Annotated in this window: 47 protein-coding genes, 1 tRNA gene and 3 pseudogenes (2 of these 51 cut by a window edge); 41 read left to right on the forward strand and 10 right to left on the reverse strand. The window is 36.1% G+C overall.

All coding sequences use genetic code 11. From position 1 onward, the window contains the following. The 4 genes in view from secA2 to Q9317_RS02535 are tightly spaced (at most 13 nt apart) and all read left to right on the forward strand, a layout consistent with a single transcriptional unit that may run on beyond the window. On the forward strand, positions 1-1,989 hold the 3' portion of the coding sequence (gene secA2 / locus Q9317_RS02520; RefSeq protein WP_003100888.1) for an accessory Sec system translocase SecA2. Its footprint begins 390 nt before the window's first position; the window shows 1,989 of its 2,379 coding nt (coding positions 391-2,379); its start codon lies beyond the left edge, outside the window; the stop codon is at positions 1,987-1,989. Positions 1,990-2,000: 11 nt separating this feature from the next. After that, positions 2,001-3,518, forward strand: a complete 1,518-nt coding sequence (gtfA, locus tag Q9317_RS02525) for an accessory Sec system glycosyltransferase GtfA (protein WP_003100890.1) — start codon at positions 2,001-2,003, stop codon at positions 3,516-3,518. Then, positions 3,502-4,809, forward strand: coding sequence for an accessory Sec system glycosylation chaperone GtfB (gene gtfB, locus Q9317_RS02530; protein WP_003100892.1), 1,308 nt, complete (start codon positions 3,502-3,504; stop codon positions 4,807-4,809). The genes gtfA and gtfB overlap by 17 nt, the downstream gene beginning before the upstream one ends. 13 nt (positions 4,810-4,822) lie before the next feature. Continuing rightward, the gene (locus Q9317_RS02535) at positions 4,823-4,990 is read left to right on the forward strand and encodes a hypothetical protein (RefSeq protein ID WP_003100893.1); all 168 of its coding nucleotides are present in this window, start codon (positions 4,823-4,825) and stop codon (positions 4,988-4,990) included. Between the two features lie 72 nt (positions 4,991-5,062). Here Q9317_RS02535 and Q9317_RS02540 read toward each other — a convergent pair whose 3' ends face one another. After that, the gene (locus Q9317_RS02540) at positions 5,063-5,941 is read right to left on the reverse strand and encodes a helix-turn-helix domain-containing protein (protein ID WP_003100895.1); all 879 of its coding nucleotides are present in this window, start codon (positions 5,939-5,941) and stop codon (positions 5,063-5,065) included. A gap of 149 nt (positions 5,942-6,090) precedes the next feature. Between Q9317_RS02540 and Q9317_RS10565 the strand changes: the two genes are divergently transcribed. From Q9317_RS10565 to Q9317_RS02560, 5 genes are all read left to right on the forward strand, one after another. Then, positions 6,091-6,297 carry a PhrA family quorum-sensing system peptide gene (locus Q9317_RS10565; RefSeq protein WP_366652661.1) on the forward strand — a complete coding sequence of 69 codons (207 nt, stop codon included), beginning with the start codon at positions 6,091-6,093 and terminating at the stop codon, positions 6,295-6,297. Between the two features lie 92 nt (positions 6,298-6,389). Continuing rightward, positions 6,390-6,797: a hypothetical protein gene (locus Q9317_RS02545; protein ID WP_003100897.1), complete on the forward strand. Its 408-nt coding sequence runs from the start codon at positions 6,390-6,392 to the stop codon at positions 6,795-6,797. A 103-nt stretch (positions 6,798-6,900) separates the two neighbouring features. Continuing rightward, positions 6,901-7,680: an ABC transporter permease gene (locus Q9317_RS02550; protein WP_003100898.1), complete on the forward strand. Its 780-nt coding sequence runs from the start codon at positions 6,901-6,903 to the stop codon at positions 7,678-7,680. Positions 7,681-8,441: 761 nt separating this feature from the next. Continuing rightward, positions 8,442-9,071 carry a hypothetical protein gene (locus Q9317_RS02555; RefSeq protein WP_003100907.1) on the forward strand — a complete coding sequence of 210 codons (630 nt, stop codon included), beginning with the start codon at positions 8,442-8,444 and terminating at the stop codon, positions 9,069-9,071. Next, the gene (locus Q9317_RS02560; RefSeq protein ID WP_003100908.1) at positions 9,068-9,703 is read left to right on the forward strand and encodes an ABC transporter ATP-binding protein; all 636 of its coding nucleotides are present in this window, start codon (positions 9,068-9,070) and stop codon (positions 9,701-9,703) included. The genes Q9317_RS02555 and Q9317_RS02560 overlap by 4 nt, the downstream gene beginning before the upstream one ends. 74 nt (positions 9,704-9,777) lie before the next feature. Here Q9317_RS02560 and Q9317_RS02565 read toward each other — a convergent pair whose 3' ends face one another. Continuing rightward, entirely contained in the window at positions 9,778-10,617 is an 840-nt protein-coding gene (locus Q9317_RS02565) for an AraC family transcriptional regulator (protein WP_003100910.1), read from the reverse strand. A 197-nt stretch (positions 10,618-10,814) separates the two neighbouring features. Between Q9317_RS02565 and Q9317_RS02570 the strand changes: the two genes are divergently transcribed. The 7 genes from Q9317_RS02570 (at position 10,815) to Q9317_RS02600 (ending at position 21,183) form a co-directional block, all read left to right on the forward strand. After that, positions 10,815-12,092, forward strand: a complete 1,278-nt coding sequence (locus Q9317_RS02570; RefSeq protein ID WP_003100913.1) for an ABC transporter substrate-binding protein — start codon at positions 10,815-10,817, stop codon at positions 12,090-12,092. A 57-nt stretch (positions 12,093-12,149) separates the two neighbouring features. Continuing rightward, positions 12,150-13,040, forward strand: a complete 891-nt coding sequence (locus Q9317_RS02575) for a carbohydrate ABC transporter permease (RefSeq protein WP_003100915.1) — start codon at positions 12,150-12,152, stop codon at positions 13,038-13,040. 12 nt (positions 13,041-13,052) lie between these two features. After that, positions 13,053-13,883, forward strand: a complete 831-nt coding sequence (locus tag Q9317_RS02580) for a carbohydrate ABC transporter permease (protein ID WP_003100917.1) — start codon at positions 13,053-13,055, stop codon at positions 13,881-13,883. A 9-nt stretch (positions 13,884-13,892) separates the two neighbouring features. Continuing rightward, positions 13,893-16,097: an alpha-galactosidase gene (locus Q9317_RS02585; RefSeq protein ID WP_305981573.1), complete on the forward strand. Its 2,205-nt coding sequence runs from the start codon at positions 13,893-13,895 to the stop codon at positions 16,095-16,097. A gap of 277 nt (positions 16,098-16,374) precedes the next feature. Further along, positions 16,375-19,701: a M14 family metallopeptidase gene (locus tag Q9317_RS02590; protein WP_003100921.1), complete on the forward strand. Its 3,327-nt coding sequence runs from the start codon at positions 16,375-16,377 to the stop codon at positions 19,699-19,701. Positions 19,702-19,794: 93 nt separating this feature from the next. Beyond that, positions 19,795-20,391 (forward strand): GNAT family N-acetyltransferase, encoded by a 597-nt coding sequence (locus Q9317_RS02595; protein ID WP_003100923.1) that lies wholly within the window; start codon positions 19,795-19,797, stop codon positions 20,389-20,391. A gap of 216 nt (positions 20,392-20,607) precedes the next feature. Next, positions 20,608-21,183, forward strand: coding sequence for a GDSL-type esterase/lipase family protein (locus tag Q9317_RS02600; protein WP_003100925.1), 576 nt, complete (start codon positions 20,608-20,610; stop codon positions 21,181-21,183). Positions 21,184-21,313: 130 nt separating this feature from the next. Here the strand turns inward: Q9317_RS02600 and Q9317_RS02605 are convergent, their stop codons facing one another. Further along, complete coding sequence (locus Q9317_RS02605) at positions 21,314-22,843, reverse strand: helix-turn-helix domain-containing protein (protein WP_003100927.1); 1,530 nt, start codon at positions 22,841-22,843, stop codon at positions 21,314-21,316. A gap of 294 nt (positions 22,844-23,137) precedes the next feature. Between Q9317_RS02605 and Q9317_RS02610 the strand changes: the two genes are divergently transcribed. The 3 genes from Q9317_RS02610 to Q9317_RS02620 all read left to right on the forward strand — a co-directional run bounded on the left by Q9317_RS02610 (position 23,138) and on the right by Q9317_RS02620 (position 28,105). Beyond that, complete coding sequence (locus Q9317_RS02610) at positions 23,138-26,359, forward strand: cell envelope integrity TolA family protein (protein ID WP_003100928.1); 3,222 nt, start codon at positions 23,138-23,140, stop codon at positions 26,357-26,359. A gap of 148 nt (positions 26,360-26,507) precedes the next feature. Next, on the forward strand, positions 26,508-27,395 hold the full coding sequence (locus Q9317_RS02615; RefSeq protein WP_003100929.1) for a shikimate dehydrogenase: 888 nt from the start codon (positions 26,508-26,510) through the stop codon (positions 27,393-27,395). 98 nt (positions 27,396-27,493) lie between these two features. Continuing rightward, positions 27,494-28,105 (forward strand): VTT domain-containing protein, encoded by a 612-nt coding sequence (locus Q9317_RS02620; RefSeq protein WP_121791492.1) that lies wholly within the window; start codon positions 27,494-27,496, stop codon positions 28,103-28,105. A gap of 145 nt (positions 28,106-28,250) precedes the next feature. Here Q9317_RS02620 and Q9317_RS02625 read toward each other — a convergent pair whose 3' ends face one another. From Q9317_RS02625 to Q9317_RS02645, 5 genes are all read right to left on the reverse strand, one after another. Further along, positions 28,251-29,468: an ABC transporter permease gene (locus Q9317_RS02625; RefSeq protein ID WP_003100931.1), complete on the reverse strand. Its 1,218-nt coding sequence runs from the start codon at positions 29,466-29,468 to the stop codon at positions 28,251-28,253. After that, positions 29,465-30,358 (reverse strand): ABC transporter ATP-binding protein, encoded by an 894-nt coding sequence (locus tag Q9317_RS02630; RefSeq protein WP_003100932.1) that lies wholly within the window; start codon positions 30,356-30,358, stop codon positions 29,465-29,467. Before Q9317_RS02630 ends, Q9317_RS02625 begins: the two co-directional genes overlap by 4 nt. Before the next feature lie 179 nt (positions 30,359-30,537). Then, positions 30,538-30,608, reverse strand: a tRNA-Thr gene (locus Q9317_RS02635). 73 nt (positions 30,609-30,681) lie between these two features. Next, the gene (locus tag Q9317_RS02640) at positions 30,682-32,052 is read right to left on the reverse strand and encodes an MATE family efflux transporter (RefSeq protein WP_017794680.1); all 1,371 of its coding nucleotides are present in this window, start codon (positions 32,050-32,052) and stop codon (positions 30,682-30,684) included. Further along, positions 32,039-32,494, reverse strand: a complete 456-nt coding sequence (locus Q9317_RS02645; protein WP_003100935.1) for a MarR family winged helix-turn-helix transcriptional regulator — start codon at positions 32,492-32,494, stop codon at positions 32,039-32,041. Before Q9317_RS02645 ends, Q9317_RS02640 begins: the two co-directional genes overlap by 14 nt. Positions 32,495-32,646: 152 nt before the next feature. On the opposite strand from Q9317_RS02645, the gene Q9317_RS02650 reads away from it, so the two are divergent. The 10 genes and pseudogenes from Q9317_RS02650 (at position 32,647) to Q9317_RS02695 (ending at position 42,754) form a co-directional block, all read left to right on the forward strand. Beyond that, positions 32,647-32,901, forward strand: a complete 255-nt coding sequence (locus Q9317_RS02650) for a DUF1912 family protein (RefSeq protein WP_003100936.1) — start codon at positions 32,647-32,649, stop codon at positions 32,899-32,901. 20 nt (positions 32,902-32,921) lie between these two features. Continuing rightward, positions 32,922-33,317 (forward strand): helix-hairpin-helix domain-containing protein, encoded by a 396-nt coding sequence (locus Q9317_RS02655; protein ID WP_003100937.1) that lies wholly within the window; start codon positions 32,922-32,924, stop codon positions 33,315-33,317. Between the two features lie 33 nt (positions 33,318-33,350). After that, the gene (locus Q9317_RS02660; RefSeq protein ID WP_003100939.1) at positions 33,351-34,034 is read left to right on the forward strand and encodes a hypothetical protein; all 684 of its coding nucleotides are present in this window, start codon (positions 33,351-33,353) and stop codon (positions 34,032-34,034) included. Between the two features lie 250 nt (positions 34,035-34,284). After that, positions 34,285-34,875 carry a GNAT family N-acetyltransferase gene (locus Q9317_RS02665; protein ID WP_003100941.1) on the forward strand — a complete coding sequence of 197 codons (591 nt, stop codon included), beginning with the start codon at positions 34,285-34,287 and terminating at the stop codon, positions 34,873-34,875. Further along, positions 34,862-35,479 carry a DUF1349 domain-containing protein gene (locus Q9317_RS02670; RefSeq protein WP_003100942.1) on the forward strand — a complete coding sequence of 206 codons (618 nt, stop codon included), beginning with the start codon at positions 34,862-34,864 and terminating at the stop codon, positions 35,477-35,479. Before Q9317_RS02665 ends, Q9317_RS02670 begins: the two co-directional genes overlap by 14 nt. Next, positions 35,476-36,039: a DEAD/DEAH box helicase family protein gene (locus tag Q9317_RS02675; RefSeq protein WP_003100944.1), complete on the forward strand. Its 564-nt coding sequence runs from the start codon at positions 35,476-35,478 to the stop codon at positions 36,037-36,039. Before Q9317_RS02670 ends, Q9317_RS02675 begins: the two co-directional genes overlap by 4 nt. Before the next feature lie 115 nt (positions 36,040-36,154). Then, positions 36,155-38,806, forward strand: a complete 2,652-nt coding sequence (locus tag Q9317_RS02680) for a valine--tRNA ligase (protein WP_003100945.1) — start codon at positions 36,155-36,157, stop codon at positions 38,804-38,806. 83 nt (positions 38,807-38,889) lie between these two features. Next, on the forward strand, positions 38,890-40,707 hold the full coding sequence (locus tag Q9317_RS02685) for a hypothetical protein (RefSeq protein ID WP_121791493.1): 1,818 nt from the start codon (positions 38,890-38,892) through the stop codon (positions 40,705-40,707). Beyond that, the gene (locus Q9317_RS02690) at positions 40,700-41,551 is read left to right on the forward strand and encodes a DNA adenine methylase (protein ID WP_003100949.1); all 852 of its coding nucleotides are present in this window, start codon (positions 40,700-40,702) and stop codon (positions 41,549-41,551) included. Before Q9317_RS02685 ends, Q9317_RS02690 begins: the two co-directional genes overlap by 8 nt. A 108-nt stretch (positions 41,552-41,659) precedes the next feature. Then, positions 41,660-42,754: pseudogene (locus Q9317_RS02695) on the forward strand (IS3 family transposase). Here the strand turns inward: Q9317_RS02695 and Q9317_RS02700 are convergent. Then, positions 42,735-43,508: a hypothetical protein gene (locus Q9317_RS02700; protein WP_003100950.1), complete on the reverse strand. Its 774-nt coding sequence runs from the start codon at positions 43,506-43,508 to the stop codon at positions 42,735-42,737. The pseudogene Q9317_RS02695 and the gene Q9317_RS02700 sit on opposite strands and share 20 nt — an antisense overlap. Before the next feature lie 650 nt (positions 43,509-44,158). On the opposite strand from Q9317_RS02700, the gene Q9317_RS02705 reads away from it, so the two are divergent. Then, on the forward strand, positions 44,159-44,920 hold the full coding sequence (locus tag Q9317_RS02705; protein ID WP_016355850.1) for a trypsin-like serine peptidase: 762 nt from the start codon (positions 44,159-44,161) through the stop codon (positions 44,918-44,920). A 309-nt stretch (positions 44,921-45,229) separates the two neighbouring features. On the opposite strand, the gene Q9317_RS02710 is transcribed toward Q9317_RS02705, so the two are convergent. Further along, a complete protein-coding gene (locus Q9317_RS02710) occupies positions 45,230-46,411 on the reverse strand; it encodes an AIPR family protein (RefSeq protein ID WP_016355851.1) in 1,182 nt (393 codons plus the stop codon). A gap of 122 nt (positions 46,412-46,533) precedes the next feature. Here Q9317_RS02710 and Q9317_RS02715 point away from each other — a divergent pair, with 122 nt between their 5' ends. From Q9317_RS02715 to Q9317_RS02765, 11 genes and pseudogenes are all read left to right on the forward strand, one after another. Then, positions 46,534-46,752 (forward strand): helix-turn-helix domain-containing protein, encoded by a 219-nt coding sequence (locus Q9317_RS02715; RefSeq protein WP_259458601.1) that lies wholly within the window; start codon positions 46,534-46,536, stop codon positions 46,750-46,752. A 56-nt stretch (positions 46,753-46,808) separates the two neighbouring features. Beyond that, the gene (locus tag Q9317_RS02720) at positions 46,809-48,029 is read left to right on the forward strand and encodes a DNA cytosine methyltransferase (RefSeq protein WP_003100960.1); all 1,221 of its coding nucleotides are present in this window, start codon (positions 46,809-46,811) and stop codon (positions 48,027-48,029) included. Between the two features lie 78 nt (positions 48,030-48,107). After that, positions 48,108-48,344, forward strand: a pseudogene (locus Q9317_RS02725) (hypothetical protein); the annotation flags it as partial. A gap of 60 nt (positions 48,345-48,404) precedes the next feature. Then, a protein-coding gene (locus Q9317_RS02730; protein ID WP_089180045.1) for an IS3-like element IS981 family transposase occupies positions 48,405-49,516 on the forward strand; the annotation gives its coding sequence in 2 pieces (ribosomal slippage) (positions 48,405-48,621 and positions 48,621-49,516; 1,113 coding nt in all). A gap of 61 nt (positions 49,517-49,577) precedes the next feature. After that, positions 49,578-50,921: pseudogene (locus tag Q9317_RS02735) on the forward strand (hypothetical protein); the annotation flags it as partial. A 116-nt stretch (positions 50,922-51,037) separates the two neighbouring features. Then, positions 51,038-52,702, forward strand: a complete 1,665-nt coding sequence (locus Q9317_RS02740) for a sensor histidine kinase (protein WP_003100964.1) — start codon at positions 51,038-51,040, stop codon at positions 52,700-52,702. Continuing rightward, entirely contained in the window at positions 52,690-53,460 is a 771-nt protein-coding gene (locus Q9317_RS02745) for a response regulator transcription factor (protein ID WP_003100966.1), read from the forward strand. Before Q9317_RS02740 ends, Q9317_RS02745 begins: the two co-directional genes overlap by 13 nt. A gap of 68 nt (positions 53,461-53,528) precedes the next feature. Further along, positions 53,529-54,563: an extracellular solute-binding protein gene (locus tag Q9317_RS02750; RefSeq protein ID WP_003100970.1), complete on the forward strand. Its 1,035-nt coding sequence runs from the start codon at positions 53,529-53,531 to the stop codon at positions 54,561-54,563. 10 nt (positions 54,564-54,573) lie between these two features. Then, complete coding sequence (locus Q9317_RS02755; protein ID WP_003100971.1) at positions 54,574-55,653, forward strand: ABC transporter ATP-binding protein; 1,080 nt, start codon at positions 54,574-54,576, stop codon at positions 55,651-55,653. Then, positions 55,654-57,318: an ABC transporter permease gene (locus tag Q9317_RS02760; protein ID WP_003100973.1), complete on the forward strand. Its 1,665-nt coding sequence runs from the start codon at positions 55,654-55,656 to the stop codon at positions 57,316-57,318. It abuts the gene before it with no gap. Between the two features lie 173 nt (positions 57,319-57,491). Continuing rightward, positions 57,492-57,671 carry the 5' end (the start) of a Gfo/Idh/MocA family protein gene (locus Q9317_RS02765; RefSeq protein ID WP_003100974.1) on the forward strand. It continues 783 nt past the right edge of the window, so the window shows 180 of its 963 coding nt (coding positions 1-180); it begins with the start codon at positions 57,492-57,494; its stop codon lies off the right edge, out of view.

A 57,671-nucleotide genomic window follows, 5' to 3' on the forward strand; every position in this document is an offset into this window, starting at 1 on the left:
GCAAAACGTGATGCTCAAGAAATGGGAGTTGTCTATCAATTTATGGGGCTAACAGTTGGCTTAGGTGTTTTCGAAGAAGATGAAGACGTTGACGCTGAGATGAAGCGTGCAGTTTATGCTGCAGATATCACTTATACGACAAGCACACGTTTGGGATTTGATTATTTGGTTAATAACCTTGCCGGAGATAAGAAGGATAAGTTTTTACCTGCTTTTAATTATGTTATTGTTGATGAAGCAGATGCTGTCTTACTTGATAATGCCCAAACCCCATTAATCATTTCAGGCTTACCCCGTGTGCAATCAAATCTTTATGATGTCAGCAATCAGTTTGTGCAAACATTGAAAGAAGATGAATTTCGTTATTTAAGTGGCGATAAAGTCGTCTATCTGAAAGAAGCTGGAATTGAATACGCACAATCCTTTTTCAACATCCCAGATCTATATGACAGTACTTATTTTGAGTTAAATCGTCATATTAATCTTGCCCTTCGGGCTCATTATCTTTATAAAAAAGATGTTGATTACGTTGTTGATGATGACGAAGTCAAGTTGTTAGATAATCGAACAGGCCGTATTTTAGAAGGAACAAGACTACAATCAGGGGTGCATCAAGCCATTGAGACTAAAGAAGGGGTCAAAAAAACAAAAGACTCACGTTCCATGGCTTCTGTTACTTACCAAAGTCTCTTTAATATGTTTCCCAAATTAGCAGGGATGACAGGAACCGCAAAAACTGCCGAGGATGAGTTGATTGCCACTTACCGAGTTTCAGTAATTGTTATCCCAACAAATCTTCCCTTAAAAAGGATTGATTACCCGGATAAAGTGTATGTCACATTACCTGAAAAATTATATGCAACCTTAGCCTATGTTAAAGACTTGTATGAAAAAGGGCAACCCGTCCTACTCATTTCAGGAACTGTTGATATTGCTGAAATTTATTCAAGAATGTTGCTTCAAGAAGGGATTCCTCACAGTGTTTTAACAGCTAAAAATATTGCTAAAGAAGCACTGATTATTAAAGAAGCTGGCAAAAAAGGAACCATTACAGTAGCTACCTCCATGGCTGGAAGAGGAACAGATATTAAACTTGGTGAAGGTGTTGCTGCTTTGGGAGGGCTTGCAGTTGTTGGTACCGAACGAATGCCAAATGGTCGGATTGATTTTCAACTTCGTGGCAGAGCAGGTCGACAGGGAGATCCTGGCTTAAGTCAGTTTTTTGTTTCTCTTGAGGATGAGTTATTAATGCAATATGGTGGCAAATGGTTAAAACGGTATTTTGAAAAAAATAATCATGTCAACCATAAAAAATATGGCCAAGCCTTAAAAAGTCGTCAAGTTCAAAGAATTATATCATTAGCACAAGAAAAGAGTGAAGACAAATCCGTTTCTGCAAGGGAATCTACCATCAAGTTTGATGAAAGTTTGCGCGTGCAACGAAATAAAATTTACAAACTTAGAGATGAATTAATTTATTCAGACATGAAACTTTCAAGTAAAATTGATGACATCGTTAAAGAAGTCATAGATGATTACCTCAACACTAATCCTCAGTTTGATGCTGAAAATTTAAGTCGTCTTGTTTTAGAAAATTACTCCTATAAAAAGCCCTCATTTTCACAAGCTTTTACTAACCACTATCAAGAAAGTGTCAGAGACTATTTATGGGACCTGTATCAAAAAGAAATGCAAAAAAAAGCTCAAGAATTACGAACTGACGACAAACACGAAGAGTTTTTACGCTTGTCGGTATTACGAGCAATTGATGAATCCTGGATTGAACAAGTGGATAATTTACAACAACTAAAAGCATTTGTTACCATGCGCCAAATTGCACAACGTGACTCCATCACAGAATATTACAGGGAGTCTTTGGAGTCTTATAACAAAATGGAAAGCCGTATCAAAAAATCCATAGTTAGAAACATTATGCTAAGTGCTATCGAAGGAAATGCTGATAAAGGCTATTCCATCTATTTTGTCTAAGAGGAGTTATCATGACCATATATAATATTAATTTAGGTATAGGTTGGGCAAGCAGTGGTGTTGAATATGCCCAAGCCTACCGAGCCTCGGTATTGCGAGAACAAGGAATTCCTGCAAAATTTATTTTTACTGATATGTTTCAGTCTGAAAACCTCCAACATTTCACATCTAATATTGGTTTTAAAGATCACGAAATTATCTGGCTTTATGGCTTTTTCACAGATATTAAAGTTGCGCCAACAACTTACTCTAAGGCTGAGCTTGAAAAAAGTTTTCCTAGCCCTATTAGCAAAATTGAAAATAATGGTCGTTTAGTTCGTTATTATTTTGAAAATCAGGATTATTATGTCAATGCGACACTTTGTGGTCAGGAAAATAAGGCTGTGCAGCGGGTTGAGCATGTGTCAAAAGGGAAATTAATTCGTAAGGATTATTACAGTTACACTAAAGTTTTTAGTGAATACTATGCTCCAAGTAATGACAAACCGCACTTGTATCAAAGGACTTTCTTTAATGAAGACGGCAGCTTAGCTTATGAAGAAATCGTAATGGAGAACAGAAGTATCTTCCAGTTTTCAGATGAGATCTGCTATAGCAAAGATGACCTTGTTGCCTATATGCTTAAGCAGTTACACTTAAGCCACCAAGACATCATCTTATTAGATCGTGCAACAGGTATTGGTCAAGCAGTTCTTCAACACCGTGGTGCTGCTAAGTTAGCCGTCGTTATTCATGCCGAACACTTTAGTGTTAATGGAACTGATGATGATAATATCCTTTGGAATAATTATTATGACTATCAATTTACCAATGCTGATAAAATTGATGCCTTTATTGCATCAACAGAAAAACAAAAAACAGTTTTAGAGCAGCAATTTAAAAAATACAATCACATGGAACCTAGAGTCTATGCCATTCCAGTGGGAAGTCTTGATGAGTTGAAGTATCCGAGTCAAGCAAGAAAACCTTTTTCCTTATTAACAGGCTCCCGATTGGCTGGTGAAAAACATATTGATTGGTTGGTTTCAGCTGTCATATTAGCACATGACAAATTACCAGGGCTAACCTTTGATATTTATGGAGAAGGTGGAGAACGCAGTAAGCTTGGAGAACTGATTCAAAAAGGCTCGGCCCAGAATTATATTAGCTTAAAAGGGCATCAAGATTTAAGAGACATTTACCAAAATTATCAGGTTTATTTAACAGCTTCAACCAGTGAAGGCTTTGGACTTACCTTGATGGAAGCTGTTGGATCAGGCCTACCTTTAATTGGTTTAGATGTGCCTTATGGTAATCAAACCTTTGTTGAGGATGGCAAAAATGGTTACTTAATTCCGCGACAAGAACCAGACGATAGCAAACAAATGGCTAAAGCATTTGCTGAAAAAATTATCCAATATTTTCAAGATATGGATAAAGAAAAAGCTCAGGAATATTCTTATTCCAAAGCAGAGAATTTTCTCTATGACCACCTAGCCAAATTATGGAAGAGCTTTATGGAGGAAATGACACATGATAACAGTATTTGAATGGTTAGACCAAAGATCGCTTGATTTGCATTATTCCTTAGAAGTATCAGGTTTCAAGGGAGTCAGTGTTCTTTTGAATGATGATGGTAATCTTCCAAAAGGCTTTACGTCACCTTACGCCTTTTTTTGCCAAATCAAAGATGGTCAAACCAAACCTGTCTATTTTAATCAGATTAAAGTACCTGATTTTTGGCAGATTACTGGAAATAATGGAGAAGGTGACATATGGAATAATAGTGATCAAAAAGCAAAAATCTATTACCATGACCCTAAACATCTTCGTTTGGTTAAACATATTGATTGGCTTAATCCAAATGGCAAAGTCTATTTAACAGACCATTACAATCAGTTTGGTTGGGTCTTTGCTAGAACATACTTTGATGCTGAACAAAAAATATCCCATAAAAAATATTTCAATCAACAAGGTCAAGAAATTATTAGTGAAAATCAGATGACAGGTGATATTCTTTTGCAGTGGAAAAATCAAACCCATCATTTTGCAAACAGAACTGATTTTTTCCTTTATTATTTTAAGCAAGCAAACTTTGATCAAGAAACCATTTGGTATAATTCCTTATCAACACCATTTGCTTTATCCTATTATTTAGGTGGAAATGGTAAGGATATTCTCTTTTGGCAAGAAGAGATTGGGGATCAGATTCCTGGAAATATGCAAATGATTTTAGAGCGTAAAGCTTCTAGGACGCAAGGCATTGTTGTTCAGAACAAAACAAGTTTTGATAAACTAACAGCCCTCCTGTCTCAAGAACAAAAGCAGATGGTTTCTTATCTTGGTTATATCTCACCTGATTACCGGTCAAACCAAAATCGTAAAGAGATATTAATCTTGACAAATTCAGACAATATAGAGGGGCTAACAGTACTGGTTCAAGAACTGAAAGATTACCACTTCCATATTGCAGCCTTGACTGAGATGTCACCTAAACTGATGGCTTTTGGTGATTCAGCCAGTGTTTTCTTATACCCTAATATTGCTCCTAAAATGGCCACAAAACTCTTTGAAAAGTGTGATATCTATTTAGATATCAACCATGGTAGTGAAATATTATCGGCAACGCGTCAAGCCTTTGAATCAAACTTGGTTATTGCAGCTTTTAACAATACCTTACATGCCACTCAATTTGTCCTTAAAGAAGCTATATTCACCCCTCAGGATCATATGGGAATGGTTAACTGGATTAAAGATCAAGACGACCTAAAACAAACAAGTTTAAAACAAAGGAAAGAAGCAGGCCAAGAAAGCCCAGAGCGATACCAAATGTTATTTTAGAGAGGATAATATCATGACTAAAAGAAATGAATTATTGGATAAGGATATTCAAGAACGCATTGACAATGCTCGCTTTGAAAAAGGAGATGAAGAAAAAAACAAACAGTCTCTCTTTTATCTTATCGTAGTGGTGTTAGTCACCCTGTCCGTCTTATTTCCCTTACTCAGACATCTGTTTTAACCGTCTACAGCATTTCAAAAAAGCCTTCCAACTGAAATTGGGAGGCTTTTAAACACGTTTATGGAATTGATATTAGTGATTGTTCTCTCTCTTTTTTTGACGCTCGCTTAAGTAACTTTCGATTGTCATCAACATAAGTTGGTCACCGTATATTTTACAGAGATATTTTGCTTCTAGAAGGTAAGAGGTAACTTGGTCATATTCTAAAAAATGTTCGCCTGCGTTGGCTACTAATATGAGTAGTGGTGCGAGTTGATAACTGGTTTGCTTTAGTTTACACAGTTCAATAGTTTCAAAAGCAACTTGCATAGCCTCACTATAGTCTTTCTTGGATATAAGGTGGTGAGCATAATTGTATCGAATTCTAATATAACCAAAAAGAAACTCTTGGATAGTGAAATCTTTTTCTTGATAAATCTCTATTAATAATAAGTAGTTTTTCTTGTATTCTAAATCACGACCAATTAAAGAGTAAAAATTAGACAATGTATTTAATATTCTTAAGTAGATGACGGTTTTAGAAGATAAGTTGGTTAAAAGCTTTTCCAAGTGCGAGATGGCTTCGTTCTTCTTATTATAGTGATAGAAGTCGATGATGGCTTTAATCCACTCTAAATACATAGAATCTTCAGAACACAAGATATGATTCTTATCCAACTCTAGATTGTAGATATATTCTAAATCACTATAGTTTCTATCATCTAAAAGACGAGATGACAACTGTTTGAAATGTGAAAGGTTTGATTTAACCTCAATGTCGTCATTAAAAAAATAATCAAGTGGCACTTCTAAACGTTTAGCTAATCGAAATAGTAGATCAGCAGAAGGCATGTAACTTCCCCGTTCTATTTTACTAATTTGACTTTGTTCACAAATTCCCTCTGCCAAAGAATGCTGGGAAAACCCCAATTCTTTACGCTTTAAGCGAAATTTTTCAGATAGCATTGTCATCAAATAGACTCTCTCTTTCAGTGATTCTTCCCTTTGATTATATAATTTTTAGTTTATATTAGCAAGTTTTAGAAAAATAAAATTCTTAAAAGAATTTTAAGTAAACAATAATCTTATTGTAATAAAAAAATTGACAAAAAAAATAAATGATGCTAATATTAAAACATAAAAGAAAGGGGTTTCAGGTCAAGGTGAAAAATATAGTTCAGAAATTGATTGTGTGTTTATTTCTAGGAGTATTTACAATATCAAATGTGATATCATACCATCCTTTTGAGAATTTATCTAAAAATTTTGTAAAGTCAGTTCAATATAAACATAAGTCAAGTGAACTTGATATTGGTAAATCAGATTAATAAATATTATTTTGAAGTTTTTAGATTTTATTAGTATCGGTATTTAAGTTATTGTTTACTGTTTAATATTTTAAAAAGGAGAAATTATTAGTATGAAATCTATTTTTAAAAAAAGCTATATAGCAATTTTAGCTGTTATGGGAATTGGAGTTTTTGTTACTCAAGTATCTGCAAGGCCGATTGCTGGATATGATGTTACAATTCCAAGATTTGGTAATATCAATACGGGCCGATTGGTTAAAGAGGGTTATACAAATGCCGTACATAGAAATAACTCAATAGGTGGTAATAAGAGAATCAACACATCAATTAAACATGCAAATACAGGTAATGATATTACAGGAAGTTACTCGATGGGGGCAGGAGACCGTATTGAGCTTGCTTACAATGGTGGTTCTGGAGCATATGTTAATAATGCAACCACATTAAGTATTGCTACACCTGCTACCACAGTTGTGAAAGTACAAGCGCAAGGTTCTTGGAGTCCTGACGCTCAATAAAAAAGGTATTTATTAATAACAGTAATAATAACTTAATCTAATGGGAGGAGACATCTCCTCTCATTTACTTTTATGATGATTTACAATCAAGGAGTATGCTGTAATGAACTATTTTTTTGCGGAGTTTAAAAGAGCTATTCAATCAAAAAATTTTCTAATTGCTAATTTCCTTATTTTAGGAAGTTTAATTGTTGGTATGATTAGTAGCTGGTCATCTATAAGGGCATTTAAAGGAATTTCATTTTTTCTTTATTCCTTCTCTTTAGGAACTGGAGCAATACTGCCTGTAGTTGTTCCTTTAATTGTTTGTCTTCCGTTCTCAAATTCTTATTTACAAGAGATTGAGAATAATATGATTTATGGTATTGTCACTAGGATAAGTATAAAGAAATATTATTATATTAAATGTCTGACACTCAGTTTAGTTGCTGCTTTAACAATTATCATCCCTTTGTTGTTTTTTTTACTAACAAATGCTCTGATATTTCCATTTGAAAAAGGCGTCTATTTTGGGGAAATTGGAGGAGCCTGGTCATCTGTTTTTAAAGAAAATCAATTGGCCTACGTTATGATTCTTATTGCAAATAGTGCGATTTTTGCAGCGACATACGCAAATGTAGGGTTTGTTGCAACCTTCTTTAGTCATCATAAACTAGCCTCTATTGTTATTCCATTTATTTTATATCTTTTGCCTTCCTTTATTTTTCCCTTTATAGGTTTTGATAAGTTTGAACCAGTAACTACTTTTGATTTAACCTCAAATACATCTTCCACTATTTTTACTGTCTATAGTCAGTTAATTATAATTATATTACTTGGATTTAGCTTAGGCTATCTAAAATTGAAGAAGGAGTTGGTCACATATGGTTCAAATGATGACTAGTCTCTTATGGAAAAGTTACCATAACAAAATCTATACTTATGGGATAATCATAATCCTAATGATAAGTTTATGCTTTTTTCAATTTCAAAATCAAAATTTTGGAAAAAGTAATTTTTGGATTTGGCAATTATATCTTAATAGTGACCTGTACACTGCAATTGTAGGGTTGCCGTTATTATATTCCATTGGGAATTATCTTATTTCAAGTTTCTTTTTTTCAAGTGACTTGGTAATATTTAGATTTAAAGATAAACTAAGGCTATTTAGGAATAAACTGCTGATACAGTTTTTATTTTTAGTATTATTTATTCTTCTAGTTAATGTTATTGCCATGCTCATTAGTATTTTATCTACTAAGTTAAATAGTAACTGGACTTTGGATAATATAAAAGGCTATAGTCTTGCTTTTTCTTCAAGGCCTTATCTAAAAATGCCATTATTGATGCAAACGACACTGACCTTATTTAATTTTTCGTCTTATCTTTTTTTCCTCTTGCTATTCCAGTTTTTTCTAAGGTTAATGTTCAAAGCAAAGTCTGCTTTAGTTATAGTAGTTATGTGGATTTTTTTACAGTCATTTTTTTATAAAATAACTAATGCCTCTAGCCTGTTGCTTTTTTTACCTCTCTCTCATTATCAGGTGGTAAATGTGACAAATGTCATGCAGAATGTGATCTATTGGGTGGTGCTAAATGGATTTGGTATAGCTTTAAACCATTATTGCTCCAAACGATTGAATATTTTTGATTAAGGAATTGACTATGGTAATCATTTTATTAAAGGAAAAACTAAACTATCGTAAGATACTGCTTATTCTTGCTTTCTTTCTTTTTTTGCATCTATCAGCAAAACTAATCTTGGATGATGATTTTTCCTTGACTGTACTGACCTATTACGAATTGGAAAATCGACATTTTTATGTCATTATAAAATACCTACTTCCCTTTATTATTTTTCTATATACATTTGTCTTTACTATTGATTTAAAGGAAGATTACACTGTTTTAATTCTTATCCGAAATCCTAATAAATACAGTCACATTAAGGCAATAAGTCTCTTTATATTTGGAATTAGCATTGTTTATTGGGGAGTTTATTTTTTACTGTTTACTTTTTTAACAGGTACAAGTCTCGATCTTATTGGTAAAGAGATGCTCAGAAGCGCAATAATAACCTGTCAAATAAGCAGCTTTTACTTTTGTTTAACGAGGCTTATGAAGAGTTCACAGATTGCAGGTCTTTTAGCTTGTCTTATTTTAGTAGTCTTAAGTTTTCAATCTCAGATTTTAGTTGATATTTTAACGCTATCGCCTTTAGCAATTTTAATAGTAATTATGAACCTAGTGACTATTATGATTTATATTAGAAAAATAGGAGTGATATATCTATGAAAGTAATCGACTTGCAGAATATGTCTTTTGCATTTAGAAAACAAGAGATTTTTAATAATATTACGATGTCGTTTGAGTCTGGAGAAATTATTGGTATTGTAGGTAATAATGGCTCTGGAAAATCTGTCTTATTTAAACTAATTGCCGGACTCATTAAACCTCAAAAAGGTGAAATATGGGTAAATGGTAAAGAAATTGGAAATTCCATCAAATTTGCTAAAAATATAGGTGTACTAATAGAAGAACCCTCCTTTTTACCAGATTTAACAGCATTTGACAATTTGGGTTTGCTCTTAAGTATTAATCACAAAGTGTCAAAAGAAGTTATTGAAAGAGCTTTGAATTCTGTAGGATTGCTTGAGCATCGAAACAAGAAAGTTAAAAAGTTTTCGTTAGGGATGAAGAAAAAAATGGGAATTGCACAAGCTATAATGGAAAATCCAAATGTGTTGCTTTTGGACGAACCGATGAATGCTTTGGATGAGGAGTCCATTGATAAAATAAGAAAACTGATTTTAAGATTTGCTCAAAACGGAGGAACTGTTTTGATTGCAAGTCATAACAAAGAAGATATTGCTTATCTATGCCAAAAAGTCTATCGTGTTAAGGACGCTAAACTCGTTTTAGAGTAAAGCTTACTCAGACATCTCTTCTAACTGTCTTAATCATTTCAAAAAAAAGCCTTCCAACTGAAATTGGGAGGCTTTTAAACACGTTTATGGAATTGACGCCATTGATGAGGGGATCTTCCATAATGTCTTTTAAAGGCAGTTGAAAAATTGAACTGATTGGAATAGCCGATGTGTTCGGCAATTTCTTCAAGTGTCATTGAGCTATGCCGTAATAACTCACAGGCCTTACTAAGTCGGTACTGCATGAGAAAGGCTTGTGGTGTGCAAGACATTTTTTCTTTAAAGAGGCGACTGAAATAGTGCCTGTTAAGATTGCAGTGCTCTGCGATATCAGCAATCGTTATGGTTTTATTATAATTTTGTTCCATAAAATTAAGGGCTTCACGGATATAAAATTCTTTAATATCTTCATGATTACTACTTTGGTGAGAGAGTGATTCCTCAATCAAAGCATTGATGAAAAGATAGGTTTGCGCAATAATATAAGAACTTCGTTTATCATGATACTTAATCAAATTGGATAAGTGTTCATAGATAGGGCTGTCTGTAGCAGATTGCTGTTGGGAAAAAACACAGTTGCTTTTGCTGAGGCCAGCTTGCTCTAAAAAATATTGTGCCTTAATGCCATCAAATTCAATCCACATGTAGTGCCAAGGATCTTTTTCATCAGCCTCATAGCTGCACATTAAGGTTGGTGAAATGAGAAAGCCTTGCCCAGCTGTTATATCATAGTGTTTATTTTTACCGGTAAGGTAAAGCTTTCCCTTACCACTGATGACGTAATGAAAAATATAGTGTTTAAAAAGGGTTGGTCCAAAATAATGAAGGGGATCACAGTCTTCGTGACCAAACTGAATAGGGTAAAAATCCATATAAGCACGGTTGTTAAATAAGTAAAATTCAGGTGTTGACATGTCACTCTCCCTTTTTGTATTCGCTTACATCAAGTTTATCACAAGTATTTGAAAAAGGGATATTTTATATGCAAATGTTTCAAAAAAACGCATATTAAAATGAATAAAGTCAAATATTAAGATTCAAAGAAGAACAAATTGGCTATATAATGACACTATAACAAATCATTTAAGTCATTGGACTTTAGGAGGCAAATATGACATTGAAAAAAATGAGCTTATGCGTTATGGTTATGACATCACTTTTGGGATTGAGTGCCTGTGGATCTGACAAAAGTCAGGAAAAAGCAAGTCATTCAGAGTCAAAAGATGGTAAGGTTACAATTTCCTATGCAATATGGGATTCAGGACAAGAACCAGGAATTCGTAAAATTGCCGATAAATTTGAAGAAAAAAATCCTAAAATCAAGGTCGACATTCAAGTGGTTACCTGGGATAATTACTGGACAATGCTTGAAGCAGGAGCTACCGGAGGCTCCCTACCAGATACCTTCTGGATGCATTCCAATGAAATCTACCGATACGGTTCAAATGATATGCTCTTGAACCTTGATGATAAGATAAAAGATAGTAAAGATGTTGAGTTGTCTCATTATCCCAAAGGTTTAACTGCTATTTATAACATCAAAGGACATCAGTACGCTGTGCCAAAAGATTTTGATACCATAGGCCTTTGGTACAACAAAAAAATGTTCGATGCAGCAGGTATTGCCTACCCGGATAATACATGGGATTGGAATAAATTAAAAGAAACAGCAAAACAATTAACCAAAGCAGACGGCAGTCAATATGGTTTTTTAGCACCCCTTATTAACCAAGCTGGATACTATAATTTTGTTTACCAAAATGGTGGAACCATTATTACCAAAGATAAAAAATCAGGTTATGATGATCCAAAAACCATTGAAGCCTTGAAATTCTACACCTCTTTTGTTGATGAGAAGTTATCACCACGGGTGACAGACGACAAAGGAGCTATTGAAGCTGTTGAAAATGGTCAAGTAGCTATGGGATATTTTGGTTCATGGAACCTTAGCACCTTTGTTAATAGTGATTATCTGCGTGACAATTTTGATGTGGCAGTCCTTCCAAAAGGTGTTAAACAGGCATCTCTTTATAATGGACTAGGCAATGCGATTTCTAAAAACACAAAACACGCTGATGAATCTTGGAAATGGGTTGAGTTCTTAAGTTCAAAAGAAGGTCAAACAATGCAAGCAGAACTTGGTGTTGCCATCTCAGCATACAATGGTACGGCAGATGTCTGGGTTAAATCACATCAAAACTTCAACACTAAAGCTTTCATTGATATGCTTGACTACGCACAAATTCGTCCTTATTCAAATGCCACAACAAAATGGGAGGATAAGGCTTATGAAGGCTTGAAGCCGGCATATATGGGACACGAAAACATTGAAGATGCGGCTAAGAAAACCGCTAAAATGATGAATGAGGAAATTGCAAAAGAAAAATAGACCTGATAGTAACTGGAGAAAGCAACTCATTTCTCCAGTTTTTAGATAGGAGAAGGAATGAAAAAACACAAGAAATACAATGAAGCCCTATGGGGGCTCGCCTTTGTTGCTCCTACCATTATTGGCTTACTTGTTTTAAATATCATCCCAATCTTTCAAACGCTGAAAATGAGTTTTTACCGCAGTGGCGATTTTGGTAAAGGTGATATTTTTATAGGCTTAGAGAATTACCAAAAAATGCTAAAGGACCCACAGGTTTGGCAAGCCAGCTGGAATACTATTAAATATACCCTTCTTGTTGTTCCAATTATGGTTATCTTAGCCTTAATTTTAGCGAGTATTTTAAATGGCAAAATTAAAGGAAAACACATTTATCGAACCATCTACTTTTTACCAATGGTAGCTGCACCAGCAGCTGTTACCATGGTTTGGAAGTGGCTTTACAACACTGATTTTGGTTTGATTAATCTTTTCTTATCGCAGTTTGGAATTGGTAAGGTCGACTGGCTATATGACCCTAAGGTTGCCATTTATGCTATTGCTGTTATTGGAATTTGGTCCTCTGTCGGATATGGCATGATATTGATTTTAGCGGGTTTACAAGAAATTCCAAGAGATTTTTATGAAGTCGCTATTATTGATGGGGCCAGTCCCATTAGACAATTTTTTTCCATTACTTTACCACTTGTTTCACCAACTCTCTTTTTTGTTATTGTAACCAATGTGATTTCCTCTATGCAAGTCTTTGATTCAATCTATATGGTAGAATCCATTAGTAGTCCAGCTTATCAAAAAACGGTATCACTGGTTTACTTGTTTTATAACAATTCCTTCAAGTATACGGATAAAGGTTACGGGTCAAGCATTGTTATGCTTTTATTAGTCATTATTATGCTGATTACCATTATTCAAATGAAGGTTCAAAAAAAATGGGTTTATTATGGTTAGAAAGGAGCATCAATGACCAAATCAGAAAAAATAGCCAGAGTGCTAACACATGTTTTTTTAATCTTTGTCGCCTTAGGAATGATTGTTCCTTTTGCGTGGATGGTCTTAACATCTTTTAAAACAGTATCTGAAGCAACTCAGATGCAGCCTTTTCACCTCTTACCCAAGGTTTTTCAATGTCAAAATTACAGTGAAGTGATTAAGAGAAATCAGTTTACCATCCTTTATTTTAATACCATTATGATGATGCTTTGGCGCATTGTCAGTTCAGTTTTATTTAGTGCCATGGCCGCATATGCTTTTGCTCGCCTTACCTTTCCAGGACGACAGTTTCTCTTTGGACTAGTTCTCTTTCAAATGATGGTACCACCGCAACTTTTTGTGATTCCCCAATATTTAATGGTTAATCAGTTAGGCATGCGTAACACGATTTTTGCATTGGTATTTCCAGGAATTGTCTCAGCATTTGGAACCTTTTTATTGCGGCAGTTCTTTATGAGTTTGCCTAAGGAACTTGAAGAAGCAGCGGAGCTTGATGGCTGCAATATCGGGCAGACCTTTTTCAAAATTATGTTGCCCTTAGCCAAATCAGGTTTGATTGCGCTAGCCATTTTTACAGCACTCTTTGCCTTTAAAGATTTACTTTGGCCTTTAATCATTAACTCTGAGGCTGATGCAGCGACCTTGTCTAGTGCCCTTTCGAAAATTCAAGGTGCCTATCAAACCAATTACCCACAATTAATGGCAGCAAGTGTGCTAGCGATTTGGCCAATGGTGCTGATTTATATTGTCTTCCAAAAACACTTTATTCAAGGCATTGCATCATCAGGTGGGAAACTATAGGAGAAATTTATGCCAATTCATATCAATCAGGAAAAACAGGAATTTCATCTTTATAACGATGACATTAGCTATATTGTAGCCATTTTACCCAATGGACAAGTAGGCCATCACTATTTCGGGAAAAGGGTACACTTAGAAGATTCATTTGCCTATCTGCAAGAGCGCGACTACCGTTCTCTAACAGTATACCCGTCTGAGTCAGATCCAACCTTTAGCTTGCAACACACCCGGCAAGAGTATCCTTCATTTGGCACGGGCGATTTTGCCAATCCAGCTTTTACCATCAAAGCAGTTGATGGCAGCCGCCTATCAGAATTTATCTATAAAGGCCATCAGCTTCAAAAAGGAAAGCCGGTTTTGGATGGTTTGCCCTCAACCTATGTTGAATCTGATGAAGAAGCAACGACTCTAATCTTACATTTAGAAGATCAAGTTACCAAAACGAAACTTGATCTTGTTTATAGCATTTATGAAAACCGACCTGTCATAGCACGTCATGTCAGGTTTGAACAAATTGGCAAGCAAGCTATTTCTATTGAACGGCTTATGTCAGCGAGTCTAGATTTTCAAGATAGTGATTATGACTGGATACATTTAGATGGTGCCTGGGGCAGGGAGCGTCACTTGGTTCGAAGTCCCTTAAGACAAGGCTGTCAGTCAATCTATAGCTTAAAAGGGACCAGCAGTTCGGAACACAATCCATTTGTAGCTATAGTAAGGCCTCACACGACTGAGCATCAGGGACAAGCTATGGGCTTTTCGCTGGTCTATAGTGGGAATTTTTTAGCGCAGCTAGACCTCAGTCCCTATCAACAGGCCAGATTAACCATGGGAATTCACCCAGAAGGTTTTGAATGGCTATTGCAAGAGGGAGAAAGTCTGACAAGTCCGGAATTAGTCATGGTTTATAGCGATCAAGGCTTAAATGGCATGAGTCAGACCTTCCACTGTTTATATGGCGAGCGACTCGTTCGAGGTCCTTGGCGAGATAAGGAGAGGCCTATTCTTCTCAATAACTGGGAGGCTATGACCTTTGATTTTGATGAAAACCGAATTGTATCACTTGCAAAAGAAGCAGCAAGACTAGGTGTTGAGTTGTTTGTGATGGATGATGGGTGGTTTGGTAAACGAAACAATGATAGAGCAGGACTAGGTGATTGGACAGTTAATGTTGAAAAGTTACCTAAGGGCTTAACGGGCGTTATCGATGCTGTTCATGGCATGGGCATGAAGTTTGGTCTCTGGATAGAACCTGAAATGGTCAACAAAGACAGCGACTTGTTTCGAGAGCACCCAGACTGGATATTTCATCATCCAACTAGAAATCAATCACATGGACGTTTCCAATATACCCTAAACATGGCCCATGAAGAGGTCTATCAAAATATTTACCAACAAATTCATAAGCTACTGTCTGAACATGCTATTGATTACATCAAATGGGATATGAACCGGTATATGGCAGAAGTTTACAGTGTTTTTCACGCAGCTGATCAGCAAGGCAAATTATACCACCAGTACATTCTCAATATTTATCGTCTCTATGAGGCTTTAACCAGTGCTTTTCCAGAAATTCTTTTCGAATCATGTTCTAGTGGAGGTTCCCGCTTTGACCCTGGTATGCTTTATTACGCTCCACAAACGTGGACCAGTGACAACTCTGATGCTCTTGAAAGAATGACCATTCAGTATGGAACAAGTTTTGTATACCCCTTATCCAGCATGGGCTGTCACGTGTCAGAATCTCCAAACCAACAAGTTGGACGTTGTACACCCTTAGCAACGCGGGCAAATGTGGCCTACTTTGGCAGTTTTGGGTATGAACTGGATTTGACTCTTCTTAATCAAGCTGAAAAAAAGGCTATCGCTAAGCAAATTGATTTTTACAAGGCCAACAGAGTGATTTTCCAAAAAGGGCTCTTCACGCGCCTGGTTAGTCCATTTGAGACGAATTATCTGGCTTGGCAGGTATTGTCGGCAGATGGAAAAAAAGGCTTCATAGCTTTTTATCGCCAGTTAATTGCCTGCAATGAAGTCAGTTATCGCCTTTACCTAAAAGGTTTAGACCAAGATGCCAAGTACCTGATTAATGGCAGCAGCTATTATTATGGTTCAAGTTTAATGCATGCAGGACTTGTCATAGCTAAAACCGATTTTGAAGATGGGCTAAAAGACTTTAGTTCATTACTTATCAGCATTGAAAAAGTGGACTAATTGAGTAGTAATAAAGGTTACTAACAGATATGTTTTTGTCAAAAAGCATGTCTGTTTTGCTTGCTCCTAATGGTAAAAAGGCAAGCCTTCTTTTGTGCCTATTTGGTCGAATAAAGTTCTTTAATGAAATAAGAAATAAAGGATAAGAAAGGTAAATTAACAGAATAATCACACTGTTTTGGAAGCGCTTGCATATCTTTCGTCACTATGTTAAAATAATGGCGGAAATAATAAAAAACTGTAGGTAGGGAAGCACTACAGCAAAGGAGGAAAAGGAATGACTTTTACAATTAGTCATAAATCTTCTGCTGATAAAGTGATTAAAGGTTTATCAGCATCTTGCATGTTACTTTGTACGCTTGCTCTGTCCCAATATGTAAAGGCAGAAGAAGTAATCCCAGCTGATGCTACGGCATCAACTGTTCTTGCTACAGATAGTAGCAAAATCCCAGTAATTCCTGCAGCAACTGATAGTTCCGTTCCTACAGTTGAAGCAAAAAATGACCTGCTAACAGGGCCTGTTACTGACACAAGTCAGCCTAAAACTACAGATGTGACAAAGCCTGTTACTGACACAAGGCATGACACTCCTGCAGACAGCCACTTGCCATCATCAACAAGTCCTGTGACCAAAACAAAGCCAACAGAAGCAGCCCCTCTCACAAGTCCAATTAATACTGGCTCACAAACGGTTTACATGGATAAGGTAACAGAAATTTCCATTGATTTACCAAGTGCAAAAGCAGTGACTTGGACCATTGAAAACCTTCCAACAAACGTTTATGACATTAAAAGTGGTCAGTTTTCAGGTGATGCGTTAATAAGTGTCCAAGAGCAAGCAAAAGGTGCGGGCATTGAATATAAAATAAGCATCAAACCACTTTTTGGTGACGATTTAAGTTTGAGGTGGCCAAGCAATGTTCGTAGGACTTACCGTGACTACATGAAGTCTTACCTGCTTAAAGGTGTCGATGAAGCAGGGCAAGTTATTGCCACTAAAGAATTAGACTTGAGACCATATCAGGACTATAAAACACATGATGAATTACTAAAAGAAATTTCCGACATTGAACATCATCATGCCAGTGATCGCCTTGTTACTGTTGAAACAATTGGTAAGAGTGCTCTAAACAATGACATTAAAATGGGAATCATCGCTAAGGACCAAGCTAGTATTGATGCTTACCTTAATCAAACCACTCCTGCCATGTTAATGACGCCTGATCAAGCCTTAAAACTCTTGGGTCAAGGTAAGTTTGATTATAAATTGCCAATACTGATTAACAATACGCATGCTGATGAACAACCTGGTATTGACATTGTAAGAGGTCTCTTCAAAACTTTTGCAACACAAGCAATGATAACTTATGACACTGTTGATGCGCAAAAGAAACCACAAAAAGTGGCTATTGATATCTCAGCATTACTGGAAAAAGTTATCTTACTCTTTAACTTTACTGAAAATCCTGACGGTGATATTGCCAATACTCGGGCTTTAAATAATGGCTTGGATCCTAACCGCGATGCGGGTTACCAAACCAATCCAGAAACCAGAGCTATTGTTGAACAGATTAACAAATGGAATCCTATCGCAGTTTTTGATATACACGGTTTTGTTAAAGCCTTCTTAATTGAACCTTGCACACCACCACATGATCCTAACTTTGAATACGATTTATTTGCTGATAATATGGTGGCAACAGCACGTCAAATGGGTAATGCAGGTATTACTAATTCCAAATATGACAAATATATTATTCCTAAATTTGACTACGGTTCAGGCTGGGACGATTCCTTCTCAGGCTACACAGCAGTCTATGCCTTGTATCAAGGTATTTTAGGATTTACCATTGAAATCCCTGAAACCAATCAGGAATCTTATGATGCAGGCTTCTATGCAGTCCTTGCAGGCATCAACTTTAGTTTGCAAAATCAAAAAGAATTGATGGCTAAACGCTTAGCCTTTTACTCAAGAGGTATTCATAAAGTCGAAGCAGAAGCTGCCGAAAAAGAATTAGTGACTGCTGATGGTTCCGTTAAAGGACGTGTTAAAGATGGCAGAGCACACTTTTTCCCTGATTATTATGTCATCCCAATGGAATTATCCGAGAATAATGATATCGATCAAGCCTTTAAGATGATAGATTATTTCAGAAGAAATGGTGTTATTTTAAATGCTTTAACTCAAGATCATGCAGGCTTTAAAAAAGGTGACTTAGTCATTGATATGGCCCAAGCTAAAAGAGGATTTGCAAATCATGTCTTGTATAAAGGCTCAAATGAGTCTGAATGGGAAGCAATGTATGCTGAATTAGTCATGAATTTCCCAGCCATGCGTGGGTTTAAAGCAACTGCTGTTTTTCAACCAAATCTCTTTGCTGGCAACTTGGGAGCTGTTACCTTAAGCAGTGCTCCAAGAACAAGCATTACTGAAAATGCTCCTTATTATGTGATTGCTAATAACTCTCTAGCAGCTGTCCAAGCTGTCAATGAAGCTATTAAATCAGGAAAAACTGTCTACTTAACAACTGATGGTTATGTTGTTGATTCAGCGACCTTCCGTCGGATGATTGTCAATTACCCCCTTTATGCTCAGACCTTAAACAAACGTCCCGTTGGAAAACACTTAAAAGCTCTAACAATTTTTGCGCCAGGAAATCCTAATGCAAGCTTAGGCTTTAAATCCCCATCTGAAGTAAGCCTTGCTTTGCAACAAATGGGCTTTACAGTTGTGACAAGTCTTGAACAAGCAGATGTGCTTGTTTTAGATAATGATCAATTTGACAAAGATGTCTTAGGTAAGAAGCCTACAATCATCATAGGTGGCGCAGCTATGACACAATTAGAAAAATTAGGCTTAATTTCAGGCTTTGATGCAGCCATGACTGATGAGAAAAACGGCTCATCTTACGAAGGCTTAATGCGTATTGAATTAGATGATCAAAGCCCATACACCAGTGGTTATGCTTTGAAATCTCTATTTTATTCCAACTCAGGAACATGGATTGAGAGTATTCCAGCAAGTTTTAGAAAATTAGCTGCTATCTCAGAAAAAGATTTTTACATTTCTGGTTGGTGGCCAAAACACGAAGGGCTTGCTAAGAAAATGGTTGCTGTTAGTGGTGATTATAATGGCCATCCAATCCTTATTTTTGCAGGAAATCCAACAAATAAGACCCATAGCATTAATTTTTACCGCTGGGTCAGCAATGCCATTTATGGAACAGAATTAGCCAACTTTGAAGCCATTCCAATGCCAACACCTAGTCCGCAAAAACCGGTTCAACTTGCTGTTAACCGTCTCATTCATGCGAATGACCATTCCTTGAATCATATCGCAACAGAGGCAAATACTTTAGTTGAGGTCAAATACCCAGAACAAAAAACAGCTAAAAATGAAATCAAGGCAAAAGCAAAAACCGAAACAGGCAAAGCTGCAAAAGACACAGACCTTAAGAAAACATCTGCTGCAGACAAACAAGTGCTTGCTAAATCGGATAAAAAATCCGAAACCAATAAGATGCAATATGGTCTTATTATTACAGGGTTATTAGTAATTGCAGGTGGCAGTTTTGTGGCCTTAAAAGCTAAAAATAAGAACTAATGGCCACTCATTTTTTAGGGATCTAAACAAGCCTTGTTGAATCTTTGACAAGGCTTTCTTTTTGGTTTATACTGAAAAAAATGAGGAGGTAAAATGACAGTTACAATTCGCATGGCAAAACTAGCAGATGCAGCACAGCTATTAGCCATATACCAACCCTATGTAGAAGAAACAGCCATCTCATTTGAATATCAAGTCCCGAGTTTAGACATCTTCAAAGAAAGGCTCAGCAAAACACTGGCCTTTTACCCTTTTCTTGTGGTAGAAGAGGACAATCAGATTTTAGGCTATGCTTATGCATCCCCTTTTCATGTTAGAGAGGCCTATGCTTGGTCAGCTGAAGTTTCTATTTATCTAGGAATGGCTGCGCGTGGCAAAGGCTTAGGACGGGCCCTCTACCAAGCTTTAGAAGACTTGTTACGAGAAATGGGCATTTTAAATCTTAATGCCTGCATCGCAAGTTCAGAGCAAGAAAACAGCTATATTAGCAAGGCAAGCCCAGCTTTTCATGAAAAATCTGGTTACCAGCTAGTCGGCAAATTTCACAAGTCAGGTTATAAGTTTGGGCAATGGTTTGATATGATTTGGATGGAAAAGATAATTGGACAACATGACAGTCCTGTTAAAACAGTCACGTCTATTCATGAGGTATTGAAGCATTTGGAAACTTATTCTAAAAAGATAAGCTAGTCATTAATACCACCTAAAGTTAAAGTGGAAGAGCTTGAAACTTAGTTGACCAAAGGAAATGGCAAACACAAGGAGATCTTTATCTAAAAAATGTGTCTGTTGTCTTAAAGGTTGTCAAAATCGACCAATGAATCAGATTGGTGCTTCATGCCTTTGTGTCTTAACTCCGGAAAATTATCAAAAGCAGTGATAGTCATTTGGAAAGCAGGTAGAAACATGGTAAAGGTACATTTAACAGGTGACAGCCTTATGGCCCGTCATGAAACAGCAGATCAAGCAATGGTTACTGTGAAACTCTTTGATTTGGATTTATCTCTGGACATTTATAATTCTGCTATTTCTGGAAATACAACAAGGGATTTATTGGCTAGATATGACGATATCATCGGCGATACAGTGTCTGAGTACCTTTTTGTTCTAGTAGGGACAAACGACGCGGCTAATGACCGAAATATTTCTATCGCAGAATTTGAAAACAATCTGAACCAATTGATTGCTATTTTTGAAAGCCGTTATGCACAGCCAAAAATACATTTTCTATTGCCACCACCCGTAGATGAGAGCAAACAATTCAAACGCACCAATCAAAAGATTGATGCCTACGGACTCGTTATTGAAAAAGTCTGTCTGGAAAAAGGGTGCAAGGTCTTGAACCTCAACCAAGCCTTTCGAAAAGCCGCAAGTCCAACACAACCATTAGAAGACATCTTAAAAGGCATCAAGGATGATGGCTTACACTTTGGTGAAAAAGGCTATGAAATTTTAGCTCGGACCATCTATCAAGCTTTATAAATGAGCAAAAAGAGGCTTTGGCAAACACGTCTAAACACCGCTCTGCATTAAAAAATAGATACTATAAAAGGCCTAGAATCACCGTTTTGAATAACGAGATTCTAGGCCTTTTGCGCTGGTCTGGTAGTTTTTAGCCTTTTTTAGGCGATAGCTTTTTGAATTGTAATTTATCAGTCAAATAGTTTTGGTAATGCTTCTCTTTGAATTGATTGATTAACCCTTGTAATTGTTGAGTTTTTTCTTGGATATTATTGTATGAGAACTCCATAATTGGAGTATCTGCTGCCAATTCTTCTCGGATAAAAGGGATTAATCTGTTGTTGGTAATAATCAGGTCTGCTTTTGCATTTTTGATGTCATAGATATCATCTCCAAGCAGGTGATAAGAGGTAAAATGAACAGCATTTTGTGAAAAATGGTCTGGCAGATACTGACTAAGGAGTCTTGAGCTAATAAGATCTGTCCAAAGAAGTATCACTTCAAGTTTAGGCTGGGAAGCCTTCAAAAAGAGTTCCAAATAGTTACAAAAAAGGTAAAGATGGTGATAGTTAATAAAGGTGTCTGTCGAAATTTGACGGCGCCATTTTTTTGTAATCTTAAGAACCCGTTTTAGTAATTGTTGATTGCCATTGTAATAACCATCTAAAAAGTCGTTTTTCTCAGGAATAAAGAACTGCATCTGGCAAATAAAGTGACGAGAAAAAGAGATAAGAATCTTCGTTAAATCTCGCAAATTAGCATCTGGAATATCAAAGGTATCTTTTATAGGAAGTAAGAGGCGTTGAAAGTTATCATTTTGTTCAAAAATAGAGCAACATAAGTCGGTGTCTTGTTCTGTCCATTCCTGACTTGCAAATGTATTTTTGCTTGTGATGTAAACTAGAAAAAAATAATCCAACTCATTAGCATCATAGCTTTGACCAGTCAAGGGGCTAAGAATATCAGTCAAACTATGCTTTAACTTATCATAGACAAAAAGCGCCTTTAATTGCTGAAAAATGGGTGATTTTGGAAGGGATAGCTTATAATCATGACGTTTCCAAGCAAGTGACAATAAAATATCGTAGAACAAGAAGGAGTCCACCAAAAGGTGAGAAAATTCAAGATGAGAAGCCGTTTCTTGAACATAAGCTTTAATAAGTGTGAGGTCATCGTCTGTCAGTGGATAGATGTCCAACCCGTATTTTGACTGTAGAAATGCAATCAAATACCTTATTCGATGCTCGTCACCGACAATACTATTTTTGACTAAGTCAAGCCCAACTTTTTTGATGTAGGGGCTAATAGCTTCGCGCAGCCGATAAGCAGAAGCGTTGGAAATAAAGGTTTTTTCCGCAAAGTAGGTTAAGGGTTTTTGAGCTTGCGCGTTCAGAATAAGAAATTTCAATAATTGTAGGATTTTAGACTCAGCATAGAGGTCGTGCAGGTAATTATCTTTCAATGCCTGTGGGTATTGGCAGGAAATGACTTGTTGTTTGATGCTGATGGTTAGTTGATCTGAAAAACAATGGTTGAGATCTTCAATGTACTGTTTTATGGTTGCGGGGGTTAGTTTGGTTTTATCAACCAATTCCGTCATTGATACAGTTGTTTTATCAAATAGTAGAGATAAGAGTTGTTTTTTATCCGTGATGGATCGTTCAATATAATGATCGAGCAAGAAAAACCTCCTGAAATAATACGAGTTGAATGTAACCCATTATAGCTAATTAAAAAAGAGAAATCAACTTTTAACAATCAACTTAAAACGTTGATTTTCATAGGGTTTTCAGAAATTCATGAAAGTGGTTTTCTCAACTGCTTACGATAAGCTCTTGTTTTTTGAGAAAAAAATGAAGGTTTTTGCCTAGTAATAGCTCATAAAAGTTGGTATGATTTTAGAAATTAAACCTGGGATTACCAATGGGGTGGTAGTGTCAAGGGGTTTTTAGTAACAGAGATAATGGAGAGAGCAATGACAATTCAAAACACTCAAGAAAGCAAGGCATTTTTTTCATTTCGAAAATCAAAAAAAGCATTAGTATCCGTTGGTATAGCTTCCTTATTTTTAGGGCTTGGAATGACCAGTGTTTCAGCTCAAGAAGTGACTGAAAATCAAGAAGCACTTGCTCAATTAGAGACAAATGCAGTAACCACACCTGATTTTGACAGCCAACTGAAAACGTTTGAAGAACAAGGCTTTGAGATTGAAAAAACAGTGCTTGAGGTTTCTTATGAAAAAGGGCAATTGCAAGCTATACAAGCGAACTATCAAGACGATTATAGCTTACAACTGGCAAGGCTAAAACAAGAAGTTGCTGCTTATCAAGAGCAAGTTGCTCACAATAAAGCCATCGAAGAAGCTAACCAAAAAGCAGAAAGTGCCTATCAAGCAAAAATCAAAGCCAATCAAGAAGCCAAAGTATGGAATCAGCAACAAGAAGAAACCTATAAAAAAAGTCTTGCAAGCTATGAAGCGTCAGTGAAAGATTTAGGTAATCTTTACCAATTCAGTCAAGAAGATAAGAAGAATCCTCAGAATAATAGCTCAGAAAGTTTACAACTTTATGGACAAGTTGATGAGTCTCAAAAAAATAACATCACATACTATCAAAATGTTAAAATAAAGGCTGATTTGGCTGCATTAGAAGCTCATTCTTTAAAAGATGCCTTAACCTGGACAGCAAACACAAGATTTGAAAAAGTTTCTGGAGATTATAAGGTTGAGACGGGTAACGACCTAAAAAATGAAACTGATCGTGTTCATCACTTAAACAAACTAAGTGGTTATAAAGTAGGAGACAGTTTCAAGTTGACTAACGTTGGCACCATTGAGACAGGTCAATCTCTCCACCTTCAGGTAACTATTAAAAGTATCGGAGAAGGCTATGGGACTAAGACTGAAACAGGTGCCTTTACGATTCCACAAGCCCTTTATGTTGGTAAAATCAAAGATGCTAATGGTGCTGATTCTTTTGAATTTATTTACCGTAATCATAGGCATTTAGGTTTTGAATTCGCCTTTATTAATGATAAAAATGAACCAATCCGTCTTTTCACCTCACAAATTCTAGGGGACATTGACTGGGGGCAAGAAGTTTCCATTGATTTTGGTGCTAAAGGGCAAAGCCTATACACCATCCCAGACGGTGCTAAAGTGACTTACAAAGATGGTAAATTCACGTCAGAAGAAAGTTTAGCCGTTGAAAACTTTGATAAAACGCCAGAAGGAACACTCCTAATGCTTGGTGTTGGTGAAGTGATGAACTACACGCATTATACGGAGCCAAGTTATTATCAAAATGCTGATAAGAGTGAGATGAATGCTCAAACCTTTGAAGATGAAAAACTCGGTTTAATGAATGGATCAAGTGCATTATCTGAAGGTAAAAAACGTGTGGCTGGTATTCTCTTTTCACTTTTTGGCAAATCCATTACCTTAAAAGAGACAATTAAACCTAAACAAGCACAGTTAAAAACCATTGAAGAAGCTGTGACACCAATAGCAGTTCCCATTCCAAAAGTTGAAAAGCCTCGCTTGAAAGCAAAGCTTTATCAGTTTACTGAACAAGCTGCAAAAGAAGTTATTGAGGTTAGTTATGGTTTTGGGACAGTGATTGATAGTGATGAGGCCTGTTCAGAAGAAATCAGAGGTCAGTTACTTGGTTTGACTGAAGTGGAAGATAATTACGGTCCACTCATTGAAGAAGACTATGAATCTCCTTTAGAGGGAATGTCAGGTCAGACAGCTTCTCTAAGTGTCGAAGAAAATTATGGTCCAATAATCGAAGAAGATTATCAGTCACCTTTAGAAGGAATGTCGGGATACTCTTTTGATCTTTTTGAAGAAGAAGACAGCAAACCTTTAGCTACTCTTATTGGGGCTAATAGTATGAGTGATAGCATCGAAGATAGTCAAGAAGTACCAGAATATAAAGTCTCTGTTAGCGAAGAATGGCTTGACACAAGTATTGAGGAAGAAGACCCTATCGTAGAACTGCCTTCATTTAGAGTAAGACGTGGTTTAGAAAGTGAAGAAACTCTAGAATCTTCTGACGAGATGTCATTTGAAACAGAATTAGATGCAGAAGAAGTGTCAAGTCAGGAATTATCTAACCAGCTTTTAAGAGCAAATGAAATTGAAACTGAAGAAGAAGTGACAGCACCAATTGATCCTCTTATTCTTCAAGACCTAAATTTCTCTACGGAGTCTGTAGCCGAACTATCCTTAATTGAAGAAGAGACCGTAAACCATTCTGAATGGCTTACAGAACTAGTATTTCCTACAGTCTTAGAAATAGAAGCCGTTGAAGAACTATCTGTCCAAGTAGAAAGCAAAGTCATCTTGGATTTAGTTGAGACTGCAAAAACAGATGATGCATTACAAGCAGCAACAGAGCCTTCTATTGGAGCAATTGTAATTGAGGAAGTCCTTGATATCAATCAAAGTAATGACGACAGTGAGCCTGCTTTAGCTGACCTAGCAGTTGACAATGAAGAAAAGAAATCACTAGAAAGTGAAGAGGCAGTTGCCACTGACATTGACCTTGTTGAGGAAGTTCTTTTGCCAGTTCTTGATTATCAACAAGCTAATACAGTTCTGAATGATTCTTTCAAAGAGAAGGTCGTGTTAGAAGAAGTCAGCAAGACAATCATCGAAACAACAACAAGGTCTTCTAATGAATCGTCGGTGGTTTCAGGTGCTATCAACTATACAACTGAAGAAAATGAAGATGTCATCATTCAGGAAATGGCTGTTTTGCCACTAGCTGTTATACCTCAAGATGTGCACTTTTTAGATGAGGAAAATGTCCCTCATAACCTACCAATGACTTTAGACATGAGTGGTCATGACCTTCAAGGTGAAGAACTTGAAGCGATAGTTATGAATGGTCTTATTGACGAAAAAGCAGCTACTATTGCTAAAGATGAGGTAAAAGTATTACCGATTGAGCAAGCATCAAGTGACGAGAGTTCTAAGCAGGTATTAACTGATCAGGCGAGCTCAAGAACAGCTGAAAGTTCTAAGACCCCTTCAGGATTTATTCTAACACCAGTTACAAGTGTTAAAGAAAAAACAATGCAAGAGGCTTTGCCTCATACGGCTGATCAAGATGCTAAAAAACCGATGCTTTTTGCTATGGTGATGATTTTAGCAGGGCTATCTCTCCTAAAGAAAAAATCAGAAACAAAATAAAAACGAAGCAGTCATCAATCAAGTGGTGATTGCTTTTTTTGAGGGAAAGGGTTGAGAAGCTACAAGAAATTCTAGTAATCTTATCTAAATAAGATATAATAGTAAGTCAAGAGAAACATCCTTATGTAAGATTAGAAAGAGGGTTCATATGTCAGAACGTTTATCAGGTCATACTTTATTAATTGCACTTATTGCAACACCTATTCGCCATAGTTTGTCCCCTAAGATGCACAATGAGGCATTTGCTAAATTAGGCTTGGATTATGCCTATCTTGCTTTTGAAGTAGGTAATGAGCAATTAGCTGACGCTGTTCAAGGGATTCGTGCTCTAGGAATCAGAGGATCTAATGTGTCAATGCCAAATAAGCAGACTATTATTCCCTTATTGGACGAGATTTCCCCTGCTGCAGAAATGGTAGGAGCAGTTAATACTGTTGTCAATAAGGACGGTAAGGGGCATTTAGTGGGTCACATCACTGACGGAATAGGGGCTGTTAGAGCTTTAGAAGCCGAAGGTGTTAGGGTGAAAGAAGAGGTGATTACCATTGCAGGTGCTGGTGGAGCAGGAATGGCTATCGCTGTTCAAGTAGCACTAGAGGAAGCTAAAGAGATCCGTATCTTTAATCAAAAAGATGCCTTTTTTGATAAGGCTAAGCAGACCATTGCGAAAATAAATCAGGAAACACAATGTTTAGCGACAATCCACGATTTAGACGACCAAACTGCCTTTAAACAATCTATTGCAGAGTCCAGTATTTACATTGATGCTACTGGCGTTGGTATGAAACCATTAGAGGACCAAAGTTTAATTACAGATCCAGATGTCATCAGAGAGGATTTGGTTGTTTTTGATGTCGTATATAGCCCTGCCCAGACAAGATTGCTCAAGTTTGCTAAGGAGCATGGTGCTAAAAAAGCAATCAATGGTCTTGGAATGATGCTTTATCAAGGTGCAGAAGCTTTTAAACTCTTTACGGGAGAAGAAATGCCTGTCGATGCTATCAAAGAACTCTTGTTTGACGATCAAAACGGATGATTAGGGGTCATCTTCTAACAGCATTACCTAGTCAAAAAACAATTATTTTGGTATCCTAGTAAAATAATGTTTTAGGAAATAACAAATTAAGGATACCTATGTTTACAGAGTTTATTAACAGCATTTTGACCCAGTATGGTCTTTATGCCTTTGCTATTATTTTTGCCATTATTTTTATTGAAACAGGTCTTGTCTTCTTTCCCTTCTTACCTGGAGACTCCCTACTTTTTATGACAGGGGCCTCTCTTGCTACAAGTGGCTACCAACCCATTCCTTTTATTGTCTTATTGGCTAGCGTAGCTATATTAGGGGATTACGTCAATTATAGTCTTGGTCGACAATACGGCTTGTCTCTAAGAAAGGTGCCCTTTTTTGGCAAGTTCATCAAGGACAGTCATATCAAGGAAACAGAAGCATTCTTTGGAAAATATGGCAAGATTGCCATCTCACTGGGACGTTTTGTTCCAATTGTAAGAACCTTTATTCCTTTTATTTCTGGAATTGGTAAGATGGATAAAAAGCAATTCTTATTATATAACTGCATTGGTGGTATAACTTGGATTATTATTGGCATTTTATCAGGCTTCTTTTTTGGAAGCATACCATTTGTGCAGCAGCATTTTGAAGCTATCATGCTTGCCATTATCCTTATCTCAGTCTTTCCCATGCTACTGGTATTTGCCAAAAGAAAATTAACAAAAAATAACTAAAAAAGGGGCTGGGCAAAAAGCCTAATATAAACAAAACCGCATGAAATCTTTCGTTTACAAACGTTGATTTCATGCGGTTTCTTATTTCGGAAATTTGAAAAAATCAATGAGATTTCGACTTTTTGCCCAGCCCCTTTTTCTACTGTTAATTGTGTGTCAGTCCTTTTTTCAATCCTTTTAGGAAGCCGATATCGTCGGTTTGTAGAATTAGGCCAGAATAGGATTTGCCAATGAAGCCTATAAGGGCAAGTGTTGTGAAAGCTAAGACTAATAGTGAGATAATACTTTCGGTTAGACCAGAAAAACCATTGATTAAACGGATTGGCATAAAGAAACTAGAGAAAAATGGCAGGTAAGATCCAATTTTAAGCAAGAGACTGTCACTTCCTGTTTGTCCCAGAATAAAAGCCCCCATAAAAGCAGCCACTACTAAAAAAATAGCAGGTTGTGCCGCTTGATTGGCCTGTTCAGGTCGAACCACTAAAGAACCACACAGTGCAGCCAAGACCACAAAAAGGAGGATTCCTAAGACTGCAAAGACAATCATGCTCCAATCCAAATGTTTGAAAACACTACTTAAGAGTGGTTTTATGGGTTTTATCATGTCTTTAGTAATTGTAGAACGACTAGCCCATTGGTAACATAAGAAGCCGCCAATAACATAAATGGAAACATGAGTGACAATAACCGATAAAATACCTAGGATTCTACCAAAAAAGTATTGATCAGCAGGAATACTAGAAAAGATGACTTCCATGATTTTGGTGCCCTTCTCACTGGCAATTTCTTGAGCTGTTTGTGCGGAGTAAATAATCAAAATCATATACATGATAAAAGTAATAGCAAAGAAGGAAAGGTTTTTACCAATCTTATCATAATTTTGGTGCTTGCTGGTTTTAAGATTAATTTTTGCTTGTGTAAAAAGGAGTTGCAATTGCTCAGGACTAATATTAGTAGAAGCGAGGTTAAGCTCTTGTTGTAAATGATTTAGAGCTTGGGTCATCAGAGCTTTGCTTCCAACGGATGGTTCAACTTTACTATAGTAGTTAGCCGTTACTTGCTTATTCTGAGTTGTGACGGTTACATAAGCTAAAATCTTATCAGCTTTTAAATCTTTTTTTGCCTTAGCAGGGTCATGATAAGCAAAGCTTGCTTCATCAATAGCTTTAAAGGCAGGTTTCATACTAGCATCTGGCAGAATAATGGCTATTTGATTTGATTTTTCTGTCGTGCTTCCACTGATAAAGCCAATTCCAAAAGTGAAGGCTAAAAAAATGAAGGGGGAGATGACCATTAACAAAAATGACCATGATTTGACCTGTCTAAGGAAAGTTTCCTTGGTTACAATTAAAATTTCTTTCATGATTCTACTCCTGATGTCATTTTGAAAATTTCGTCAATTGATGGTGCTTGTTGATCAAAGGTTGACAAGTAGCTACCGCCACTAACCAGTGCAAAGAGCTCAGGACCGGCATTTTCATCATCGAGAATTAGTTTCCAAGTGCCTTTGTTGGTTTGTGAAAAGGAAGTGACATGTGGTAGTTGCTTTAGGTGTTCTTCTGTCAAATCGGAGGATAAAAAGAGACGGGTCTTACCAAAGGAATTTCTGATTTCAGAAATACTACCATTAAGAACAAGATGACCATCTTTAATCATTAGGAGTTGGTCACAAAGCTCCTCGACATTTGTCATAACATGGTCTGAGAAAATAATAGTGGCACCGCGTTCTTTTTCAGATAGAATCACTTTTTTGAGAATGGCTGTGTTAACAGGGTCAAGTCCAGAAAATGGTTCATCTAGGATAATCAAACTAGGTTTATGAATTAAGGTGATAATCAATTGAATTTTTTGTTGATTACCTTTAGACAGACTTTTGATTTTATCTGTCATTTTTCCTTTAACCTCTAATTTTTCCATCCAAAGTGGCAATTCCTTTTTGACATCCTTATCAGGCATGCCTTTGAGACTTGCCAGATAACGAACTTGTTCATAGACAGTTAGTTTAGGCATCAAACTGCGCTCCTCTGGTAGATAACCAATTTGAGGATAGGTTTTTTGAGTAATGGGCTGACCAGCTAGGGAAATATCCCCTTGGTAGGAGACAAAATTAAGCAGTGAATGGAAAAAAGTCGTTTTACCAGCGCCGTTTTTTCCAACAAAGCCGCAAATAGAAGCAGACGGTATCGTAAAAGAGATGTCCTTTAAAACTTTTGTTTTACCATAACTTTTAGTGAGGTGATCAATAGTAAGCATCGCAGTTCTCCCTTGTTTATTTTGTAAAGTTATCTTTACATTTAAAGTATAATAAACTTGACATTAAAAGTCAATAAAAACTGTAAAGGCTATCATATTGTTTTTCAAAAAGGGACTAACATCTAGTGTAAAACAAAAACAAACCCTTATAAAATAAGAGTTTGCATTCATAAATTATTTGCCACCACCGAGAATCGAACTCGGAACGAAGCATTACCATTGCTTTATTATACCATTTAACTATAGCGGCTACCTTTCTATAATACTATAAGTTACTTGGTGGCGCAAGCCTTTTTTATGGAATTTTTGCCTTCGTTAACGACTTATAAGCCATCTGCTCGCAGATCATGTGGCATGCGTTTGAATTCGCGTCTTAGGAAATAAAAGGCTGATAAAAAGGCAATTAAATCTGAGACTGGTGCTGCATACATGACCCCTTCAACCCCCATTACTTGTGGTAGGACAAAGAGCAAGGGAAGTAGGAAAAGAACTTGTTTGGTTAGGGATAAGAAGGCACCGATATTGGCTTTTCCGATAGCTTGGAAGAAGGTTGTTGATGCGATTTGAACCCCATTTAAAAAAACAAAGAAGAGAAAAACACGGACATATTTCATGCCAAACTGGAAGTAGAGAACAGATCCAGTTCCAAAAATTTCTAAAAAGGGTTTTGTCAGCAGTTCAAAACTCAAAAAGGCAATCACAGAAATAATTGTCGCTGATTTTAAAAGAAGTTTAGTTGTTTCTCTCACTCGCTCAAGGTTTTTTGCACCATAGTTATAGCCTAGAATTGGTTGTGCCCCTTGAACCAAACCAATGATGACAGCAATAAACAAGGAGTTAATTTTCATGACAATACCGGCTACAGCAATAGCAATGTCACTGCCATAAACAGACTGGGCGCCAAACTTACGGAGCATGTTATTTGTCACAATTTGAATGATTAACATGGAGAATTGAAAGATAAATGATGAGGAACCAACAGACAAAATATCAGTTAGGATATCTTTACGAATCTTGAAGTCTTCTTTAGTTAATGTTACCGACTTGAAATGGAAGAAATACCGCCCCATATAGATAGCTGACGCCATTTGACTGATAAGAGTGGCTAGACCAGCCCCTTTGATTCCCCAGTGGAAATAAAAGAGGAAAATAGGTACTAAAATGGTATTAAGAATCGCGCCATAAACAATGGCCATCATGGAATATTTTGGGCTACCATCTGCACGAACGAGAGGATTAACACTCATTGTAAAAAGTAAGAATGGAATCCCAAAAGCAGTGAGTGCCGTAAAATCTTGAGCTAGCGTCATTGTCGCAGGTGTTGCTCCAAAAAGAAGTAAGAGTGGCTTAATAAAAACAATAACTAAAGCTCCGATAATAAAGCCTACTAGCAAAGATAGTGTAATGGCATTACCAACAATTGTACTGGCTCGCTCGCTTCTACCACGGCCAAGTGCTAAATTAAAATTAGCAGCCCCGCCTAACCCAAAAGTTAACCCAAAAGCTAAACAAATGATGGTTAAAGGAAATGCCACACTGGTTGCAGCATTACCCAGATAGCCAATACCGTGACCAATGAAGATTTGGTCGACAATATTGTAAAGGGAATTCACCAAGTTCGCAATAATGGCTGGCATGGCCATGGCAAAAAGGAGTTTTGGAATCGGTTCTGTTTGAAATTTAGTAGCTTGCATCATTTTCTCTTTCTATAGATTTCTGTTCGTCTGGGGTCAATTTTCTTAAAATAGGACGCAGTAATGTGATTTCTTGCTCAGATAAAGCACTGGTAAAAGCCTCTTCAATGGCTTGATTAGTCTTTAAAATTTTGAGCCTTGCATCCTTAGCTTTTTGAGTCAGGAGGATAACCTTAGAGCGTCTATCGTCGGGATGATTCTGACGTGAAATCAGACCTTTTTTCTCCAAATTTTGCAAGACACCTGTTACACTAGGGTTTGACATGCCAAAAAACACTTCCAAGTCAATTTGTCTGACGGAAGCTTCCGGTTGAAAAGTCACATATTTTAAAAATTTGAATTGGCTGGGGGTTAAATCAAATGGTTTGAGAAGTTGACTGGCAGTGCGGTCAAATGTAAGACTGGCTCGTTTGATTAAAACCCCAATTTGTTCTTGATCCATCTAGCTGTCCTTATTCTTTAGTATTCATAGCTTCCTATGCAATATCATATTATAACATAGCTTCCTATCTATTTCTAGAGAAAAAAGAGACCATTAGCAGAAAAAGTGAACATGTGTTATAATCTAAGGGATAAATTAAAGAAGGTGGAAAAATGTCTTACGAAAAAGAATTTTTAACAGATTTTGAAGCTTGGGTCAAAACTCAGATTCAAGTCAACCAATTAGCCATGACAACTAGTCGTCAAATTGCCGAAGAAGATGGAGATGATCGTGCTAAAGATGCCTTCATCAGGTATGAAAGCAAGTTGGATGCTTATGAGTTTTTACTGGGTAAATTTGAGAATTACCGTAAGGGCAAGGCCTTCCATGATGTTCCAGATGATTTATTTGGATCGAGACATTACTAAGAAATAAAGGAGATATGACATTGGCAAAACAAAAAAATCGTAAAAAGGCACTTAGATTAGCACTGAAACGTCAAGGCTTACTGACAAAAGTAGAAGCGGGTTTTGATAAGGTTGTTGACAGCGTTGAAACAGTCGCAGACAAAGCACTAACAGTTGGCAAAGAACTGGTTGAAAAAGGCAGTGACAAAATTGAAAGCATTAAGGCACAAGCTGCTGGACTTTCATTAGAGGAGTTTTCAGCACAAAAAGAATTAGATGGTATCCGTGCCAACTTAATTGAAACTTTTTATAATGAAGGTATTCACTCTGTATCGGGCTTTAGCCAATGGACAGAAAAAGACCTCTTGTCACTTAAAGGGATTGGACCTGCTACTGTCAATAAATTGGTTGAAAATGGAATTAATCTTAAAAAATAAAGCTATTTTAGGGAAATAGCAGGATGTTGCCAGATGGCAACTAGAACTAGGCAAAAGATGATGAAAAAATTAGGCTATGTTAGCAGTTTGTTGGTGATGACCTTGTTAGTAGCTTGTGGGCAAGAAACTAAGGAAACCAAGCCTAAAAAAGACCACAAAGCCAAGACGCACCAAACCACAAAATCTAAAAAAGCCGCATCAGATACAACTGGCAAAAAAACAGAAAGTTCTTCAGGGAAGTCATCTGCTCAAGAAGTTGCTATTGATTTGGCAGCTAGCCAACGCGTTGGTTCTGAAAATTTTGGTTTTGTTAATATTCCTAAAGACTGGGTTTCATTTCATGATGTTGATGGCAAAGGTGAAACCTTACAATATTCAGATCTCACTGGAGTCAATATTATTACCTTAGATCATGTTACAGCTGAGCGCATGAAGGTTGATGATTTAAGTAAGTACACACTTGAAGATATTGGTGGTGCCTACGCACAGACCTTGGAATCAACTGGTCAAACGACCAAACTTTGGGGTGCTAAAACTAAGGTTGCAGACTATGATGCTCTTCAAATTAATGCTTTTACAAAAACAGATGGCATTATTACCTGTTGGGTTTTCAAAGCCAGCAACAATGAAATTTACTACATTGCCTTAGAAGGTGATAAAGAAACCTTCACTAAAGTTTTACCTTATATCGAGCAAACCTGGTCCCTCAATAAATAATTGCTAATTTTGGCATCAGCTGATATAATAGTTCTAATCAGAGTCTGATTGAGTTTGTTTGTTACAGAGAGCGGTAGTGTTGAGAAATCCGTACAAATGTCAAGAAGTGTTACTGACATACAATTGAGATAATAACAAAGTTGCAGGTCATTTGGCCTGAAATTGGGTGGTACCGCGGATAATTCAATTCGTCCCTGTCTGGCATTTGCTAGGCAGGGCTATTTTTATAGGGATATTAAGGAGAATGCTTATGGTTAAACTGTTAGAAAAGTTTGAGAATAATCAATTGCCAAGCCTTGAGACTGATCGATTGATTTTGAGAGCCAGAACCTTGGACGATTTAGAAGATATTTATGCTTATGCAAGTCTTCCAGAAGTGACCTATCCAGCAGCTTTTCCACCTGTTACCAGCTTGGAAGATGAGCGTCATTACCTCGAAGCAATTTATCCTGAAAACCTCAAAAAAGAAAATCTCCCGTCTGGCTATGGCATTACCCTAAAAGGACAAAACAAGGTTATTGGCTCGGTTGATTTTAATCACAGACATGCCGATGATGTCTGTGAGATAGGCTATCTTCTTCATCCAGATTATTGGGGACAAGGCATTGTGCCAGAAGCAGTCTCTGCACTTTTGGAAATAGGTTTCACCCTACTGAACTTGCATAAAATTGAATTAGGTTGCTACGACTACAACAAGCAAAGTCAAGCTGTCGCTCGAAAAACAGGCTTCACTCTAGAAGCAACTATTCGTGACAGAAAAGACGTCCGAGGAAACCGATGTGGCGACCTACGTTATGGCTTACTCAAAAGTGAGTGGGAGACAAGTCATGGAAAATTTTAATTGTAACCGTTTAGTCTGGACCCGGCAACCAAAAAATTATAGTATTGCGGAAGATAAAATTGTCATTGAAACCTTGCCACATACTGATTTATGGCAAAAAACCTATTACCATTTTCAGAATGATAATGCCCCAGTTTTACAGATGACTTTGGATGAAGACTATTTCTCATTTACAGTCAAAACCAGCTTTAACTCTGGTCATCGCTTTGATCAATGTGGACTAGTCATGTACCTTGACTCCGAGAATTGGTTAAAAGCCTCAATTGAATATGAAAATGAAGATTACCAACATCTTGGCTCCGTCGTTACTAATCAAGGTTATTCAGATTGGGCAACGACAGAAATTGATGCTGGCATCAAAGAAATGTGGTATCGCCTCAGCCGTCGTAAAGACGACTTCCGACTAGAAAACTCAAGAGACGGCGTCACCTTTAAACAAATGCGTATCGCCCACATGCATAAAGCCCAAGGCCCTGTCCAATTCGGCATCTATGCCTGTAGCCCAGAAGAATCAAGTTTCACCGCAACCTTCACCAACATGACACTCGACGACTGCCAGTGGCAAGCCCACGATGGACAAAAACCGGATGGAGAGGGTTTATGAATATCATTATTTTAGGAGCTCCTGCATCTGGTAAGATGACTATTGGGCAGGAACTTGAAAAAGTGAGCCTAGCAACATTATTTCATAATCATGAAAGCATTGATTTTGTTTTGCACTTTCTACCTGAAATTTCTGATGAGATGATGCAATTAGCAGCTCGAATAAGACTTAATTTTTACTATTCTTTTGCAAAGTTAGCTAAACCAATTATTGGTACCGAAGTTATTGATTTTAAACAAGAGGGTTATCTAACCTATCTTGATGAGATTCAAAATATGTTTCAACGCAATCATCAAGATGTTGTTTTCGTTGAATTGGAGACCAGTCTAGAAGAACGACTAAAACGTAATAAAACAGAAAATAGGTTACGTTTTAAACCCATTAAACGAAATACAGAAGTCTCAGAGAAAGAAATTATTGAAACTGCAAAAGTGATGCAATTTGTTTCTAAACAAGCACCAGAAAGCCTTAACTATTATTTAAAAATAAATAATACAGAATTGAGTGCAAAAGAAGTAGCAAATCAAATCATGACATTTGTAGCTAGTGTTACAGAGTAGACGAGCAATCCAAATACTATTAGTAATGAAATCCTATTAAGAGTCGCTTTTGTCCCATACTACTTCAGAAAAGTATAAAAGATAAAAAATTAGTAAAGAAAAAGAAAGGACTTATATGTCTAAAGAACTATCACCAAAATACAATCCAGCTGAGGTTGAAGCTGGTCGCTACGACAAATGGCTAGAACAAGATGTTTTCAAGCCATCAGGAAATCCTGATGCCAAACCCTACTCTATCGTTATTCCACCGCCAAATGTGACAGGTAAACTGCACCTTGGTCATGCTTGGGATACAACCCTTCAAGATATCATCATCCGTCAAAAACGTATGCAAGGATTTGACACCTTATGGTTACCAGGAATGGACCATGCCGGGATTGCTACCCAAGCAAAAGTTGAAGAACGCCTGCGGGAGCAAGGGATTACCCGTTATGACCTTGGTCGTGACAAATTCCTAGACAAGGTTTGGGAATGGAAAGATGAGTATGCTACAACCATCAAAGAACAGTGGGGCAAAATGGGGATTTCGGTGGACTATTCCCGTGAACGTTTTACCCTTGATGAGGGCCTTTCAAAAGCCGTGCGAAAAGTCTTTGTAGACCTCTACAAAAAAGGCTGGATTTATCGCGGTGAGTTTATCATCAACTGGGACCCAGCAGCCCGTACAGCCCTATCTGATATCGAAGTTATCCATAAAGACGTGGAAGGTGCCTTCTACCATATGAATTATATGTTGGAAGATGGCTCGCGCGCCCTTCAAGTAGCAACCACTCGACCAGAAACCATGTTTGGTGATGTTGCAGTAGCCGTTAACCCGCAAGACCCTCGTTACAAAGATTTAATTGGTAAAAATGTTGTTCTACCAATCGTGAATAAGCTTATCCCAATTGTGGCCGATGAGCATGCAGATCCAGAATTTGGAACAGGTGTTGTTAAAATCACACCTGCCCATGACCCTAATGACTTCCTAGTTGGTCAACGCCATAACCTACCACAAGTCAATGTCATGAACGACGATGGAACAATGAATGAACTAGCTGGTGACTTTAATGGCATGGACCGTTTTGAAGCTCGTAAAGCAACTGTTGCCAAGTTAGAAGAACTCGGTGCCCTTGTTGAGATTGAAAAACGTGTCCACTCGGTTGGGCATTCTGAACGTTCTGGTGCAGTGGTTGAGCCACGTCTATCAACACAATGGTTTGTTAAAATGGACCAATTGTCTAAACAAGCCATGGACAATCAGGCAACAGATGATAAGGTCGACTTCTACCCACCACGTTTCAATGATACCTTTATGAGTTGGATGGAAAATGTTCATGACTGGGTTATCTCTCGCCAATTGTGGTGGGGGCATCAAATCCCAGCATGGTACAATGCAGATGGTGAGGTCTATGTTGGTGAAGAAGCACCAGAAGGTGACGGCTGGAAACAAGATGAAGATGTTCTTGATACCTGGTTCTCATCTGCTTTATGGCCATTTTCAACCATGGGTTGGCCAGATACAGATGCTGAAGATTTCAAGCGTTACTTCCCAACGTCAACGCTTGTTACAGGTTACGACATCATCTTTTTCTGGGTGTCACGTATGATTTTCCAATCTCTTGAATTTACCGGGCGTCAGCCATTCCAAAACGTGCTTATCCACGGTCTTATCCGTGATGAAGAAGGGCGTAAAATGTCTAAATCTCTTGGTAATGGGATTGATCCAATGGATGTTGTCGAAAAATATGGTGCCGATGCCCTTCGTTGGTTCTTATCTAACGGCTCTGCCCCAGGACAGGATGTCCGTTTCTCATACGAAAAAATGGATGCGTCATGGAACTTCATCAATAAAATTTGGAACATTTCCCGCTATATCCTTATGAACAATGAAGGTCTTAGCCTTGAAGAAGCGACTGCTAACGTTGCTAAAGTGGCTCAAGGTCAGGCTGGTAATGTGACGGATCGTTGGATTCTCCATAACCTCAATGAAACTGTTGGTAAGGTTACTGAGAACTTTGATAAGTTTGAGTTTGGTGTAGCAGGTCATATCCTTTACAACTTTATCTGGGAAGAGTTTGCTAACTGGTATGTGGAGTTGACTAAGGAAGTGCTTTACAGCGACAATGAGGCTGAGAAAGTGATGACCCGTTCAGTCCTACTTTATACTCTGGACAAGATTCTTCGTCTGCTTCACCCAATCATGCCATTTGTTACAGAAGAAATCTTTGGTCAATACGCTGAAGGTTCGATTGTAACAGCGCAATACCCAACTGTGACTGCTGCTTTTGAAAATGCTGACGCTCATAAGGGTGTTGAGAGCCTCAAAGACTTGATTCGCTCAGTGCGCAATGCGCGTGCAGAAGTCAACGTTGCACCAAGCAAAGCCATTACAATCATGATTAAGACATCTGATAAAGACTTGCAAGATTTCTTTAACAGCAATGTCAACTACATCAGACGCTTCACAAATCCTGAAAAATTAGAGATTTCAGCAGACTTGCAAGCTCCAGAAATGGCTATGACGTCAATCATCACAGGCGCAGAAATCTACCTCCCACTAGCAGATCTGCTCAATGTGGAAGAAGAATTAGCCCGTCTGGACAAAGAACTGGCCAAATGGCAAAAAGAACTCGATATGGTCGGCAAAAAACTTGGCAACGAACGCTTCGTCGCCAACGCCAAACCAGAAGTCGTTCAAAAAGAAAAAGACAAACAAGCCGACTACCAAGCAAAATACGATGCAACACAAGAACGTATCGCAGAGATGGAGAAGTTGGTGAAATAAAGTATGAAATGCACAGTCGAAAAACTGTGCTTTTTGTGGTATAATATAAAGAATATATGCAAAAGTTATGAGAGGAATGTTGTATGTTTGATACAGTTGTTTTAAATCCTTTAGAAATTAAATTAGATTTTAATAATCCACGGTTTTCAATGTTTGATTTTAATGATGAGAAAGAAATAATTAAATATTTAATTGGGTTTGAACATATAAAAGAACTTGCATTACAAATTGGAGAGAACGGTTATAATACAATAGGTGAACGTATTATTGTTCTAGAAAGTAGCAGTAATGGAAAGATTAGTTATACTGTTCTAGAGGGTAATCGAAGAATTGCCTCGTTGAAACTTTTGTTCATGTATTCATCTTTATTAACAAGTTCAGATAGGAAAAAAATAGAAAAATTAAATCTAAATCCTGAAGATTTTAAAGTTAATTGTGACGTAGTAAAAGAAGATATTAAAGATGAAGCACTTTTTAAAATAAGTGCAAAACATGTTGATGGGATTAAGGCTTGGAGTGCTACTGATAAAAGGGTGTTCTACCATAATCTTTATAATCAGTATAAAAATAAAGGGTTAACTAGTGATGAAGCTTTAGATAAAATTAAAGTTATTACTCCAGAAGGCAAAGTTGCTATAAAAAATTCAATAAAGGAATTGAATTATTTAACCTCTGTTTATGATGCAACAAAATCTTATAAATCTGACTTAAAGCAATTAACACATTTAGATACAGATGTTTTAGTTTCAAGGGTTTTGAGACCCTTAACGAAGGAGTTAAATCTTGAATTGAATGATGATCTTCAGGTTGTTTCACAAAATAAAAAATTGTATCATAACATATTAGGATTGCTAGGGAAGGCGGTTTGGATTGACGAAAGTCTAAACACTCGTGTTTTTAGTGTTCAAAAGCAATGGACTGAAATTGTTAAAAGTGATCATATCATACCGGGCTTAGCTGAAAAAATCAAGGAATATAAAGAATTAAAAAAAACGAAGAAATTCAATGAGGGAGAGGTAAGTAATACTCCTGATAATGATACAAAGAGTACTGGCGACAGTGAAAAAGACAATAATGAAATATCTAAATCATCAAAAAATAATACACAAAAGAATAACTCGGATAGTTCTACTGTACAAAATAAAACAACAAAATATAAATTTTTCGTTCCCAAACAATCAGTTACCATAAAACAGCAAAATTACAACTTGGCTAGTGAAATTGATTTGATAGACAATTTGGGAAATGAAGTTTCTAGGCAAAGTTCAGAGTATTCAAAAATTTCTATTAGTTGCTCTCATCAAGATATTGTAATTAAAAATAATTGTATTGAATCTATTTCTGAAAATGGTTCTTATGATATTGACGTTGAATACGATGGATTGATTAAACATTTTAAATTATTTTTGAATATTGCGGTTAATAATCTTCAACAGGATTATCAAGTATTGTTTAAACAACAATGGTACGACGAATCTTTAGCCCTATTATCTTATAATAGTAAGTATTTTAAAATTTATGAAGTAGTTAAAAGTATACAAAATTATAATGTTTTGTCAACGGATATTGGACATCAAATTATTATTGCATTTCTTCTAAGAAATTTGATTGAATACAGTACAAAAGCGTATATAGAGTTAGCTGAAATAAGAGAAACACAAGAAAAGTTACCTCCGCTTGTTTCAATTGTTAAAAATCATTTAGTAACAAAGGAAATACTTACTAAAACAGAAGCAAAGGCTTTCAATAAGCATGATATTGATATTGAAGCATTGAATGGAATGATTCATGACTATAAAACAGAAGTTAGTACAGTAAGTATACAGTCGATTGCTGCAAAATTTACTTTATATTTTTCTGTAATTTTCAAAAGGTTATCGGAGGGTATGAATAATGGATAATTTTAGTCCCTTACGCTATCCTGGGGGGAAAAATAAAACTTATGAATATGTCAAATATCTTGTAGAGAACAATGATATCGATACCTATATAGAGCCGTTTTGTGGTGGAGCTGCAGTAGCATTAAAATTATTACTTAATAATGATGTCAAAAAAATAATGTTAAATGATTTTGACCGTTCAATTTATGCAATGTGGTACTCTATCTTGTATGATACTGATAAATTTATCAATAAAGTTAGAAAAGCTGTATTTTCAATTGAGGAATGGGATAGACAGCAGAATATTCAAAAAGAAAAATCAACAGTTGATATACTGACTCTAGGTTTTTCAACCTTTTACCTAAATAGAACTAATCGATCAGGAATTATTCAAGCAGGTCCAATTGGTGGTCGCCAACAATTGGGAAATTATAAGATGGATTGCCGTTATAACTCAGATGCATTAGTTAAAAAAATTGAACTTATTGCCAAAAATAGAAATAGAATCAAATTATATAATCTAGATGCAATTGAATTCATCAAAAAAAATATCAAGCGAACAAAGCAATCTTTAACTTTTTTCGATCCACCTTATTATGAAAAAGGAAAGCAACTATATACAAATTTTTATGAACACATAGATCATTTAGAACTAAGAGATACAATTCAAAATAATCTTTATAACCATAAATGGATTCTTACTTATGACTTTCATGAAGAAATTCGAAATATGTACCTTGACTATGAACATTTTCGATATTCACTAAATTATAGTGCTGGAAAATCTAAAAAAGGTCTGGAATATATTTTTTTTAATAGTAATATTTCTTCTACAAAAATTGAAGAGTTTTTACGTATTTTGTAAATAAGTATAATTTCCTTTATTTGAATTTGAAAATAAGCTGAATAGGTTACACTAAACTAGACAGAAATTATAAAGTGTTCTACACTTAAGAAAAACGGGAGAAAAACCATGTCTAGAAAAGTACGTCGTCACTTCACCGATGATTTTAAGCAACAAATTGTGGACCTTTACAATGCTGGTAGGCCTCATCAAGGAATACGAGCTAACCCCTTCCACCTTCGATAAGTGGGTTAGACAAGCCAAAACAACTGGTTCATTCAAGTCTGTTGATAATCTGACAGATGAACAGCGGGAGCTAATTGAACTCAGGAAACACAATAAAGAACTCGAAATGCAATTAGATATCCTAAAGCAAGCGGCAGTGATTATGGCACAAAAAGGGAAATAATCACTGCTAATAAGGCTAAATACAGCATTTCAAAGATGTGTCGCTGGCTGAATATGCCACGCTCAAGTTATTACTATCAAGCCGTGGAGTCAGTATCTGAAACGGAGTTTGAAGAAACTATTAAAAGAATTTTCCTCGAGAGCGAGTCCAGATACGGATCCAGAAAAATCAAAATATGCTTGAATAACGAAGGTATCACACTTTCACGGCGTCGGATTCGACGCATTATGAAGCGACTCAATTTGGTTTCTGTTTATCAGAAAGCCACCTTCAAACCACATTCTAGAGGCAAGAATGAAGCCCCTATTCCCAACCACTTAGACAGGCAGTTTAAGCAAGAAAGACCACTACAAGCCTTAGTCACTGACTTAACCTATGTTCGTGTAGGCAATCGTTGGGCTTATGTTTGCCTCATCATTGACCTATACAACCGTGAAATCATCGGTCTGTCTCTTGGTTGGCACAAGACCGCTGAACTCGTTAAGCAAGCCATACAAAGCATCCCTTACGCCCTGACCAAAGTCAAGATGTTCCATTCAGATCGTGGCAAAGAGTTTGATAATCAGTTAATTGATGAAATATTGGAAGCCTTTGGAATCACACGTTCGCTTAGTCAGGCTGGTTGTCCTTATGACAATGCCGTAGCTGAAAGTACGTATCGTGCTTTCAAAATTGAATTTGTTTATCAAGAAACCTTTCAATCGCTGGAAGAACTAGTTCTTAAGACTAAAGACTATGTTCATTGGTGGAATTACCACCGCATTCATGGTAGTCTCAACTACCAAACACCAATGACTAAAAGATTAATTGCCTAGAAAAACACTTTATAAATGTTGTACAGAAAAGTGTTGCCTTTTCATGTACTCTTTCAAGTTTATTGTTCGAAAATACAGTATTTGAATACAACTTCTTCCCATAATTTGAAATTTCGTATTTACCGTATTGGGACTCAAAAGGAAGGCCAAAAGTTGACTTTGTACTGATATCTTTTACCTTATAGGAATCATCAACTGATTGATAAAAATGTTTTACTTGTTGGAAATGATTTGCTTTTATATTGTGATTTGAAATAGTTTGCATTGTTAATGGAATGATCGCAAGCAAGAAGATAATGATTGGAAAAACAAATACCTTCTTTGTAAAGGTTTTTACTTTAGAATGAATCATTTCTGATATTGCTAAGGAAAAAACTAAAAATAAGGGAATCCAAGTCGTATAATTACTTTTTAAAGCTTCTGAACCAAAGATAATCTGCGGCGTTGATGTACAAAAAATTAAGGTCACATTGAGAATTACCCATTGAATAACTACAAAAAATTTATAGTATTTCGTATTTTCTTGGGATAGCCTCTTCAGGCTTGATAGAGAGATTCCTATATATGAGATTAATGAAAAAATAAAAAGTGGTAAAATCAGATAAAATATAAAAAGCCAACCATAAGGTGAATGCGCAGAATCGGGACTGTCACCAAAATCTATCTTTAATAATCCGTAACCAATGTCAATTAGCATGATTAATAAAGGAAAGTAGTAGCTAAACTTTGTGAAAGCTCTAAAAAGTTTTTTCATGATAACCTCTTTACTTATTGTTTGTAGATAATTACTTATATTCTAACATAATCGTTTCATAATTACTGAGGTAACCATGGAAATAGAGGATGTAAGGAACCAATTTTCTCAGATAAAATATAAGTTAAAAAGCCAGTATATCTCTAAAGGGATACAAACTATAGCGGTAGCATCTATGATTCATGAGAAGTCTGATATTAGTCCAATTGTTAACAATCATAATGAACTGATAAAGTAATATTAATTATTCTAAAAAAATGTATAATGAGATGAGTTATTGTTTCTAATAATAGCTTCATCATCTATCATTATGGGATGTTTAAATAGATATTTTGAAAACAAATATTAAAAGGGTAGCAGATTGATATAAATAGTGAAAAGCCAGTGATTTAAATAGTAGCCATTTAGTGATATGTAATAGCATGTTATGCGAAGTTAATATCATGACTATGAGTTTAGTTGTATAAAAATGATTTTTAACATTTCAAAAAAAGAAAAAAATGAATTTTAAATGATGATTTTATTTGCAAAAAGGAATGATTTAAGAGTATACTAGAACTAACGAGTAAGCGTTTTCTAAAAGGAGGAGGAATCAGATGTCAAAACACTTCTAGCCCTAAAAGGGTACACAAAGAATGAGAGAAAAGACTATGAAGAAAAGAAATGTTTTTTACCTATTCACAATTCTATTTGCCTTATTAATGAGCCTCAATGTTTCCGCAGCAACGACTCCTGTTGCTGGCTCAAACTTAGCCAATAGCTCCCCGTACAATCTGTCACATTACCTTCAAGTGAAATTAGGTAATGGTAGCTATAAGAAGGGGTCTGCAACCTTAATTGCTCCTAATCTCTTACTAACAGCAGCTCATTGTATTTCGGATGGAGGATTGCCAGAGAGTACCGTTTTTGCTCAAAGCCTCTGGGGAAATGGACAAGCTAATTATACTTACATGTCAGATATTAGTCGTACCAATTCAATGAACCCATTTATCATTTATAAGAATTACGGTGGTAATTGGGATGCTCCAAATGACATTGCTCTTGTAAGAATTACAGATCCTGCACAAAAGACAAGTTCTTTGGATACAAGTTCTGTAAAACTCAGAGTCTATCGTAACATAAGTGATCTTCGTAATAAAAATTTCACCATTGTTAGCAATAGTTTTAACCTAGACGGACGTTGGGCTTATGAAAATGGTAAAATAACTAATGTTCGTCAAGATGGGCTCTTGGAAACAAATATTTCGGGAGTCGCTGGACAATCAGGTTCAGCAATTATTGTAGATGGTCAGATTATCGGTATTGCAACAAGTGCCGACAGTCAATCACACATTGTCATCACACCATTTACCGAGAATATGAAAACAACCCTCTTTGAAGCAAATGGTTTCACCAATATAGAAATGAAATAACACATCCCCTCCTCCGCAGCTTACTCATACAAAAATGATAACTCATATTAAAAATTAAGATACTAATACAAAAGTGCCATAAATCATAAAAAAAGGATTCATGGCACTTTTTAGATATGATGCAATACAGAGTTATACTTATGTCAAAAGGTTGGACTAAAACAAATACAAAAAATAGCAAACGACTTAATCCTATATAACTTAGAACTAAATTCTTTTTATTATATAGGATTAAGCCACGCTATCGGAGAAGTATACTATATTTTTTTGTAAAAAACAGTGATACCTAATAAAAATCCTTAGCAATACTTATTTTGATCTAAGTTTATTAATTAGAATTTGTAATTTTTCAGTATTTACAGCATCAAAATTTTGAGACCAAAGTGAAGTGTTTTTTCCGGCACTTTGAGGATTGTTACCTAATGATCGTGACATTTCAATTGTATTATTTACTAATTTTGGTTTGATGTTATCCCAAACTATAAAAGGATCAACCTCCCAATCTAGTTGATTTTTTGACTCAGTAATTAGTGCTCGGAAAGCAGCAATTATTGGGAAAATTAAACCTTGTGAAATTTGATACTTACATTTGTTTGAATAATACTTTGATAGTATTCCATTTACTTTTAAATCTACACCTTTAACTTTGCCGAATTTTCCATTTTGATGAATTTCATTATATGCATCAACCATCTCAACTTCGATTTTATCGTATAAATTTGTAATAACTGGTAGTAAGGGAGAGATTTTTCTATAAAATTTATCGTTATCGAAGTCATTGAGATAATCTTTTAGTACAGCTTGCTTACCACTATATGATTGAATTGGATGACTATTTCCGTTATTTGGAAATTTTTTTATATTAAATGCATACATCAATTTAATTAAGTCAACTGCGTCTAAGGGTTTATCTTCATTTTCTCTATAAGAAACTTTTTTTGCAAAAGGAGTATTGGAAATATCTTTTTTTACAAATTCAAATTTATCTGCAAGTTCAGCAATTGCTTTATCAGATACTTGAACACTCGTATTTCTAGCAGAAGATAATTCATCAATATTTCTTACATTTGTCATAATTTCTAAGTGTACAAATTCTGAAAATTCATCGTCAATTAAATTTCGATTATTTATTATTGCATGATAAGTATGGCCACCGTCAAGAACACCATATAAAGAATTATCTTTATCACTACCATTGCCGATATCAAGTTTAATAATGTTGTTTAGACTATCGATTGTAACTTTTTTTGCAGCGATTAAAATTCCACGGTTATTCACAAAAAAAGAATCTTCATTTGAAGTTAAACCGGATACAATTTTTTTATAAACTATTTTCTTGGAATTAACTTCCCTAGGGTTAACTTCAGTGGGCAACCCCTCAGGGATAGATTTTACATTAACAAATAAATGATAAACTAATCTGTTATCTCCTTTATATGGGCTTTCCATTTTTGTGCACTTTGCAAATGAAAATTGTTTAATTTTATCCATAGATTCACCTCTTTTAATTTTTCTGTTTTTATTATAATATTATATTATCAGAAATAAAAGGAACCATAGTACTTAAGATGACAATTAGACATAAAAAAAATTATAATCCTAAACTTATTGAAATGGGTGAAAGACTAAGGGAAATGAGAAAAAAGAAAAACTTGACTATAAGTAAATTCTCAGAGCTCATAAATTTATCCGATAAAATTATTAGTAATTATGAGAATGGTAAAAACCTAATAACAATTGAGTCAATAGTTAAAATATATAAAAGTAATGTTTTTTATCCAATGACGTTAACTGAATTACTGGATATCCTTGTAGTTTCTGTTTTTGAATAGAATAATTCTATGATATAATGTCAAAGTTAGACATAAAATGGAAAGTAGGTGCTTACATGACAAATTCTGTAAGTTCTGTCACAGATAAGAAGTATAATATTGCTGCTTTCTTTTCTGGTGTTGGTGGAATTGAGTTAGGTTTTGAACAAACCGGCGAGTTCAGAGTGGTGTATGCCAATGAATTTGATAAAAATGCTAGGAAAACCTATGCATTAAACTACCCGGATACTTTTTTAGATAGTCGTGATATTCACGCTGTGGATCCAGATGAAATTCCATCTGAAACTGTGGATCTTATTGTTGGAGGTTTCCCTTGCCAAGCTTTTTCTATTGCAGGTTATCGTAAAGGCTTTGAAGATGAGCGTGGTGACTTGTTTTTTGAATTGCTTCGAATGATCAAAGTGAAAAAACCAAGAGCTATTTTTATTGAGAATGTCAAAAATATGGTCGGTCACGACCATGGGAATACATTTAAAGTTATTCGTGAGGCTTTGACTGAGAATAATTATTTCATTAAATGGAAGGTTCTCAATGGGAAAGATTATGGGAATATTCCACAGAACCGTGAACGTATTTATATTGTCGGTTTTGATAATAAAGAAGCATTTGATTTATTTGAGTTTCCTGAGGAAATTCCATTAACCACTTCATTAAATGATATTATTGATTTTAGTGAAGAAAAAGATACAACATTCTATTATGGGGATGGCAAACAGCGCTTTTACTCGGATTTAAAGCTTGCCATGGATCGTCAAGATACTGTGTATCAATGGCGTCGTCAATATGTTCGTGAAAATAAAAGTGGAGTAGTACCGACTTTAACTGCCAATATGGGTACTGGTGGGCATAATGTCCCGTTAATTCTGACTGATAATGGTAAGATTAGAAAATTAACTCCTAAAGAAACCTTTAATGCTCAAGGATATCCTAAGGATTTCAAACTTCCAGATGGATTAGCTAACAGTCACCTTTATAAGCAAGCTGGTAATAGTGTAGTGGTACCAGTCATTAAAAGGATTGCCAAAAATATTGCCTATGCTTTAAATCATTCTAAGCATGCTGTTAAAGATAATCGCCAAGGAAATACTGCAATTATCTATACTAATATGAATGGTCCATTTGAGGGGGAGTCCTATGTGAAAGACTTTGTCAAAGAGCATGATGAAGCTATTTTAACAATAGACACTTATCAAGATGGATTAGGAATTCTCAACCATGAAGAATATTTACGTTTAGTAAAAAAACGTGGTAAAATGGAATTTTATTATATTCAATAACGAATAGTAGAGTAGGAAGACTAGTGATAAACTAGTCTTCTTTTGATATACTATAGAAAAACAGATAATGGTGAAAATATGTGGGATAACTTAAAAAAGGAAGATAAAGAAAAATATAAGACCTTTATAACTAATTTTGCAAGCCTTAGTGAAGCTTTTTCGCAAAAAGCTGAGGTTGAAAATGAAACTTCAGCTACTGAGTATGTTGCGCCAATTATTAATTCAAAATTTCAAGAGACAGTCTTTCAAAAAGCGTTTAATGCAGTTGGTGAAGATATTTCAAACACCTCATATGATGCTTCTCTTGAAGTTGATGCTGATGTTATCCTTAAATCTTAGAGTCACTATTGTATAATTTAGACAAAGGACAAAAACATGAAAAAACGCTACTCAAAAGAATTTAAAGAAACCCTTATCGCCTTCTATCATTCTGGTCAATCCGTCACCCAGCTGTCTAAAGAATACGACGTGGCCCCTGCAACAATTTATAAATGGATAGACCTCTACTCTAAATCTAATGAAAGCTCCGTCTCTAAAGCTGATTTTCTAGAATTAAAAAGACAACTGGCTAAAGTTAAGGAAGAACGAGACATCTTAAAAAAAGTATTGACCATATTCGCCGAGAAAAAGAAGTGAGTGCTGCGGATATGGCTCAAACCATACAAACTTTAGCACTCAATGTCAGACTAAGCTGTCAACTCCTTGATGTTCCTGAATCAAGTTATTATGAACGGATTAACCGACATCCATCTAAAACTCAATTAAGGAGACAATACCTGTCACTCAAAATTTCTCAACTCTTCAATGCTAACCGAGGAATCTATGGTGCTCCTAAAATTCATCATCTTCTATTTAAACAAGGGGAAAAAGTCGGGTTAAAACTGGTACAGAAGCTAATGAAGCAACTTCAACTCAAGTCTGTAGTCATTAAGAAATTTAAGCCTGGATACTCACTAAGTGATCACATCAATCGAAAAAATCTCATACAGACTGAACCTACAAAGAAAAATAAGGTTTGGTCAACCGACATTACTTATATTCCTACTCAACAAGGATGGGCTTATCTCTCAACCATTATGGATCGTTATACTAAAAAAGTCATTGCTTGGGATTTGGGCAAGCGAATGACTGTAGAATTAGTGCAAAGAACTTTAAATAAGGCCATTAAATCACAAGACTATCCAGAAGCTGTTATTCTTCATTCTGACCAAGGAAGCCAGTATACGAGTCTAGAGTATGAAGAGTTGCTTAAGTATTATGGGATGACTCACTCTTTCAGTCGAAGGGGATACCCTTATCATAATGCCAGTCTTGAATCTTGGCATGGACATTTAAAAAGAGAGTGGGTGTATCAATTTAAATATAAGAACTTTGAAGAAGCCTATCAGAGTATTTTCTGGTACATCGAAGCCTTTTATAATTCAAAACGAATCCATCAAAGTTTAGGGTATCTTACACCTAATCAATTTGAAAAGGTAAGTGCTTAAAATAAATAGATTAAAATTCTACGTTTGTTACTCTAAAAACTTGACTTAACCTCATGCAAAGCATAAATATCTAGTTGGAATTAAATCATTTGGCATTAATTCAGGAGATCAAAAAGTTGCTCAATTCAAAAAGAATTCTCAATATTGGAGTGATATCCTAGGTGAAATAGACTTTAATGCCAAATGTTCCATTGATAAAGAATCGGCCGACAAAATGAATCATAATCTTTATAATAAACTAGCGATGGAGATCTCAAGGTTAAGGAATCAGAGAATAGAATCCTCTAAAGCACAGTTAAAAGGGTTTAGATATGAAGATGTTGTTGTAGAATCTGTCTATCATGTACTAATGCCAACATCAAAGAAAAGTAGACCTCAAATATATGTGGGTGAGACCACTTACCTACCTATTGATATTGATAAAATTCAAATTTTAGGGGCTACAAATTTTAAAAATCCAACTAATTTTAGATTTACTGATGGAAATCATGTATATAAATATACATCTGCTGATAGCCAGCTTCATATGACTTTTAATAATAAAGATATTGTAGTTGATACTTGGGATGTCAATTATATAGAGGATCCATTTTATTTATTTGAAAATCTCCATCAAATTTCATTAATGCCTAAATCTGATGAAATTGAACAAACAGTATCGTGGATGATTGCAAATAAAAATAATGAGGTTGAAGCTAGTTCAGGATTTAATGGCTTTAATGGGGGATCAAAATTATCTAGAAAAGATAATTATAGAGAAAAACGCATCGAAGCCCTCATTAAAAAATATAGTCAGGATTTTACTTTAGAACAATTAGATTTTATTGAAAACGAATTAACTAGATTGTTGATTCCAAAATATCGAACAGATGATGAAACAAAATTAATGCGTCAAATTAGAAAAGACTTCATTCAAAAGATTGAAGAATTTGAAGATGAGTGTTTGATAAAGGAGGTTGAAAATTTAATCTATCGCGATTCTAATGAAATTTATATTCCTATTCCAGATTCTAGAAGGTTTCATACAGACTTTCCAGATTTCTTTGGTCCTTCAATTGGCACTTTTATGAATGGAGGAAGAAAATTAGCCCTTGATAAGGCTAAAAGAACCTTTATCTTACGTTTTATTCCTTCAGGTGATGAAATTGAAGCATATATCAATCAAGAAAATGGGAAAGCAATTCAATCTACAAAACATCAGGGAATCTTAGGGGAATGGATTATTAAAGAAGTTTTTCAACTAAAAAACAGGGAACAATTAACTTATGATAAATTAGTTGAATTGCAGATAAATGCTATACGACTTACTAAGTATAGAAATTCAGAAGTTATAGGAATCGAGTTTACATGGATTGATTCAGAAAATCCTCCGGAAGATTCTATTGGTTGGGTTTCTAAAAGATAAAACTAGATCTGTGTGCTCCACCCCATCATTTACTTTCTTTCTTCTGCTTGTTATAATGTAGTCACTATTTTAAAAGCATGCTAGCATGCTTTTTTGTGTGGAAAGGTGGGCTTATTTTGGGTGATCGGATTGGTTTAGTTCCTTTTAAGGAGAAGTTGCGTGGTGAGGTTTTGCGTGGTTTTCAAAAGGCAGCTATTTTTATTGGATTGAGTTCTTTCTTGGTTTTGACGGCCTTTATTTTTTTGGTGCAATTTAGCCAATTGGTTGAGGGACGTCGGACCATAGTCACTTACTTTGAAGGGATTAATCTTAAGAGTGATCAAATCTTTGAGCATTTGGAAAGGCGAGGGATCGAGAAGTTTTTGGCTGGTCGTTTGGAAGAGCGCGAGATGTTTCGGCAGATTTATCAAGAAACAGGTAAGCTCCCATTTCGCTCAGCCCTTTCTATTTATCAGCCAAATGGAGACTTGCTTTTATCAACAAAATTGCCTAATCGTGATGGTTTAAGCGACGACTCTTATGTTAAAATTGCTTTGAAAAATATTAAAGAGGCATCTGAATACCGGATTAGCAAAGATTATCAGGGGAACCGATATTTACTTAAAATCAAGCCTATCTTAAAGAACAAACGAGCGATTGGTTATTTGGTTCTCTATCTAGATGGTAATGATTTTGGTTCTGGTCTGAAATCAGATTCTACCCAATATATGATTACAGATACCTATCAAAATCTCTTTAGTTCAAACAGTGTCAGCACAAGTTCTCAGGTTCTTCAAAAAATCGATGACAGCCAGTTGCTAGCTTTCATAACCATCAGAGATGGCAAGCTCTACCTCAATAACCACCTAAACCTCAGTGATCATCTGATCCTCTATTCTTATATCTCAGTGGTGCCTCTGTCTTATTTGATAGGGTTTACCTGCTTATTTGCTCTTGTCATTATGCTTATTCTTATGATTTTGGCCAGACGCTTGTCCAATAGAATTGCCCTCCATAGTAGTGATAGTGTTGACCTTCTGGTTTTGGAATTGAACAGGATTGTCAATGGTTATAAAACGACTGTTGATGTAACTACTGATGACGAATTTGGATACTTGGCAAGAAAAATCAATAGCGTTTTAGACACCCTTCACAGATTATTTAACCAGACCTTGAAGTCGGAAAAAGAAAAACTTGTTTTTCAACGTAAACTTTTAGAAGCTCAATTCAATCCTCATTTCCTCTATAATTCTTTGGAATCAATCAAGATTTTAATTGATATTGACCCTCAAAAAGCACAGCAGATGATTTTAGCTCTCAATAGGGTGTTAAGGTATAGTATTGCTTCTAATTGTGATGATGTTGCTTTAGCAGATGATTGCGACATTATTGAAGATTATCTGACGGTCAATCAGATTCGCTTTAATGAACTGGATGTTCATTTGAATTATGCTAAGGATTTGGAGCACCTGATAATTCCCAAGCTCTTTTTACTGCCTTTAATTGAGAATGCTCTTAAATATGGTCTGCAAAATAGGCATGATTTAAGGCTTTCTATTAGGGTTTGGAGTGATGATCTAGCCATCTATTTTTCTATTTTTGATAATGGTCCGGGTTTTAGTGAGACATTTCGTCAACAGTTTTCGAATTATATTAAAGAAGGGGGCACTGAGCACGGTCTTGTGAATTCTTACAGTAGGTTAGCCATGTTATACCCTAGTGCAAAGATAAGGCTTTGCCATAGGGATCATATGCAGGGCGTAGAATTACAATTTGAAAGGAAACAAGCATGTTACGTATGATTATCGTCGAAGACGAGCAATTGATAAGAGATTGGCTGGCTCAGGTTTTGGACTATGAGCAGTTAGGGATTGCGCTTTTGGCGACAGCAAGAGATGGGCAAGAAGGTTTGGACTTGATTAGGAACTGTGCGCCTGACATTGTTTTGACGGATATTATGATGCCTAGGATGACGGCTTTTGATATGTTTGAGGCGAGTAGGGATTTGACTTATGACAAGATTATTTTGTCTTCTTACAGTGATTTTGAGCATGCTAAGAGGGCTATGCGATATGGGGTTTCTAATTTTTTAGCTAAACCTCTTGATGTGGAAGAGCTAAGAGATACGCTTTGGCAGTTGTCATTGGACAAGAAACACCAGAACAATAAGTTGATGTCAATTCAAGAAGAAGTGGCTATTCCTGGGATTGAATTACCGCAGATTGATCATGAGAATTGGTCTGCTTTAGTGATTGAATACCTGCATCAAAACTACAATAAAGCTATCTCAACAGAGGAAATTGCTAGAAACTTTGGTTACAGTGAGAGTTATTTGTATAAAAAAATCAAGGAAGAATTAGGCATTACTTTGAAGGACTATCTTAACCGTTATCGTGTAAAGAGGGCTATTCAGTTAATGCTTAGTGATTCGGACTCAAAGGTTTATGAGGTTGCACTTGCTGTTGGTTTTTCGGATTACAACTATTTTGGTAAAGTTTTTAGGCGTTACACAGGTTTGACCTTTACAGAATTTAAAGAGAATTTTACTCATAAAGGATAGAATTTTCCTATAAATAAAACGCTTTCTTTTATAAAATGGGGGTAATCAAAATATAAAGGAGCATGACAATGCGTAACAAATTCTTTTCTTTACTCGTCGCTTCAACAACAGTTCTTAGTTTGGCGGCATGTGGATCAAAACAAGAAGCTAAAAAAGAGGATAAGGGCAGTGATAAACTGGTTGTTTACTCTCCCAATTCAGAAGGCTTAATCAATGCGACAATTCCAGCTTTTGAGGAAAAATATGGGGTTAAGGTTGAATTGATCCAAGCAGGTACTGGGGAACTCTTTAAAAAAGTTGAGAGTGAAGCAAGTAAACCAGTTGCTGATATTGTCTTTGGAGGTTCTTATACTCAGTATGCTCAACATCCTAGTTTATTTGAAAAATACACTGCAAAAGATAATGACAAGGTGATTAAGGATTATCAAAATACAACTGGCTATTCAACACCATACACCTTAGATGGTTCTGTTTTGATTGTTAATCCTGATTTGACAAAAGGCATGAAGATTAAAGGTTACAAAGATTTATTGAACCCTGAGTTGAAAGGCAAGATTGCAACAGCAGACCCTGCTAACTCATCAAGTGCTTTTGCACAATTAACTAATATTTTACTTGCTAATGGTGGTTACGATAAAGACCAATCATGGTCTTATGTCAAAGACTTATTTACCTTGGTAGATGGTAAAATTAATTCAAGTTCTTCAAATGTTTACAAATCTGTAGCTGATGGTGAAATGGCTGTTGGTTTGTCCTATGAAGACCCAAGTGTTAAATTATTAAATGATGGAGCTAATATTAAGGTTATTTACCCAGAAGAAGGATCAGTCTTCTTACCTGCAAGTGCAGCAATCATTAAAAATGCTCCAAATAAATCAAATGCTCAAAAATTCATTGATTTTATTGTCTCTAAAGAAGCTCAAGATGCTCTTGGAACAGAAACAACTAACAGACCTGTTCGTAAAGATGCTAAAGTTAGCAAAAACATGAAATCATTGAAAGACATTAAGACTATTACGGAAGACTATGATTATGTCATTAAACATAAAGAAGATATTGTAAAACACTACAGTGACATCTTTGTTGATCTTCAATCAAAATAGGAGGTTATAGATGAGTCAGATTACCATCAAAAATGCTAAAAAAATCTATCATGACACACCTGTTATTGAAAACCTTAATGTGACCATTCCTGACGGTAGCCTATTTACCCTACTTGGTCCATCAGGCTGTGGTAAAACAACACTTTTGCGAATGATTGCTGGTTTTAACTCTATTGAGGGTGGCGACTTTTACTTCGGTCAAGAACGCATTAACCAGATGGAACCGAGTCGCCGTAATATCGGTATGGTTTTCCAAAATTATGCCATTTTCCCTCATTTGTCTGTTAAAGACAATGTGGCCTTTGGTTTAAAACAGCGTCGCATTCCAAAAGCAGAATTAGAAGAACGTGTCGCTAAATACCTGAAATTAATGCAGATTGACCAATTTAAAGATAGAAAACCAGAAAATCTTAGTGGTGGGCAACAGCAGCGTGTCGCTTTGGCGCGTGCTTTAGCTATTAGTCCAGATGTTCTTTTGATGGATGAGCCCCTAAGTAATTTGGATGCCAAACTAAGAATTGATATGCGTCAAGCCATTAAAGAAATTCAAAAAGAAGTTGGAATTACAACGGTTTATGTTACCCATGATCAAGAAGAAGCTATGGCTATTTCAGATCAGATTGCAGTTATGTACTTGGGTGAAATTCAACAAATTGGCAAACCAAAGGAACTTTATCACCGTCCAAGCAATGAGTTTGTAGCCACCTTTATTGGCAGAACAAACATCATTCCTGCTCAGCTATTACACGATAGTGGACAAGCCTATCTTCAATTTTTAGACGGATTTAGAATCTCCTATCCGGCTCTTAACCACCTTGAAGATCAAGAAGTCCGCGTCAGCATTAGGCCGGAAGAGTTTGTTCGAAGTGTTGATGGCCCTATTGAGGCTGTGATTAAAGATAGCACTTATTTGGGGCTAAATACAGAATATATTCTTGAAACTGGCTTCGCTGATAGAATTCAAGTGACTGAAGAATCCACTTTGGATGAAGATTTTGGGGCAGGAGATAAGATTCGATTAGCTATCAATACGCAAAAAATAAATGTTTTCACAGCGGATGGTAAGGTGAACTTGTTGGAGGGTAACTAGATGAAAAAATCCCTTCAGAATATGAATATTTGGCTTTTGTCCTCCTTAGTTATCTTTATTTCTTACCTACTCTTTCTGATTTACCCTATTGTTACGATTTTGAAGCAGGCGCTCTTTGTTGATGGCAAATTGTCTGTTGCAAATTTCTTAGCCTTCTTCTCTAAAGATTATTATTTTGAAACCTTGTTTAATAGTTTTAAGGTTTCGGTGATGGCAACTCTTCTTTCTTTGATTGTGGGGACGTTGCTTGCTTATTGCTTTGCCATGTTCCAGTTCAAGGGCAAGAAGTATCTACAAATCTTAGTGATTATTGCTTCGATGTCAGCACCTTTTGTTGGGGCCTATTCATGGATTCTTTTGTTGGGTCGAAATGGTGTGATTACCAAGTGGTTAACAGCTACTTTTGGCCTTCCTAAGCTAGACATTTACGGGTTTTCAGGTATTGTTTTAGTCTTTACTTTACAGCTCTTCCCCTTGGTTTTCCTCTATGTTAGTGGTGCCTTAAAGAGCATGGATAATTCTTTGCTTGAAGCTGCAGAAAGTATGGGTGTTAAAGGGACTAAACGTTTGACGAAGATTGTTTTGCCTCTTTTAGTACCAACCCTCCTAGCAGCCGCACTCTTGGTCTTTATGCGTGCTTTCTCAGACTTTGGAACACCGATGCTTATTGGTGAAGGCTATAGGACCTTCCCAGTTCTTGTCTATTCCCAATTTATTAGTGAAGTGGGCGGGAATTCAGCTTTTGCTTCGGCCCTTGCTATTATTGCCATTACTATTGCTTTGATTATTTTCTTGGTGCAAAAGTATGTGGCTCAAAAAAATAGTTTTAGCATGAATTCTCTACACCCGATTGAAGCTAAAAAAATCTCTGGTTTGCAAAAAATTCTTGTCTATACAGGGGTATATGGTGTGATTGGTTTAGCTGTTTTACCACAAACCTATTTGATTTACACCTCATTTTTAAAGACCTCAGGAATGATTTTTGTGCCAGGCTATTCCCTAAACAGTTATCGACAAGCCTTTGACCGTATGGGGACAAGTATTTTAAATACCTTGAGAATTCCTTTAATGGCTTTGGTTTTGGTCTTGATTTTTGCTACATTTATTTCTTATTTAAGTGTTCGAAAGCGTAATCCATTTACATCTTTGATTGATAGCATGAGCATGATTCCTTATATTGTTCCTGGAACTGTAATGGGGATTGCCTTTATCACAGCCTTTAATACAGGAATTGCTGGTTCAGGTTTCTTAGCAATCATTGGAACTTCTTTTGTAATGGTCATGTCATTAGCAGTGCGTCGCCTACCTTATACCATTAGGTCATCAGTGGCTTCCTTGCAACAAATCTCGCCAAGTATTGAAGAAGCTGCTGCAAGTTTAGGAAGCTCACGCCTCAATACTTTTGTGAAAATCACTATTCCCATGATGATGTCAGGCATTATTTCAGGAGCGATTCTCTCTTGGATTACCATGATTTCAGAACTCTCAACCTCTATTTTGCTTTACAACATTAATACAAAAACGATGACCGTTGCTATCTATACCGAAGTCTTACGAGGGAATTACGGCATAGCTGCAGCATTATCTACAATTCTAACAAGCTTCACAGTCTTATCTCTCTTACTCTTTATGAAAGTTTCTAAGAGCGACAGCATTAGCATGTAATAACATCAAAACTCAGCCTTGAAAAAGACTGAGTTTTTTTGCCGGTCAGTTGTAGCATATTTTCCGAATAGAAAGTTACAGATAATAAATCCATAAAAGTAACATTCCTTCATCTCAGCTTTTCTTTCTTCTTCATGTTATAATGATAGTTAGAGAGTGTTAAGGAGTGGCGTATGAGAGTTGTGACTTATGGTGTGGTGTCAACGGCACAGGTAGCACCAAGATTTATTGAGGGTGTTCGCTTGGCAGGTAATGGTCAAGTGTTAGCGGTGTCTAGCCGTTCTTTGCCTGTTGCCCAGGCTTTTGCAAGGACACATGACATTCCAAGAGCTTATGGGAGTCTTAGGGAGATG

It is taken from the genome of Streptococcus iniae, assembly GCF_030732225.1.
Lineage (GTDB): Bacteria > Bacillota > Bacilli > Lactobacillales > Streptococcaceae > Streptococcus > Streptococcus iniae.

What these genes read in the sequence shown, in the direction of transcription:
- gtfA (WP_003100890.1), top strand. Translation starts at nt 2,001, where the DNA reads ATGACCATATATAATATTAATTTAGGTATAGGTTGGGCAAGCAGTGGT.
- gtfB (WP_003100892.1), top strand. Translation starts at nt 3,502, where the DNA reads ATGATAACAGTATTTGAATGGTTAGACCAAAGATCGCTTGATTTGCAT.
- Q9317_RS02535 (WP_003100893.1), top strand. Translation starts at nt 4,823, where the DNA reads ATGACTAAAAGAAATGAATTATTGGATAAGGATATTCAAGAACGCATT.
- Q9317_RS02540 (WP_003100895.1), bottom strand. Translation starts at nt 5,941, where the DNA reads ATGACAATGCTATCTGAAAAATTTCGCTTAAAGCGTAAAGAATTGGGG.
- Q9317_RS10565 (WP_366652661.1), top strand. Translation starts at nt 6,091, where the DNA reads ATGCTAATATTAAAACATAAAAGAAAGGGGTTTCAGGTCAAGGTGAAA.
- Q9317_RS02545 (WP_003100897.1), top strand. Translation starts at nt 6,390, where the DNA reads ATGAAATCTATTTTTAAAAAAAGCTATATAGCAATTTTAGCTGTTATG.
- Q9317_RS02550 (WP_003100898.1), top strand. Translation starts at nt 6,901, where the DNA reads ATGAACTATTTTTTTGCGGAGTTTAAAAGAGCTATTCAATCAAAAAAT.
- Q9317_RS02555 (WP_003100907.1), top strand. Translation starts at nt 8,442, where the DNA reads ATGGTAATCATTTTATTAAAGGAAAAACTAAACTATCGTAAGATACTG.
- Q9317_RS02560 (WP_003100908.1), top strand. Translation starts at nt 9,068, where the DNA reads ATGAAAGTAATCGACTTGCAGAATATGTCTTTTGCATTTAGAAAACAA.
- Q9317_RS02565 (WP_003100910.1), bottom strand. Translation starts at nt 10,617, where the DNA reads ATGTCAACACCTGAATTTTACTTATTTAACAACCGTGCTTATATGGAT.
- Q9317_RS02570 (WP_003100913.1), top strand. Translation starts at nt 10,815, where the DNA reads ATGACATTGAAAAAAATGAGCTTATGCGTTATGGTTATGACATCACTT.
- Q9317_RS02575 (WP_003100915.1), top strand. Translation starts at nt 12,150, where the DNA reads ATGAAAAAACACAAGAAATACAATGAAGCCCTATGGGGGCTCGCCTTT.
- Q9317_RS02580 (WP_003100917.1), top strand. Translation starts at nt 13,053, where the DNA reads ATGACCAAATCAGAAAAAATAGCCAGAGTGCTAACACATGTTTTTTTA.
- Q9317_RS02585 (WP_305981573.1), top strand. Translation starts at nt 13,893, where the DNA reads ATGCCAATTCATATCAATCAGGAAAAACAGGAATTTCATCTTTATAAC.
- Q9317_RS02590 (WP_003100921.1), top strand. Translation starts at nt 16,375, where the DNA reads ATGACTTTTACAATTAGTCATAAATCTTCTGCTGATAAAGTGATTAAA.
- Q9317_RS02595 (WP_003100923.1), top strand. Translation starts at nt 19,795, where the DNA reads ATGACAGTTACAATTCGCATGGCAAAACTAGCAGATGCAGCACAGCTA.
- Q9317_RS02600 (WP_003100925.1), top strand. Translation starts at nt 20,608, where the DNA reads ATGGTAAAGGTACATTTAACAGGTGACAGCCTTATGGCCCGTCATGAA.
- Q9317_RS02610 (WP_003100928.1), top strand. Translation starts at nt 23,138, where the DNA reads ATGACAATTCAAAACACTCAAGAAAGCAAGGCATTTTTTTCATTTCGA.
- Q9317_RS02615 (WP_003100929.1), top strand. Translation starts at nt 26,508, where the DNA reads ATGTCAGAACGTTTATCAGGTCATACTTTATTAATTGCACTTATTGCA.
- Q9317_RS02620 (WP_121791492.1), top strand. Translation starts at nt 27,494, where the DNA reads ATGTTTACAGAGTTTATTAACAGCATTTTGACCCAGTATGGTCTTTAT.
- Q9317_RS02625 (WP_003100931.1), bottom strand. Translation starts at nt 29,468, where the DNA reads ATGAAAGAAATTTTAATTGTAACCAAGGAAACTTTCCTTAGACAGGTC.
- Q9317_RS02630 (WP_003100932.1), bottom strand. Translation starts at nt 30,358, where the DNA reads ATGCTTACTATTGATCACCTCACTAAAAGTTATGGTAAAACAAAAGTT.
- Q9317_RS02640 (WP_017794680.1), bottom strand. Translation starts at nt 32,052, where the DNA reads ATGCAAGCTACTAAATTTCAAACAGAACCGATTCCAAAACTCCTTTTT.
- Q9317_RS02645 (WP_003100935.1), bottom strand. Translation starts at nt 32,494, where the DNA reads ATGGATCAAGAACAAATTGGGGTTTTAATCAAACGAGCCAGTCTTACA.
- Q9317_RS02650 (WP_003100936.1), top strand. Translation starts at nt 32,647, where the DNA reads ATGTCTTACGAAAAAGAATTTTTAACAGATTTTGAAGCTTGGGTCAAA.
- Q9317_RS02660 (WP_003100939.1), top strand. Translation starts at nt 33,351, where the DNA reads ATGGCAACTAGAACTAGGCAAAAGATGATGAAAAAATTAGGCTATGTT.
- Q9317_RS02665 (WP_003100941.1), top strand. Translation starts at nt 34,285, where the DNA reads ATGGTTAAACTGTTAGAAAAGTTTGAGAATAATCAATTGCCAAGCCTT.
- Q9317_RS02670 (WP_003100942.1), top strand. Translation starts at nt 34,862, where the DNA reads ATGGAAAATTTTAATTGTAACCGTTTAGTCTGGACCCGGCAACCAAAA.
- Q9317_RS02675 (WP_003100944.1), top strand. Translation starts at nt 35,476, where the DNA reads ATGAATATCATTATTTTAGGAGCTCCTGCATCTGGTAAGATGACTATT.
- Q9317_RS02680 (WP_003100945.1), top strand. Translation starts at nt 36,155, where the DNA reads ATGTCTAAAGAACTATCACCAAAATACAATCCAGCTGAGGTTGAAGCT.
- Q9317_RS02685 (WP_121791493.1), top strand. Translation starts at nt 38,890, where the DNA reads ATGTTTGATACAGTTGTTTTAAATCCTTTAGAAATTAAATTAGATTTT.
- Q9317_RS02690 (WP_003100949.1), top strand. Translation starts at nt 40,700, where the DNA reads ATGGATAATTTTAGTCCCTTACGCTATCCTGGGGGGAAAAATAAAACT.
- Q9317_RS02700 (WP_003100950.1), bottom strand. Translation starts at nt 43,508, where the DNA reads ATGAAAAAACTTTTTAGAGCTTTCACAAAGTTTAGCTACTACTTTCCT.
- Q9317_RS02705 (WP_016355850.1), top strand. Translation starts at nt 44,159, where the DNA reads ATGAAGAAAAGAAATGTTTTTTACCTATTCACAATTCTATTTGCCTTA.
- Q9317_RS02710 (WP_016355851.1), bottom strand. Translation starts at nt 46,411, where the DNA reads ATGGATAAAATTAAACAATTTTCATTTGCAAAGTGCACAAAAATGGAA.
- Q9317_RS02715 (WP_259458601.1), top strand. Translation starts at nt 46,534, where the DNA reads ATGGGTGAAAGACTAAGGGAAATGAGAAAAAAGAAAAACTTGACTATA.
- Q9317_RS02720 (WP_003100960.1), top strand. Translation starts at nt 46,809, where the DNA reads ATGACAAATTCTGTAAGTTCTGTCACAGATAAGAAGTATAATATTGCT.
- Q9317_RS02745 (WP_003100966.1), top strand. Translation starts at nt 52,690, where the DNA reads ATGTTACGTATGATTATCGTCGAAGACGAGCAATTGATAAGAGATTGG.
- Q9317_RS02750 (WP_003100970.1), top strand. Translation starts at nt 53,529, where the DNA reads ATGCGTAACAAATTCTTTTCTTTACTCGTCGCTTCAACAACAGTTCTT.
- Q9317_RS02755 (WP_003100971.1), top strand. Translation starts at nt 54,574, where the DNA reads ATGAGTCAGATTACCATCAAAAATGCTAAAAAAATCTATCATGACACA.
- Q9317_RS02760 (WP_003100973.1), top strand. Translation starts at nt 55,654, where the DNA reads ATGAAAAAATCCCTTCAGAATATGAATATTTGGCTTTTGTCCTCCTTA.